The 56287-nt window shown below is 51.5% G+C and carries 66 protein-coding genes and 1 other annotated feature (1 of these 67 cut by a window edge); of the genes, 14 read left to right on the top strand and 52 right to left on the bottom strand.

Annotated elements, in window-relative coordinates; translation table 11 throughout:
* From lpdA to E2980_RS03935, 3 genes are all read right to left on the bottom strand, one after another.
* Positions 1 to 566 carry the 5' portion of a dihydrolipoyl dehydrogenase gene (gene lpdA, locus E2980_RS03945; RefSeq protein WP_135150834.1) on the bottom strand. Its footprint begins 865 nt before the window's first position, so 566 of the gene's 1431 nt are visible here — the first part of the coding sequence; the start codon lies at positions 564 to 566; its stop codon lies off the left edge, out of view.
* Between the two features lie 130 nt (positions 567 to 696).
* Positions 697 to 1947, bottom strand: a complete 1251-nt coding sequence (locus E2980_RS03940; protein WP_135150833.1) for a DHHW family protein — start codon at positions 1945 to 1947, stop codon at positions 697 to 699.
* 14 nt (positions 1948 to 1961) lie between these two features.
* Entirely contained in the window at positions 1962 to 3371 is a 1410-nt protein-coding gene (locus E2980_RS03935) for an MBOAT family O-acyltransferase (protein WP_135150832.1), read from the bottom strand.
* A gap of 159 nt (positions 3372 to 3530) precedes the next feature.
* Between E2980_RS03935 and E2980_RS03930 the strand changes: the two genes are divergently transcribed.
* Complete coding sequence (locus E2980_RS03930) at positions 3531 to 3845, top strand: DUF2627 domain-containing protein (RefSeq protein ID WP_135150831.1); 315 nt, start codon at positions 3531 to 3533, stop codon at positions 3843 to 3845.
* A 54-nt stretch (positions 3846 to 3899) separates the two neighbouring features.
* On the opposite strand, the gene E2980_RS03925 is transcribed toward E2980_RS03930, so the two are convergent.
* From E2980_RS03925 to E2980_RS03900, 6 genes are all read right to left on the bottom strand, one after another.
* On the bottom strand, positions 3900 to 4130 hold the full coding sequence (locus tag E2980_RS03925; protein ID WP_135150830.1) for a hypothetical protein: 231 nt from the start codon (positions 4128 to 4130) through the stop codon (positions 3900 to 3902).
* A complete protein-coding gene (locus E2980_RS03920; RefSeq protein ID WP_135150829.1) occupies positions 4130 to 5020 on the bottom strand; it encodes a D-alanyl-D-alanine carboxypeptidase family protein in 891 nt (296 codons plus the stop codon). The genes E2980_RS03925 and E2980_RS03920 overlap by 1 nt, the downstream gene beginning before the upstream one ends.
* 103 nt (positions 5021 to 5123) lie before the next feature.
* Positions 5124 to 6212, bottom strand: coding sequence for a sensor histidine kinase (locus E2980_RS03915; RefSeq protein WP_135150828.1), 1089 nt, complete (start codon positions 6210 to 6212; stop codon positions 5124 to 5126).
* Positions 6202 to 6900, bottom strand: a complete 699-nt coding sequence (locus E2980_RS03910) for a response regulator transcription factor (protein WP_135150827.1) — start codon at positions 6898 to 6900, stop codon at positions 6202 to 6204. Before E2980_RS03910 ends, E2980_RS03915 begins: the two co-directional genes overlap by 11 nt.
* A 194-nt stretch (positions 6901 to 7094) precedes the next feature.
* A complete protein-coding gene (locus E2980_RS03905; protein WP_135150826.1) occupies positions 7095 to 8273 on the bottom strand; it encodes a peptidylprolyl isomerase in 1179 nt (392 codons plus the stop codon).
* Positions 8274 to 8342: 69 nt separating this feature from the next.
* A complete protein-coding gene (locus E2980_RS03900) occupies positions 8343 to 9224 on the bottom strand; it encodes a helix-turn-helix domain-containing protein (RefSeq protein ID WP_135150825.1) in 882 nt (293 codons plus the stop codon).
* A gap of 130 nt (positions 9225 to 9354) precedes the next feature.
* Between E2980_RS03900 and yicI the strand changes: the two genes are divergently transcribed.
* The gene (yicI, locus tag E2980_RS03895) at positions 9355 to 11679 is read left to right on the top strand and encodes an alpha-xylosidase (protein WP_135150824.1); all 2325 of its coding nucleotides are present in this window, start codon (positions 9355 to 9357) and stop codon (positions 11677 to 11679) included.
* 97 nt (positions 11680 to 11776) lie between these two features.
* On the opposite strand, the gene spo0A is transcribed toward yicI, so the two are convergent.
* From spo0A to E2980_RS03765, 26 genes are all read right to left on the bottom strand, one after another.
* The gene (spo0A, locus tag E2980_RS03890) at positions 11777 to 12589 is read right to left on the bottom strand and encodes a sporulation transcription factor Spo0A (RefSeq protein WP_135150823.1); all 813 of its coding nucleotides are present in this window, start codon (positions 12587 to 12589) and stop codon (positions 11777 to 11779) included.
* 240 nt (positions 12590 to 12829) lie between these two features.
* Positions 12830 to 14236: a SpoIVB peptidase gene (gene spoIVB, locus E2980_RS03885; RefSeq protein ID WP_135150822.1), complete on the bottom strand. Its 1407-nt coding sequence runs from the start codon at positions 14234 to 14236 to the stop codon at positions 12830 to 12832.
* A gap of 52 nt (positions 14237 to 14288) precedes the next feature.
* Complete coding sequence (recN, locus tag E2980_RS03880) at positions 14289 to 15974, bottom strand: DNA repair protein RecN (protein ID WP_135150821.1); 1686 nt, start codon at positions 15972 to 15974, stop codon at positions 14289 to 14291.
* Between the two features lie 31 nt (positions 15975 to 16005).
* Positions 16006 to 16455, bottom strand: coding sequence for a transcriptional regulator AhrC/ArgR (gene ahrC, locus E2980_RS03875; protein WP_135150820.1), 450 nt, complete (start codon positions 16453 to 16455; stop codon positions 16006 to 16008).
* A complete protein-coding gene (locus tag E2980_RS03870; RefSeq protein ID WP_135150819.1) occupies positions 16452 to 16919 on the bottom strand; it encodes a hypothetical protein in 468 nt (155 codons plus the stop codon). The genes ahrC and E2980_RS03870 overlap by 4 nt, the downstream gene beginning before the upstream one ends.
* Before the next feature lie 201 nt (positions 16920 to 17120).
* On the bottom strand, positions 17121 to 17975 hold the full coding sequence (locus tag E2980_RS03865; RefSeq protein WP_135150818.1) for a TlyA family RNA methyltransferase: 855 nt from the start codon (positions 17973 to 17975) through the stop codon (positions 17121 to 17123).
* Positions 17975 to 19870, bottom strand: a complete 1896-nt coding sequence (gene dxs, locus E2980_RS03860; RefSeq protein ID WP_135150817.1) for a 1-deoxy-D-xylulose-5-phosphate synthase — start codon at positions 19868 to 19870, stop codon at positions 17975 to 17977. Before dxs ends, E2980_RS03865 begins: the two co-directional genes overlap by 1 nt.
* 306 nt (positions 19871 to 20176) lie before the next feature.
* Positions 20177 to 21088 carry a polyprenyl synthetase family protein gene (locus tag E2980_RS03855; protein ID WP_240702854.1) on the bottom strand — a complete coding sequence of 304 codons (912 nt, stop codon included), beginning with the start codon at positions 21086 to 21088 and terminating at the stop codon, positions 20177 to 20179.
* 27 nt (positions 21089 to 21115) lie between these two features.
* The gene (gene xseB, locus E2980_RS03850) at positions 21116 to 21394 is read right to left on the bottom strand and encodes an exodeoxyribonuclease VII small subunit (protein WP_135150816.1); all 279 of its coding nucleotides are present in this window, start codon (positions 21392 to 21394) and stop codon (positions 21116 to 21118) included.
* On the bottom strand, positions 21394 to 22749 hold the full coding sequence (xseA, locus tag E2980_RS03845) for an exodeoxyribonuclease VII large subunit (protein ID WP_135150815.1): 1356 nt from the start codon (positions 22747 to 22749) through the stop codon (positions 21394 to 21396). The genes xseB and xseA overlap by 1 nt, the downstream gene beginning before the upstream one ends.
* A gap of 14 nt (positions 22750 to 22763) precedes the next feature.
* Positions 22764 to 23615, bottom strand: coding sequence for a bifunctional methylenetetrahydrofolate dehydrogenase/methenyltetrahydrofolate cyclohydrolase FolD (folD, locus tag E2980_RS03840; protein ID WP_135150814.1), 852 nt, complete (start codon positions 23613 to 23615; stop codon positions 22764 to 22766).
* Complete coding sequence (gene nusB, locus E2980_RS03835) at positions 23612 to 24070, bottom strand: transcription antitermination factor NusB (protein WP_135150813.1); 459 nt, start codon at positions 24068 to 24070, stop codon at positions 23612 to 23614. Before nusB ends, folD begins: the two co-directional genes overlap by 4 nt.
* Positions 24071 to 24220: 150 nt before the next feature.
* Positions 24221 to 24451, bottom strand: coding sequence for a DUF2273 domain-containing protein (locus tag E2980_RS03830; protein WP_135150812.1), 231 nt, complete (start codon positions 24449 to 24451; stop codon positions 24221 to 24223).
* Positions 24452 to 24465: 14 nt separating this feature from the next.
* On the bottom strand, positions 24466 to 25029 hold the full coding sequence (gene amaP, locus E2980_RS03825) for an alkaline shock response membrane anchor protein AmaP (protein WP_135150811.1): 564 nt from the start codon (positions 25027 to 25029) through the stop codon (positions 24466 to 24468).
* A gap of 189 nt (positions 25030 to 25218) precedes the next feature.
* Positions 25219 to 25626 (bottom strand): Asp23/Gls24 family envelope stress response protein, encoded by a 408-nt coding sequence (locus tag E2980_RS03820; protein WP_135150810.1) that lies wholly within the window; start codon positions 25624 to 25626, stop codon positions 25219 to 25221.
* Positions 25627 to 25745: 119 nt separating this feature from the next.
* Complete coding sequence (gene accC, locus E2980_RS03815) at positions 25746 to 27125, bottom strand: acetyl-CoA carboxylase biotin carboxylase subunit (RefSeq protein WP_135150809.1); 1380 nt, start codon at positions 27123 to 27125, stop codon at positions 25746 to 25748.
* A 19-nt stretch (positions 27126 to 27144) separates the two neighbouring features.
* Positions 27145 to 27633 (bottom strand): acetyl-CoA carboxylase biotin carboxyl carrier protein, encoded by a 489-nt coding sequence (accB, locus tag E2980_RS03810; protein ID WP_135150808.1) that lies wholly within the window; start codon positions 27631 to 27633, stop codon positions 27145 to 27147.
* Between the two features lie 266 nt (positions 27634 to 27899).
* Positions 27900 to 28559: a SpoIIIAH-like family protein gene (locus E2980_RS03805; protein WP_167746961.1), complete on the bottom strand. Its 660-nt coding sequence runs from the start codon at positions 28557 to 28559 to the stop codon at positions 27900 to 27902.
* A gap of 43 nt (positions 28560 to 28602) precedes the next feature.
* Complete coding sequence (spoIIIAG, locus tag E2980_RS03800; RefSeq protein ID WP_135150806.1) at positions 28603 to 29253, bottom strand: stage III sporulation protein AG; 651 nt, start codon at positions 29251 to 29253, stop codon at positions 28603 to 28605.
* Positions 29254 to 29273: 20 nt separating this feature from the next.
* The gene (gene spoIIIAF, locus E2980_RS03795; RefSeq protein ID WP_135150805.1) at positions 29274 to 29990 is read right to left on the bottom strand and encodes a stage III sporulation protein AF; all 717 of its coding nucleotides are present in this window, start codon (positions 29988 to 29990) and stop codon (positions 29274 to 29276) included.
* 18 nt (positions 29991 to 30008) lie between these two features.
* Positions 30009 to 31250 carry a stage III sporulation protein AE gene (gene spoIIIAE / locus E2980_RS03790; RefSeq protein ID WP_240702853.1) on the bottom strand — a complete coding sequence of 414 codons (1242 nt, stop codon included), beginning with the start codon at positions 31248 to 31250 and terminating at the stop codon, positions 30009 to 30011.
* A gap of 24 nt (positions 31251 to 31274) precedes the next feature.
* Positions 31275 to 31664 (bottom strand): stage III sporulation protein AD, encoded by a 390-nt coding sequence (gene spoIIIAD / locus E2980_RS03785; protein WP_135151034.1) that lies wholly within the window; start codon positions 31662 to 31664, stop codon positions 31275 to 31277.
* 9 nt (positions 31665 to 31673) lie between these two features.
* Positions 31674 to 31877, bottom strand: coding sequence for a stage III sporulation protein AC (spoIIIAC, locus tag E2980_RS03780; protein WP_094050916.1), 204 nt, complete (start codon positions 31875 to 31877; stop codon positions 31674 to 31676).
* Between the two features lie 78 nt (positions 31878 to 31955).
* Positions 31956 to 32483 (bottom strand): stage III sporulation protein SpoIIIAB, encoded by a 528-nt coding sequence (gene spoIIIAB / locus E2980_RS03775; RefSeq protein ID WP_135150804.1) that lies wholly within the window; start codon positions 32481 to 32483, stop codon positions 31956 to 31958.
* On the bottom strand, positions 32476 to 33621 hold the full coding sequence (gene spoIIIAA / locus E2980_RS03770) for a stage III sporulation protein AA (protein ID WP_240702852.1): 1146 nt from the start codon (positions 33619 to 33621) through the stop codon (positions 32476 to 32478). Before spoIIIAA ends, spoIIIAB begins: the two co-directional genes overlap by 8 nt.
* A gap of 95 nt (positions 33622 to 33716) precedes the next feature.
* Entirely contained in the window at positions 33717 to 33980 is a 264-nt protein-coding gene (locus tag E2980_RS03765) for a YqhV family protein (RefSeq protein ID WP_135150803.1), read from the bottom strand.
* 190 nt (positions 33981 to 34170) lie between these two features.
* On the opposite strand from E2980_RS03765, the gene comA reads away from it, so the two are divergent.
* Complete coding sequence (gene comA / locus E2980_RS03760) at positions 34171 to 34995, top strand: phosphosulfolactate synthase (RefSeq protein ID WP_135150802.1); 825 nt, start codon at positions 34171 to 34173, stop codon at positions 34993 to 34995.
* 106 nt (positions 34996 to 35101) lie between these two features.
* Positions 35102 to 35560, top strand: a complete 459-nt coding sequence (locus E2980_RS03755) for a DUF441 domain-containing protein (protein WP_135150801.1) — start codon at positions 35102 to 35104, stop codon at positions 35558 to 35560.
* A gap of 54 nt (positions 35561 to 35614) precedes the next feature.
* Here E2980_RS03755 and E2980_RS03750 read toward each other — a convergent pair whose 3' ends face one another.
* The 5 genes from E2980_RS03750 to E2980_RS03730 form a co-directional block, all read right to left on the bottom strand.
* Positions 35615 to 36868 (bottom strand): aspartate kinase, encoded by a 1254-nt coding sequence (locus E2980_RS03750; protein ID WP_135150800.1) that lies wholly within the window; start codon positions 36866 to 36868, stop codon positions 35615 to 35617.
* A gap of 154 nt (positions 36869 to 37022) precedes the next feature.
* A complete protein-coding gene (gene efp, locus E2980_RS03745; protein ID WP_135150799.1) occupies positions 37023 to 37580 on the bottom strand; it encodes an elongation factor P in 558 nt (185 codons plus the stop codon).
* A gap of 35 nt (positions 37581 to 37615) precedes the next feature.
* A complete protein-coding gene (locus E2980_RS03740) occupies positions 37616 to 38689 on the bottom strand; it encodes a M24 family metallopeptidase (protein WP_135150798.1) in 1074 nt (357 codons plus the stop codon).
* A gap of 63 nt (positions 38690 to 38752) precedes the next feature.
* Positions 38753 to 39190: a type II 3-dehydroquinate dehydratase gene (gene aroQ / locus E2980_RS03735; RefSeq protein ID WP_135151032.1), complete on the bottom strand. Its 438-nt coding sequence runs from the start codon at positions 39188 to 39190 to the stop codon at positions 38753 to 38755.
* 139 nt (positions 39191 to 39329) lie between these two features.
* Positions 39330 to 39881, bottom strand: coding sequence for a YqhR family membrane protein (locus E2980_RS03730; protein WP_135150797.1), 552 nt, complete (start codon positions 39879 to 39881; stop codon positions 39330 to 39332).
* A 189-nt stretch (positions 39882 to 40070) separates the two neighbouring features.
* Between E2980_RS03730 and E2980_RS03725 the strand changes: the two genes are divergently transcribed.
* Together E2980_RS03725 and E2980_RS03720 are read left to right on the top strand one after the other, a co-directional pair.
* Positions 40071 to 41006 (top strand): DUF1385 domain-containing protein, encoded by a 936-nt coding sequence (locus E2980_RS03725; RefSeq protein WP_135150796.1) that lies wholly within the window; start codon positions 40071 to 40073, stop codon positions 41004 to 41006.
* Positions 41007 to 41031: 25 nt separating this feature from the next.
* Entirely contained in the window at positions 41032 to 41343 is a 312-nt protein-coding gene (locus E2980_RS03720) for a hypothetical protein (protein WP_135150795.1), read from the top strand.
* Positions 41344 to 41394: 51 nt separating this feature from the next.
* On the opposite strand, the gene E2980_RS03715 is transcribed toward E2980_RS03720, so the two are convergent.
* The gene (locus tag E2980_RS03715; RefSeq protein WP_240702851.1) at positions 41395 to 42435 is read right to left on the bottom strand and encodes a patatin-like phospholipase family protein; all 1041 of its coding nucleotides are present in this window, start codon (positions 42433 to 42435) and stop codon (positions 41395 to 41397) included.
* Between the two features lie 87 nt (positions 42436 to 42522).
* Entirely contained in the window at positions 42523 to 42945 is a 423-nt protein-coding gene (gene mntR / locus E2980_RS03710) for a transcriptional regulator MntR (RefSeq protein ID WP_135150794.1), read from the bottom strand.
* 143 nt (positions 42946 to 43088) lie between these two features.
* Between mntR and splB the strand changes: the two genes are divergently transcribed.
* On the top strand, positions 43089 to 44159 hold the full coding sequence (gene splB / locus E2980_RS03705) for a spore photoproduct lyase (RefSeq protein ID WP_135150793.1): 1071 nt from the start codon (positions 43089 to 43091) through the stop codon (positions 44157 to 44159).
* Here the strand turns inward: splB and E2980_RS03700 are convergent.
* The 7 genes from E2980_RS03700 to E2980_RS03670 all read right to left on the bottom strand — a co-directional run bounded on the left by E2980_RS03700 (position 44156) and on the right by E2980_RS03670 (position 50711).
* On the bottom strand, positions 44156 to 44866 hold the full coding sequence (locus E2980_RS03700) for a cytochrome c biogenesis CcdA family protein (RefSeq protein ID WP_135150792.1): 711 nt from the start codon (positions 44864 to 44866) through the stop codon (positions 44156 to 44158). The genes splB and E2980_RS03700 overlap by 4 nt on opposite strands.
* Before the next feature lie 18 nt (positions 44867 to 44884).
* Entirely contained in the window at positions 44885 to 45688 is an 804-nt protein-coding gene (locus tag E2980_RS03695) for a metal ABC transporter permease (protein ID WP_135151030.1), read from the bottom strand.
* Between the two features lie 6 nt (positions 45689 to 45694).
* Positions 45695 to 46465, bottom strand: coding sequence for a metal ABC transporter ATP-binding protein (locus E2980_RS03690; RefSeq protein ID WP_135150791.1), 771 nt, complete (start codon positions 46463 to 46465; stop codon positions 45695 to 45697).
* Positions 46466 to 46519: 54 nt separating this feature from the next.
* Positions 46520 to 47494 carry a metal ABC transporter solute-binding protein, Zn/Mn family gene (locus E2980_RS03685; protein WP_135150790.1) on the bottom strand — a complete coding sequence of 325 codons (975 nt, stop codon included), beginning with the start codon at positions 47492 to 47494 and terminating at the stop codon, positions 46520 to 46522.
* Positions 47495 to 47627: 133 nt separating this feature from the next.
* The gene (metG, locus tag E2980_RS03680) at positions 47628 to 49655 is read right to left on the bottom strand and encodes a methionine--tRNA ligase (RefSeq protein WP_135150789.1); all 2028 of its coding nucleotides are present in this window, start codon (positions 49653 to 49655) and stop codon (positions 47628 to 47630) included.
* A gap of 45 nt (positions 49656 to 49700) precedes the next feature.
* Positions 49701 to 49956, bottom strand: a binding site (T-box leader).
* A gap of 70 nt (positions 49957 to 50026) precedes the next feature.
* Positions 50027 to 50263 (bottom strand): membrane protein insertion efficiency factor YidD, encoded by a 237-nt coding sequence (gene yidD, locus E2980_RS03675; protein WP_135150788.1) that lies wholly within the window; start codon positions 50261 to 50263, stop codon positions 50027 to 50029.
* A 1-nt stretch (position 50264) separates the two neighbouring features.
* Complete coding sequence (locus tag E2980_RS03670) at positions 50265 to 50711, bottom strand: Fur family transcriptional regulator (RefSeq protein ID WP_135150787.1); 447 nt, start codon at positions 50709 to 50711, stop codon at positions 50265 to 50267.
* A 163-nt stretch (positions 50712 to 50874) separates the two neighbouring features.
* Between E2980_RS03670 and E2980_RS03665 the strand changes: the two genes are divergently transcribed.
* Positions 50875 to 51117 (top strand): hypothetical protein, encoded by a 243-nt coding sequence (locus tag E2980_RS03665; protein WP_135150786.1) that lies wholly within the window; start codon positions 50875 to 50877, stop codon positions 51115 to 51117.
* A 119-nt stretch (positions 51118 to 51236) separates the two neighbouring features.
* On the opposite strand, the gene E2980_RS03660 is transcribed toward E2980_RS03665, so the two are convergent.
* Together E2980_RS03660 and E2980_RS03655 are read right to left on the bottom strand one after the other, a co-directional pair.
* Complete coding sequence (locus E2980_RS03660; RefSeq protein ID WP_135150785.1) at positions 51237 to 51437, bottom strand: hypothetical protein; 201 nt, start codon at positions 51435 to 51437, stop codon at positions 51237 to 51239.
* A gap of 72 nt (positions 51438 to 51509) precedes the next feature.
* Complete coding sequence (locus tag E2980_RS03655; RefSeq protein WP_135150784.1) at positions 51510 to 51971, bottom strand: hypothetical protein; 462 nt, start codon at positions 51969 to 51971, stop codon at positions 51510 to 51512.
* A gap of 193 nt (positions 51972 to 52164) precedes the next feature.
* On the opposite strand from E2980_RS03655, the gene E2980_RS03650 reads away from it, so the two are divergent.
* From E2980_RS03650 to E2980_RS03625, 6 genes are all read left to right on the top strand, one after another.
* Positions 52165 to 52404, top strand: coding sequence for a spore germination protein (locus E2980_RS03650; RefSeq protein ID WP_135150783.1), 240 nt, complete (start codon positions 52165 to 52167; stop codon positions 52402 to 52404).
* Positions 52401 to 52616, top strand: coding sequence for a spore germination protein GerPB (locus E2980_RS03645; RefSeq protein WP_135150782.1), 216 nt, complete (start codon positions 52401 to 52403; stop codon positions 52614 to 52616). The genes E2980_RS03650 and E2980_RS03645 overlap by 4 nt, the downstream gene beginning before the upstream one ends.
* A 14-nt stretch (positions 52617 to 52630) precedes the next feature.
* Positions 52631 to 53290, top strand: coding sequence for a spore germination protein GerPC (gene gerPC, locus E2980_RS03640; protein ID WP_135150781.1), 660 nt, complete (start codon positions 52631 to 52633; stop codon positions 53288 to 53290).
* Complete coding sequence (locus E2980_RS03635) at positions 53290 to 53529, top strand: spore gernimation protein GerPD (protein WP_135150780.1); 240 nt, start codon at positions 53290 to 53292, stop codon at positions 53527 to 53529. Before gerPC ends, E2980_RS03635 begins: the two co-directional genes overlap by 1 nt.
* The gene (locus E2980_RS03630) at positions 53529 to 53912 is read left to right on the top strand and encodes a spore germination protein GerPE (protein ID WP_135150779.1); all 384 of its coding nucleotides are present in this window, start codon (positions 53529 to 53531) and stop codon (positions 53910 to 53912) included. Before E2980_RS03635 ends, E2980_RS03630 begins: the two co-directional genes overlap by 1 nt.
* Before the next feature lie 116 nt (positions 53913 to 54028).
* Entirely contained in the window at positions 54029 to 54163 is a 135-nt protein-coding gene (locus E2980_RS03625; protein ID WP_135150778.1) for an MYXO-CTERM sorting domain-containing protein, read from the top strand.
* Between the two features lie 78 nt (positions 54164 to 54241).
* Here E2980_RS03625 and E2980_RS03620 read toward each other — a convergent pair whose 3' ends face one another.
* Positions 54242 to 55924, bottom strand: coding sequence for a PucR family transcriptional regulator (locus tag E2980_RS03620; RefSeq protein ID WP_135150777.1), 1683 nt, complete (start codon positions 55922 to 55924; stop codon positions 54242 to 54244).
* Positions 55925 to 56287 lie beyond the last annotated feature (363 nt).

Raw genomic sequence — 56287 nt, 5'->3', positions numbered from 1 at the left:
CCAATGATAAGTATAGATGAAGGCCGTGAAGACCAATCCAAGGCTTCGTCGCTTGTCGCGATCCGTTCTCCGTCGTATGAAAGTCCTTCTAATCGGCGTGGCCGCGATCCTGTTGCGATGATGACGTTCTTTGGCACGACCGTCTCCGATTGCCCATCCGCAAGCTCAACGGCAATAGCCCCGCTCCGTGGAGAGAAGATCGAAGGCCCGATTATACGCCCGCTCCCTTTGATGACTTCAATACGGTGTTGCTTCATAAGCGCTTGAAGTCCCTTATGCAACTGCTCTACGATATTGTTTTTACGATTAATAACGGCTTTCCAATCAACGTTAACGCTTCCCTCGGGCAAGGTTAATCCATAAGATGCCGCTTCCCCTATAGTCGCATATACTTCCGCGCTTCTTAATAGGGATTTGCTTGGAATGCATCCGCGATGCAGACATGTTCCGCCCAGCTTGTCCCGTTCGATAATAACGACGCTGCGTCCGGCTTGCGCCGCCTTAACCGCTGCCGTGTAGCCTCCCGGCCCGCCGCCCACGATAGCGACATCGACTTCGATTGGCATAATTTCCCCTCCGTATGTAAACTCACCCTCCCATTGTACCTTTTTTTGCCGCCCGGGACAAAATTCAGTTTTATCCCCTCCGGTCATGCAAAAGCGACGACCTCTTCAGGTCGCCGCTTCTGCGCGCATTCTATTTGCCGATATCCATTTTCTCGTTCAGCAGCTTGGCAATTCCGGCGTTGCGGGCCACGGTAGAGTTGTTTAAGAAAAGAACGTCGGTGATCTTCTGTTCTTTTACGAAGTCCAGCATGTTCTTCTTGTAGTGCCGGGGGTCTAAATAGTATACCTTCTCGAAATGTGGCATTAAGAACGGGATAAATGCGTTAGCGTAAGAATCTTTAACGACGACGATCCTTTTGCCGTTGTGATTATCCGTAGAGATTTCTCCCCAAGGATAATCTCCGCCGAGGAATGTCGCATAGAATGTGCTGCTCTTCTTGGCATAATTCGGATCGACCGCTTTGCGTTCAAGGGCTTTGCCTGTCGACGTGTACATCGTATAGGTGTTTTTAGTAAACGGCGTATAGTACGTAAGAGTATCCGGATGTGTTTTAAGCTCGTTCTTTAACGTCTGTTTATACGCCGTACCCAAAAAGTCCGTCATATCGCTCTTCTTGTACTTGCTGAGCGGAACCGCAGCTTCGCCCATCGACTCCATAAGCTTGGTGTAAGCATAATACGCGCCAAGGGCTGTCCAATGGTGGTCCGTGCGGAAATAGATGTATTCATCTTTATGGTCGTTAAGCGCGCCATAAGCATCAACCTGTCCGATCGTAGAATCTAACCGTTCGTTCAAGTAGGCAAACGCGTCCTTCTGCGAGTCCGACAACTCTTTATATTTCTCGTTTCCGATGAATTCCACCGAAGTCGGCGCGAGCAAGGAATATACGCGAACTTCGGGATCTACGGATTTACGGAAACGGTTTAGAGCATCCGCGTACAAATCGGCAGCCGGAGCAGCGAATTTAAATGCCGTATACGCCCGGTCTTTGAATATCAGATATTGGCTGGAGTTTATATCCGTTGTCGAGCTGCCTTCGCCTTCCTTTTCCTTTACATCCTGGGCGACTGCCATATTATCTCCGCCTTGGACGACGATCGATGCGCCGTTCTCGTCCGGAAATCCTCTAAGCTCTTTCATGCTAGTGCCGACTTGAACCAAGGAAGTCCGGTAAGCGAAGTTATCGGAGAAATAGTTATCGAAATCGCGAGTATAATTACCTTCGAAAAACCGATCAACGGTAAACTCCGGTTGCTTGGTAATATCCCGTTGCTCGAGTTCGGACACTTCCTGCGAATGCGGTCGCAATAAGTTTACGGCTCCAAGACCGAAGATAAAAACCAAGAACAAGATGAGATTGAGTTTGACCTGCAGCTTCATTTTCGCCCTCCTCGTCAAAACCGGTAATAAAGAAACGGATTATAGGTACTGCCGATTAATAATATGGTGGCCACGATCAGTATCGCGATGTTTAACGCAGGTACGCCTATTCCGTTCAGGCCTGCCCCAAGCTTAGGATTGGACTCCGCCAAACGCGTGAAAGTCCACTTCATTAACGGCGTAGATGCAACGATCGCGACAAGGAACAGCAACAAGTTTTCTTTGAAGTAGATTTGCAATTCCAGCGTGTAAAGCTCCTTGTTATACAAGCCGAACATGGTCAGCAATGCTTTAATGGCGGACGAAAGGTCCGTGAAGTAAAACCACACCCATCCGATCAGCATCGCAAGAGTCGAATAGGCATGCGAGACGAACGCTCCGGCCTTCTCCAGCCATTTTCCGAGAAACTGCCGTTCTAGGTAGATTAATAGCCCGAAATACAAGCCCCAAATGATAAAGTTCCAGCTTGCGCCGTGCCAGAAGCCGGTTAAGAACCAAACGACGAACAAATTCCGTAAATAAAACCTTTTGTTTCCGCCTAGCGGAATATAGACGTAATCCCGGAAAAACCCGCCCAAGGACATGTTCCACCGACGCCAAAAGTCGCCCGCCGACTTCGAAATATAAGGATAGTTGAAGTTCTCGCGAAGGTTGAACCCGAACATTTTGCCTAAACCGATAGCCATATCCGAATACCCGGAGAAGTCGAAGTAGATTTGAAGGGCGAACAAGCAGACTCCGAACCAAATTCCGAGAACGGAAGACGAGCCGGCGGTCGGATTCAGCAGCTGCGACACACTCTCTCCCAACAGGTTTGCGATGATGACCTTCTTTCCAAGGCCGATCATGAACCGCGTAATCCCTTCGCTGAACCCGGACATCGTGACTTTAGGATTATCGATCTGTTGCTCGATATCCGAATAACGAATAATCGGCCCGGCCACCAAATGCGGGAAGAAGGAAACATAAAGCAATATTTTCTTAGGGGATCTAGGAGCTTTGATCGTCCCTTTATATACGTCCGTTAGGTAACATATGATTTCGAATGTGAAAAAGGATATCCCGATCGGTAACGTAACCTCGGGATGCGGAATGTTAAACGGTAAAATCGAGTTAACGTTATCGACAAGAAACCCGGCATATTTGAAAAAACCCAGTATACCGATATTGACCGCGATTGCCGCTATAAACTGCGCTTTGGCCAACCAAGTTCCCCTATATTTTTCGATTCCCAACGCGAATAAGTAGCCTATCATGGAGGCGATTAGCAACAATACGATCCATACGGGCTCACCCCAAGCGTAGAAGGCGAAGGAAAAGAAGATCAGAATCCAATTGCGGTACGTCGTATTCTTAAATACGAAATAGGCGATTAGCAAAATCGGCAGGAATAAATACAAAAAGAATAAACTGGAAAATACCACTTCCCGTATCTCCCCTCTCTCTCTCTAGTTTTCTTGTGTCATAATACCATAGGTTTTTGTCGGATCATAGGGGAATAAGCAGGTGAATGATGCCATTCATGGACAATAGAGCGGAATTTCGTTATGATTAAGAGATTGGAAGGAGGGCTATGGCATTCTATGAAATTGATAGTTCAGCGCCTGATTGCTATTCTGCTGCTCGTCATTCCCGGCCTCGCGGCTGCTTATGGATTCCTGCTAATGAAAGATGCCCTATACGATTATTTCGCGAAAATAGGAAGCGTAGACGTGATTAATCCTGAATTCTCGTGGGGATTATTTATCGGCGGAGCGATTCTTTTCTTAATGGGCATCGGTTTTATCGGAGGATGGATTTTCTTCCGGGACCGCAAGCATAATTATTTATCCTCGCGCTTCCGTCCAAGAATACCGCGATCGGACGCTAGGAAGACAGAGGATGGCCGAACAGAATAACAATATCATATAAGTTGTTAAGGCTCCGTTGCCCACGCTGGCAACGGAGCCTTTTTAGCGGTTTTGCATAGCTTGAATGGAACGGCTAACCGCCAGTTGTCGAACGCGGCATTCACGGTCCCTGCCCTCAAGCTCCCAGAATCTTTCATCTGCGTAGAGGTCGATCAACGCCGCTTTGGCGGCCAAGTTTGCCCTTTGCTCTTCTATCAGAAGATGCAAGCATACGGAATAACAAAGCACTTCTACTGCCCTCAAGCCGTCGATGCGTTTCTCGTATCGGTTCATTATGAGATCCCCTCGGCGTAAGCAAGCAGCTTCCGCGTTTCCTCGAACCGCGATTCAGGCGTGCTGGTGCCCATTACGACCGTAATATAGCGCCTGCCGTCGACAACCGTCGTGCCCGTAAAGCAGTAGCCCGCCCGTTCGGTATAGCCGGTCTTCAGGCCGTCGTTCCCCTTTGTTCCGAAACGCCTTCCCGGCAACATTTCGTTCGTCGTTTGCAAGTTGTTGTTCCCGCTTGCGACTGCCGCCGCGGTTTGCTTCGTGATTTTCAAAACCTCGGGGTAAGTTTCTATCAAGTAACGCGCCAGCAAGGCGACATCCTTGGCGGTCATCATCGTCTCGCCTTCCGTGGCAGCCGTTGCATAGCTATCTAAGTCATCGCTGGACAATCCCGTAGCGTTGGCAAAATGCGTATCTCCGGACAGTCCGATTTCCCGGGCCTTTTCATTCATCCTTCTCACGAATTCCGCTTCGGACCCGGCAATAAACTCGGCCAACGCGATCGTCGCATCATTAGCGGAATGGATGGCCATAGCATCGAACAGCTCTTTTACCGTTGCGATTTGTCCTTCATTCAGCCCCATTTCGGCGCCCTCGACATTCGCGGCATAGTAGCTGGCGATGACCGAATCCTCCCACGCAAGTTCTCCGGTCCCGATGCCGTCAAGCAAAAGCGCCTCCGTCATCATCTTGGACATGCTTGCCGGAGGCAGAGGCTCCATTGCATTGCTCGTGTAAACCCAGTCCCCCGTATCCGCATCCATCATAACGGCAGAAACGACGGCTAAGCTCGGTTCGTCGTTTTTAGTAAAACCGATTTTCTCCTTGATGTCCACGGCCCAACCGACCACGGCGACGAATGCGACGAGTACGATAACTCTTCTCCACTTCATTTTCCTTACCCTCCTGAACGATACAGATCTGCTATACCGTTCATTGTAGAGGGAACTCTTTAAGCAAATGAAAAGCAAATCATAAGCAAATCATAAGATTCCCTTAAGATAGGGGAAGCCTCACCCGAAAATTCGTGCTATCCCCGTCGCTTGTGACCGAGATCGAACCTCCGTGCTTCTCTACCAGCCCTTTGGCGATAGCCAGCCCCAACCCCGTACCGCCTCCGTTCTCGGCTCTTGACTTGTCAACGCGGTAAAACCGGTCGAACAGATGAGGCAGATCGGCCGCAGGAATCGCTTCGCCGTAGTTTACGATATCGACTACTGCCGATTCTTCATATTGATTCAGATAGATTTCGACCTTGCCTCCGGTATAGCCGTAAGTAATCGCGTTGGACAATAGATTCTCGAAGACTCGCACCAGCTTATCCGGATCCGCCATCAGCGTCAGTTCGCCGACGTTCGAAATGAGCTTCCCTTTCATCTTGGCGCTCTCCAGGGATAAGCGATAATGGACTAGCAGCTGATTCATCATTTCCACAAGGTTGAAGGCTTGCTTATTCAATGGGATAACATCATGGCGCATACGCGTATATTCGAATAAATCATGAATAAGCACGTTGAGCCGCTCGGCCTTCGAGTATGCGATCTGAACGTAGTGGCGGAGCTCCACTTCGTCCCGATAGCGATCCTGCTCGATCAGTCCGAGGTATCCGATTATGGAAGTCAGCGGCGTGCGCAAATCATGGGAAACGTTCGTGATCAGCTCGTTCTTCGTTTGTTCCGCTTTTCTTTCCTCATCCAACGACCGTTTGAGCTCCAACACCAGGGAATTCAAATTATCCGCGAGATAGCTCACTTCATTGTTTTGTTTAACCGGGATCAGATCGTTAAAATGACCTTTCGAGATATGCTCGACGGATCGGCTAAGCTGGTCGTAATAACTGAAGCGCCTCCAATTGAAAATGACCATGTAGACGGTGAAAAGAACGAATACCCCGAATATCAACAAAGGCGTTTCACCGAACATGTCGTACAATTTTTTGAAGAACGTACGATGAATGTCGTTATTTCGCGTCATTCTCTCCAATACGATGATGGAAAAATAAAAGGTAATGATCGCGAGTATGGAGCTTAATACGATTTGCCAAACCAATCGCCAAGCCATGCGGATAGCTAAATTAGGTTTCAATTTTATAGCCAACCCCCCATACGGTCGTAATCAGCTTGCGGCCCATCTCTTGCTCCAGCTTGTCCCGCAGCTTGCTAATGTGCACCATGACCGTATTGTTCGATTCGAAATACTTTTCCTTCCACACCTGTTGGAAAATATCCTCGGCGCTAAATACGCGCCCCGGGTTGCTTGCGAGCAAGAACAGGATGCCGAACTCCGTGGAGGTCAAGTGAACGGGGCGACCTTCCACCTCGGCAGTGTGCGTGGCTTTGTTGATCATCAGCTCGTGGATCTTCAACAGCCCGTCTTCATCGGCTTGAGGTGCGGCCTGCTGCCCATATTGATAAGCGCGGCGGAGAAGCGTCTTGACACGCACGACGAGTTCGAGCGGATTAAAGGGCTTGACGACATAATCATCCGCGCCCGTCATCAATCCGAGGATCTTGTCCATGTCCTCCGCCTTAGCGCTAACCATCAGGATCGGGATCGAAGCCGTCTCGCGAATTCGGCGGCAAACCTCCATCCCGTTCATCTTCGGCATCATGATATCGAGCACGACAAGGTGGTAGGATCGGCTTGCCAGCTTGTCCAACGCTTCTTCCCCATCATGGGCTTGAGCGGTTTCGTAACCTTCGTTGCGCAGATAAATATCGATCAAGTTGGCGATCTCGCGATCATCGTCAACGATGAGAACGCTTCTGGTCATTCATGACAACTCCTCTGCCTTATCTTACCCACTATACCTTAACCCTGTCTGCCTGTCCGCTTGTCCCGCAAGGTTTTATACTTCTTAAGGAAATCTCAAGATTTACTTTAAGTTTACTATTCATTTCCCGGCAAAAAAAACAGCTTGTCCGAAATCCGCCGCTAGACGAATTCGGAAAGCTGTCGATGATTATGCTATTCTTGCGTCGTAGCCGTTGCTTCCGGAGTCGCTTCAGGGGAAGCACCCGCGCTAGCGGACGCCGTTGGCTCAGGCTCTTTCGTCAAGAGATTTTTGAAATTCCGGTCCTTCTTCGCTTGTTCCATCCAAGCTTGGCCTTCGGCTTGGATTTTCTCGTCGTAAAAGCCTTGCTTGACCTTGTCTTTCACTTCATCGTAAGTTGGCGTCACGGCCTCCTTGATGTCGGTCACCTTGATGATGTGGAACCCGCTTTCGGCTTCCACCACGCCGCTCATTTCGCCTTTCGCCAGCTTGAACGCCGCTTCTTCGAAGCCCGCATTCATCTGGCCTTTGCCGAAGTAACCGAGCTCGCCGCCGCTGCCCTTAGAACCCGGGTCCTGCGATTTCTCTTTCGCTAATGTCGCGAAATCTTTGCCGGCCTTCAGTTCGGCAAGAACCGCTTCCGCTTCTTCCTTGGTTTGCAGGAGGATATGGGAGGCTTGTACCTGCTTTGGCGTAGAATACTGCTCTTTGTTTTTCTCGAAATAAGCTTTCATGTCTGCTTCGGATGCGGGATTATTCTTTTCGAAAATTTTGCGAAGCTTCATCTGGGTCGAGATTTGTTCTTTGAAGCTATCAAGCGTCATGCCGGATTGCTGCAATGCCGCCTCGAGGGCTTCGTCCGTAGGAATGTTATTCTCCGTTTTGATTTTATCCAGTTCGGCTTTGATATCGGCATCGGATACCGTTGCTCCCGCTTCTTCCGCCTCTAGATTTATTAGCTTAACCGTCATGAGACTGTCTAATAGGGAAGCTTGCTGCTCTTCTCCGCCTTGCTTAGACATCTCTTCGTACAGATCGGCTGTCGTGAAAGTCGCGCCATCCATCGAGCCAACGGTTTTGTTTAAGCCGTCTGTCGGATTCTTCAGGAGCACAAAGATCAAAGCTGCGATAGCAATGGCCGCGATGACCCATGGTACGACGATGGCAGTTGAATTTTTCGACGATGGTTCATGAGCCGTTGGAGCAACCTGGGAATCCGTATTATCCGCTATGTCTTCGTCGTTCTCGTTTTTATCCAGTTCCAAGCCCGTTGGTTCCTCGTTGACCGCTCCGCTTTCTTCGAGCTCTCTTTCGATTTCTTCGTTCGTTCTCTGTTCCTTATCGTTTAATTCATTCTCGTTTCTTTCGCTCATCGTTTTATTTATCCTCCTTAAATTTGACGACCGCCCCCCATTACTATATCAGAATTCCGCGAAATTACCTTAAAGACTGCTTAATTTTTTGCGGAATTGCGAAGGAGTGCAGTCATAAATCGACTTAAACCTCTTCGTAAAATAGCTAAAGTTAGCTAATCCTACCTCCATAGCGACTTCCGTGATGGATAATTTCGAGTTTTGCAGTAAATAGGCCGCTTTTTGAATTCGAAAATGATTTACGTAGTCCATCGGCGTTTTTCTCATGAACGATTTAAAGACGCGACTGAAATGACCCGCGCTCATTCCCGCTACTGCCGCTAATTGGGGTACGGTAAGCAGTTGCTCGCAATGACTTTCGATATGAGCGATTACGCTCTTCATTCGGTCCATAACCTGAGTATCGACGGAATGGGCAGGATTCCGGCGGGTCCACTGGCGGTGACTGATTAAATCCGCGAATAGCAATAGCAGCTCTGCCTTAATCCTTATTTCCTTCGCCGCATCATTCGATTCGGATAGTTGATAAAGGGAAGCGAGATGTTGAAGGACTTGCTTGCCCCAATCCGTATCCTCCGTATATACAGACGGAATAACTGCATTCCCTCTATGCAGCGGTTGAAGATATCGGGTTGATATTCCATCCTTGGCTTCCGTTAACCATTCCATGTGAAAAACGTTGGCGATATAAGTACAGGGAGAATTCCCAAGCGAATAGCCGCCATGGACCTCGCCGCAGGGAATGAATATCCCTTCGCCGGCTTGAAGCTCGTATGTCGATAGTCCGATTTGAAATACGGCTTGCCCGCTTTCCACCCATAGAAATTCGGCTTCTTCATGCCAGTGGTAGTCCAGTATCGTCTCTGAAATACTCCGCTCTATCTTGTATGCCGCAACGGGAAAATCCGGCGTGCCGTGTCTGCGATTCTCGCGCAAATTTCTTTGATCCATATTTTATCCCCGCGATATCATAATTTTGATATTAATTAGCATTATAATGCAAGATAACATTTATGAACATCAGTATACTGTTATTTAGATCGAAACAAAATAAAGCTTCGCATAGAAGGGATGAGTTCCTTTGAAATTTTCCAATGGATACTGGATGACTCGTGAAGGGTATCAGTTATTAAGCCCTTACGAGATTCACGACGTGAGAACCGGACTGGATTCGATTACCGTATACGCAACGCATCGCCACCTCGAGAACCGGGGAAATACTCTGAACGAACCGTTAATGACGATGGAGTTCTCTTCTCCGCTTCCGGACGTTATTCGCGTAAAGCTTTACCATCACAAGGGCAAACCGCGCAAAGGCCCATCGTCTTTCGATCTCCTGCCATCAGGAAACGTACCGGTCGTCATAGATAACAACGATGAATTCGTAAGCTTGACAAGCGGCGATACGACCGTGACTCTTACCAAGCAGCACCCGGTTAAAATCACTTATACCTACAAGGACAGGAAGCTGACCGGCAGCGGATCGCGATCCACCGCCTACGTCAAGGCAGATGACGGCAATCACCACTTCCGCGAGCAGCTTTCCCTAAGCGTTGGAGAAACCGTTTACGGCCTTGGAGAAAGATTTACGCCATTCGTGAAAAACGGCCAGGTCGTCGATATCTGGAACGAAGACGGAGGCACGGCATCGGAGCAAGCCTATAAGAACGTTCCATTCTATATCACGAATCGAGGGTATGGCGTATTCGTCAATCATCCTGAGCTCGTGTCCTTCGAGGTCGGCTCGGAGATCGTGTCCAAAACCCAGTTCAGCGTGCAGGGAGAATCTTTAGAGTATTTCCTGATCGGCGGGGAAACTCTTAAGGACGTGCTGCGAAACTACACTTCATTAACGGGCAAGCCCGCTTTACCTCCTGCGTGGTCATACGGCCTATGGCTCACGACGTCCTTCACGACCAATTACGATGAAGCCACCGTAACCAGCTTCGTTGAAGGCATGGCCGAGCGCGACCTTCCGCTAGCCGTATTCCATTTCGATTGCTTCTGGATGAAAGAATACGAATGGTGTAATTTCGAATGGGACGAGCGAGTGTTCCCCGACCCGGTGGGCATGCTGCAGCGCCTGAAAGCAAAGGGCTTGAAGATTTGCGTCTGGATTAATCCCTATATCGCGCAAAGATCCGCGCTGTTCGATGAAGGTATGGAAAAAGGCTATTTGCTAAAGAAAACCGATGGCAGCGTTTGGCAATGGGATCTCTGGCAGTACGGCATGGGAATTGTCGATTTCACCAATCCTGCCGCGTGCGAATGGTTTAAGGACAAGCTCGGCGCTCTTCTGGATATGGGCGTGGACAGCTTCAAAACCGATTTCGGAGAGCGTATCCCAACCGACGTGGTTTACTACGACGGCTCAGATCCGCAACAAATGCACAATTACTATACGCAGCTGTACAATAAGGTTGTTTTCGAGCTTCTGGAAGAAAAACGCGGCAAAGGCGAGGCGGCGTTGTTCGCCCGATCCGCAACGGCGGGCGGCCAGCAATTCCCCGTGCATTGGGGCGGAGATTGCGAGGCAACTTACGAATCCATGGCAGAAAGCCTTCGAGGAGGTTTATCGCTCGGATTGTCCGGTTTCGGTTATTGGAGCCATGATATCGGAGGATTCGAGCAAAGCTCGCCGCCCGACTTATACAAGCGCTGGGTACAGTTCGGTTTATTGTCCAGTCACAGTCGCCTGCACGGCAGCACCTCGTATCGCGTGCCTTGGTTATATGACGAAGAAGCCGTCGACGTCCTTCGCTTCTTCACGAAGCTTAAAATACGCTTGATGCCTTATCTGTTCGGCAAATCCGTGGAATCCTCCAACATAGGCATACCGCTCATGAGAGCGATGGTGCTGGAGTTCGGCAATGATCCGACGTGCGAATACGTCGACCGGCAATACATGCTTGGGGATTCGTTGCTTGTCGCGCCGATATTTAATCCGGAAGGCGAGTCGTCCTATTACTTGCCTCACGGGACTTGGACTCACTTTCTCACTGGAGAAAAGGTGCAAGGCGGCGTATGGCGGAAGGAATGCTACGATTACTTCAGCTTGCCCCTATACGCGCGGGAGAACAGCTTGATTCCAGTGGGCGCCGAAGAGAATCGTCCGGACTACGATTATTCGGACGGCGTCACGCTTCATTTGTTCGAGCTTCAAGACGGTGCAACGGCTTCCGCCGTAGTTACGTCGATCAAAGGCGAAACGGAGCTTACAGTCACGGCCACGCGGGCGGGACAGAAGATAATCGTAGACGCCGCAGGCCAAGCTACGAACTGGAGCATTCTGCTTCGCGGAACCGGATCAGTGACGAGCGCCGCAAATGGTCGTACGAACGCTCACGAGCAAGGAATGCTTATCTCTCCTGCTGCCGAGCAAGCGCCTATCGTCATTACCCTGTAGTCTTAAGCAAGAATAAAAAAACCATTCCCTACGAGGATTTAACCCCCGTAAGGAATGGTTTTTTTTTGAAGATAAAAATTCTTTAACTCGCCCCGTTTCAGCTTACTTTATGTTCGATACGAAGCTTGTCGGCGACCATAGCGATGAACTCGGAATTCGTCGGCTTCGATTTCGCAATATTGATGGTGTAGCCGAACAGGTGGCTGATGCTGTCGATGTTGCCGCGGGTCCATGCCACTTCGATCGCATGGCGGATCGCGCGTTCGACGCGGGATGGCGTCGTCTTGAACTTCTCGGCAATAGCGGGGTAGAGCGTCTTCGTAATGGCGCCAAGAATTTCGATGTTGTTGTACACCATCGTAATCGCTTCGCGCAAATACTGATAACCTTTAATGTGAGCCGGCACTCCGATTTCGTGGATAATGCTTGTGATATTGGCATCGAGATTTTTGGGCTTGCCCATTTGCACGATGTTCGAACGGTTCATGCTGCTTTGTCCCGACGAAGTCGTGACGGAAGAGTTAGCGGAACTACCGGCTAACTGACGGATGCGGCTAGCTAGAACATCCATGTCGAACGGTTTCAATATGTAGTAAGAAGCGCCAAGTTGTACCGCACGCTGAGTGATGTTCTCTTGACCGAATGCCGTGAGCATGATGATTTTTGGCATAGACGATAAATTCAAATCCCGCAATTTTTCCAAGACTCCGAGTCCGTCCAAATGCGGCATAATAATATCGAGGATCATGACATCAGGCACCCTGCGAGTTTCCTCCAGCTGACGGATGACCTCTTCTCCGTTGTACGCAACTCCGATGACCGTCATATCATCCTGCTCTTGGATGTACTCTGATAACAAATTCGTAAATTCTCGGTTGTCGTCTGCTAGGAACACTTCGATCCGTGGCAATGTCTGGTCCTCCCTTTCTCTTATGCGAGATTTAATGACGAAAAACGCTTACCGTTTCTCTGTTTATCCGTTTTCGACATTGCCTTTCTGTATTCCTTCTCGATTAGAAAATTTTTCTTTATTTATTTTGGAAAATCGAATATAATATTTAATTTGCGTCAAGACCTGGCAAATCGTGATCTAATTCGCTTTTTTTCGACAAATGTTCGTCTTCTCCTATAATGAGCAAAATCTAAGGCGTTAAACCGCCTTAGAAGTCGCTTGTTCAGGGTTAAGCATAATTCCTGCATCCTGCAACATCCATTCGATGAAACATCCATAACCGGATGAAGGATCATTTACGAAAACGTGAGTAACCGCGCCAACCAATTTCCCGTTTTGGATAATCGGACTTCCGCTCATTCCTTGAACGATGCCACCCGTACGTTCCAGCAGTTTGGGGTCGGTAATTTTAATGACCATCCCTTTCGTTGCGGGAGAAGATTGCTTGGATACGTGCACGATCTCGATATCGAACCGCTCAACCTTCTGTTTATCGACTACAGTAAGAATCTGAGCGGGACCTTCCTTCACTTCTTCCGCGAAAGCGACTGGCATCGGCTCCGGATTATAAGAATGTTCCGGCATTTGTTTCATTTGCCCGAAAATGCCGAAGGGAGTATTGCGCTCTACGTTCCCGAGCGTACGGCCTCCCTTGAGAAAACTTGCCCTTTTCTCCCCGGGTTCGCCGCTCTGGCTTTTGGAAATGGAATTTACGTTGGATTGCAGGATTTCACCGCTGCCTACGACAATCGGAGACTGAGTGTCCATATCGGTGATAACATGTCCAAGTGCCCCGTATACGCCCTGATCCGGGGCATAGAATGTCAAAGTGCCAACGCCTGCGGCAGAATCCCGGATATATAAGCCCAATCGCCAAGCTTTGTCTTCCTCGTCGTATGCCGGGCTTAGGGATGTTCTAAATCTTTCCTTGCCTCTTTGCACCAACAACTTCAATGGAGTGCCTTCACTGCCTGCGGATTCTGCGTATTCGGCAATTTTGGAAATGTCGTTGCAAACTTCTCCGTTAATCTCCACGATAAGGTCGCCGAGACGTAACTTCGCCTCTTCTCCCGGAGATACCTTAGCACTGGCCTTCGTTTGCACCAAATGATGTCCGACGACCATAATCCCTGCGGACTTCACTTTAACGCCGATCGTTTGGCCGCCAGGTATGACTCTCAGATCCGGAATGACCTGCAGTCGCACCGTCTTGAACGGAATTTTACCGAATAGTTTAAGCTTGAGATTCGTTACGCCGCTGTGCTTCGGTTGAATAGATAAAGGCTGGCTGAGATCGACTCGGACGGAGGCATTGTCGCTTCCGTTAATACTGGCCACTTGGGGGTTCAAAATCCCCTGCGCATGAACGGGCATTGCGTAATGGAGAGAGACCGCTTGTCCTTGGAATAGTCTTAATTGATTAGGGAAATTCGCAAAGTGCTGAAAAGGTGCGGAGCAAACGGCAATGCACAGCATAAGAACGACGACGAGACCTAGACGACGATGTTTCTTGGGGTGTTTCTGGTACAAGTTCTCACGCTCCCCTACAGTCTGAATCGGCTCTTTTTGTATCGCCGATAACGTACCTATAAGGTAACCGCGCATTGCCTCTTTTATGTTGCCGAAAAGCTTCCTGCATAATTGATTTTTCGCGTCGCTACGCGTTTTTTCGCTGCTCGGCCAAAGTAAGCATTTCTTGAGCGTGGTGGCGAGTTTTTTCCGTTACTTCCACGCCTCCGAGCATTCTCGCCAGCTCCTCCACCCTCTGGACCTGCGTAAGCTCCGTTACGGACGTCTGAGTGCGATCCTGAGCCGTCACCTGCTTATATATTTCATATTGATGATCGGCCATGCAGGCGACCTGAGGGAGGTGGGTGATCGCGAATACCTGACAATGGCGGGATAACAATGATAATTTTTCCGCTATCGCTTGCGCCGCTCTTCCGCTGACGCCCGTATCGACTTCATCGAACACAAGAACGGGTATTTCATCTATTCGGGCAAAAATCGCTTTTAGAGCGAGCATGACTCGCGACATCTCGCCTCCGGATGCAATCTTCGAGAGCGGTTTTGGCGGCTCTCCAGGGTTGGTGGACAGCAAGAATTCGGCTGTATCCGCCCCGGTAATCGTTAACGCAGCCGTACCCAGCTTAACCTCGAAGACGGAGCGGTCCATTTGCAGATGGGCTAGCTCCTGTTCGATTTGACGAGCCAATACCCGTGAAGCAGATCTCCGTATCGAGCTAAGCTTCTCCGCTCTTAATTGAAGCTCGCCATGAAGAGTTTCTTCTTGCGCGGCCAAATCATGGAGCAATGAGTCGCGATTGTCGAGCTGATCCGTCTCGGTTTTGATTCGGGCTTGATAATTCACGATATCTTCGATCGTCTCGCCGTATTTACGCTTCAACCCATGAAGAAGATCGAGGCGCTGCTCGATTTGAGCGAGACGCTGAGGATTAAATTCGATGCCTTCTTTATAATCGCGCAACTGATACGCGCTGTCTTCTACGCCATAATAGGCGGATTGAAGCTGTTCCACGAGCGGCTGCAAGGTAGCGGAATCCACGTTTACGATGTCCTGCAAGCGAGTGAGAGCCCGGGAAAGAGCAGACAAGCCCTTCGTACCGTAAAGAAGATCGTAGGCCTCCGAGATTGCATCCGTCAGTTTCTCCGCATGGGCTAGTTTGCGCCTTTCGTCGGCAAGGGATTCATCTTCTCCCGGTTTAAGGCGCGCCGCGGCGATTTCTTCCAGTTGGAAGCGATACAGATCCAGCATTTGCATGCCTTGCCGGGATTTCTCCTCTAGTTCCCTGCGTTCCTTGCTAATATTCTGGTACTGCAGGTAAATTTTGCGGTAATCCGATTTCTCCGTTTGTATCTCATCGCCTGCGAATAAATCGAGCCATTCCAGATGCTTTTCGGTTCTGAGCAATGACTGATGCTCGTGCTGTCCGTGTATGTTGACGAGATGTTCTCCAACTTCCCTAAGCATCGTCAAAGTCACGCTCTGACCGTTGATTCGCGCGGAAGATTTGCCAAGAGCCAAGAGCTCCCTCCGGATCAGCAGCGTTTCTTCGGAGTCGGCGTCGATGCCCAACCGCCCGAGCGTCTCCCATACAGGATGCGTGCGCGGCAAGTCGAATACCGCTTCGATATCCGCGCGGTCGCACCCATGACGTATCATCTCCGCGGATCCTCTCCCGCCTGCGGTCAGCGTTAACGCGTCGATAACGATGGATTTACCGGCTCCCGTCTCTCCTGTCAGGACATGGAAACCCGGATGAAACGTAACGGTTACATTCTCGATAACTGCCAAGTTGTGGATGGATAATTCCCGAAGCATGTGATGCCTCCTTGATCTCGTCGAATGTTGATTATTGCATCATTTCGTATATGCGGCCGAGCACGTCGTCGCCCTGAGTTTTCGTCCTGCAAATCAGAAGCGAGGTATCGTCGCCGCTAATCGTGCCCATGATTTCCGGCCAATCCATTCCGTCGATTAGCGAAGCGATCGTATTTGCCGTTCCAGGCAAGCATTTAACCACGACCAAATTTTCCGCGGCTTCCGCACCTACGAAGTGATCGAGCAAAGCGCGCTTGAGCTTATGCGTCGGGTTGAATCGCTGATCTTGAGGCATGGAGTACTTGTACCGCCCGTCTTCGAGCGGAACTTTAATGAGCTGCATTTCCTTAATATCGCGGGATACAGTCGCTTGCGTTACCTGCATTCCCTCTAAGCTCAGGACCTCCACTAATTCCTCTTGCGTTTCGATTTCCCTCCCGCCGATCAACTCGCGAATCTTACGTTGCCGTTGTCCTTTCATTCCACGCCAGCCTCCACTTTGAATCGTACGATTTTTAATTGCTGTTCCTGAGCTAGCACGATGACGATTCCTTCGCATTCCGGGAACAATAATGCATAGGCGAGCAACCGCTCTCTTAATCCGCTTGCCGTCCATTCCATCGGTTGCCTTGACCTTTCGAGCTTTACCAGAAAGTACTTGTCATCCTTAAAAGCCAAATAATCGAAGTAAAGGCGCGTAGGCATCACGGGACCATCATCCAATGCAACGCCCAACGGAATACGATGTTTCCCCGACAGCACCTCATATCCTTGCTCTTGCAGAAGCTGAACGTTATCGTCCTGATCGACGCCGCCGGCGGTTGCTAACTTGCGAAGCCTGGAACCGGGCGGTTCATGCAGCCATCTATCGAAACGCCTCAGCACCCACCATATCATGATACCCGCCGCCGCGAGCATGATGATCCAATCCCCGAACCTATCCATGCTTTGACCTCCTAGGTCATTTCATTAACGGAGGAACATAGGCTGTATGGACATGATGTTCTAATGCTCTCTTTTCTTTCGAGATTTATCCCTTATTATCCTCTTTCGAAAGCAAAAACCCGGAGCTTAGCCGGATGGTCCGGTCGATTCCTCCGGCCGTTCTTCGGCAGCTCCGGGTCAACCGGGCAATGGCTATTAACTTTATTGAGCGCTTCGCTTGAAGGTCGATCCTGCTTCTTCCACGGTTTGCTTAATGAGCTTATTTAATTCGTCCTCCGACAGCTCCGGCAATGGCTTGTCTTGTTCTGACAATTGCCAATGGGCAAGGAACTCAATGTTTCCTTCTCCCCCGGTAATCGGCGAAAAGGTTAGCCCTTTAAGTTCAAAGCCTAGTCCATTAGCCGTCGATAGAACCTCCCGCAGCACATTGGCATGGACCGCAGGATCCCGTATGACGCCGGATTTACCAACGTGTTCTCTTCCCGCTTCGAACTGCGGCTTGATTAAGGCCACAGTATGTCCGCGCGATTCCAACAAACCGGCGAGCACCGGTAAAATAAGCTTAAGCGAGATGAACGATACGTCGATCGATGCGAAACCGGGCTTGGGTCCGTCCAACAGATCCAAGGTCATATGCCTGAAGTTCGTTCGCTCCAGCACCTGAACCCGCTTATCCTGGCGTAAGGACCAGTCAAGCTGATTGTATCCAACGTCAACCGCGTATACGCGCGTTGCTCCGTTCTGAAGCGCGCAGTCGGTGAACCCGCCCGTCGAAGCGCCGATGTCCAGCATGACGGCATCCTTCAAGTCCAAACCGAAATGCTTAATGGCTTTCTCAAGCTTTAAGCCGCCACGGCTTACGTATGGGTGAAGAGCGCCTTTCACGGTTATCGCCGCGTCCCGCGGAACTTTGGTGCCCGCTTTGTCCACGCGTTCCGTTCCGATCAATACCAAGCCTGCCATAATGGCCGCTTTGGCCTTTTCTCTGCTTTCGAAGTACCCGAGCTCGAGCAGCAGAACATCAAGCCGCTCCTTGGCAACCGTCGTTTTCTCCATTAAGTCGCCTTCTGCCTTTTGCGTACCGCGAGAGATCCTAGTTGCTTGGCAATCGCTTCGGCCGTCAGTCCGCTTTCGGCGCGTTGCTCCTTGATCGTCGCATGCTCGATGAATCGATCAGGAACTCCCGCGATATGGATAGAGACAGGTTGGATCCCCTGCAATGTGTAGTATTCAAGAATCGCGCTGCCCAATCCGCCTTGAACCGCTCCTTCTTCGACCACCATCAGAGGAATGCGTTCCTTGGCCATTGCCTGCAACATTTTCTCGTCCAGAGGCTTAACGAATCTGGCATTGACGACGCGTACGTTAATCCCTTCTCGTTTCAATAGCTCCGCAGCTTCTTCCGCGACTTGAACCATAGGTCCGATCGCGAGCACGGCGGCGTAGTCGCCTTCCCGTACCGTTTCCCAAGTGCCGATCTCGATCGGTGTCATCGTATCGTCTATGGCAACGCCAGTTCCGGCTATTCGAGAATAACGGATCGCAATAGGTCCTTCTTCGTAATCCACTGCCGTTTTCATCATATTTCTTAACTCGTTCTCGTCTTTTGGCATCATGATAACCATATTAGGGATATGTCTAAGAAAAGCGATATCGTATACTCCTTGATGGGTTTCCCCATCGGCGCCAACGAAACCTGCCCGGTCGATCGCGAAGATGACGTTCAGATTTTGCCGGCAAATATCATGCACGACTTGATCGTACGCTCTCTGAAGGAAGGTAGAATATACCGCGAACACGGGTTTCATGCCTTCCATCGCAAGCGCCGCGGACATCGTAGCCGCGTGCTGCTCGGCGATCCCGACGTCGAACATCCGGTCCGGGAATTTATCCGCGAACTTCAGAAGTCCGGAACCGCCAGGCATGGCGGGCGTAATCGCGACAATACGCTTATCCCTTTCGGCGAGCTCGATCAGCGTATTGCCGAACACTTCCGTGTACATAGGCGGGCCGACCGGCTTAACGACTTGGCCGGATTCGATCTTGTAGGAGCCCGTTATTCCGTGCCACTTGTGTGAATCTTCCTCGGCGGGAGTGTATCCCTTTCCTTTCACGGTCAGCACGTGTATCAGAACGGGACCTTCCACGCTGTCCGCCTGTTTGAACGCTTCGAACAATTTGGTTATATCGTGTCCGTCAACGGGCCCGAAATATTTCAAGCCGAATTCCTCGAACAGCATCCCGTCCGGAGCAACGAGGTATCTCAAGCTGTCTTTCACTCGCTCGGCCGTGCGGGCAAGTTTTCCGCCGATTGCCGGAACTTTGCGCAACAACCAATCGAGCTCATCCTTCGCCTTGCGATAAATTTTCTCGGACCGAACCTTGCCTAAATAATTATGAATCGCGCCTACGTTAGGAGCGATGGACATTTCATTGTCGTTTAGCACGACCGTCAAGTTGCGCTTCTCATGTCCGATATGGTTCAAGGCCTCGAGCGCCATCCCGCCGGTTAGCGCGCCGTCCCCGATAATGGCAATGACCTTATTCGATGCCCCTTTCAGGTCGCGCGCCAAAGCCATCCCCATCGCTGCGGACAAAGACGTGCTGCTATGGCCCGCTTCCCAGACGTCATGCTCGCTTTCGTTACGTTTCACGAAGCCGCACAAGCCGTCTTTCTGCCGCAAAGTATCGAAGCGGTTCTGGCGTCCCGTCAGCATCTTATGAACATAGGCTTGGTGTCCGACGTCAAAGATGAATTTGTCTTCCGGGCTGTTATACAAATAATGTAAAGCTAACGTGAGCTCGACCACGCCTAAGTTCGGCGCGAGATGCCCCCCGGTAGCGGACAGTTTTTGAATTAGAAAATGCCGAATTTCTTCAGCCAACTGAGGAAGCTCGGGCAACGTCAATTTTTTCAAGTCGGTCGGACTGTCGATTTTCTCGAGCAGCAAGTGTTGTTCCCCGCTTTCCCCAAAAGGATATTACCGCTATTATACCATATTCCCAAACAATGCCCAAATTTCATCATCGGCTCATGAAGCAAAGTCAAAGTGTTGCACAGCGAAATAGCGGAACCTCGTTCCGTTATTGCGGCTGTTAGTGCTGCTTTCAGTGAAATAGCGGAACCTCGTTCCGTAATTGCTGCTATCAATGGTGCTTTCAGCGAAATAGCGGAACCTCGTTCCGTTATTGCGGCTGTCAGTGGTGCTTTCAGCGAAATAGCGGAACCTCGTTCTTAATTCGTATAAGTTGTCAGCTTAGTGGTCCCTGTTCAACAGGTAATCCGCGATTTCGATCAGTCTATCCGGCGTCTTAAGCCCTGCTTGAAGCAAAGCTTCGTTCGCTTCTTTCGTCAACTCGGCGACGCGTTTGCGGCTTTCGTCCAGTCCGAGCAGGAACGGGTAAGTTACCTTTTCTTGACGTTCGTCGCTCTTCACCGGCTTACCTAGCTTTTCCTCGGTTCCCGTCAAGTCGAGAATGTCGTCCTGAATCTGGAAAGCCAAGCCTACGTTACGTCCGAATAGTCCGAAAGCCGTCAATTGCTTGTAGTCGGCTTCCGCGGCATGTCCTCCGGCTCTAAGCGAGCATGCAATCAGATCGCTCGTTTTGTGCACGTGGATATGGACAAGCTGTTCCAGCGACGTAACTCCCTGCTCGCCTAACATGTCGTCTACTTGTCCGCCGACCATGCCGGGAAGTCCCGCGTACATAGAGAGCTCCTCCACTACGGCGAGCACCCGTTCGGCCGGAACTCCGTTTTTAGCGGCTTGAGTTGCGACGTGGAAGGCATGCGTAAGCAAACCATCTCCCGCTAAGATAGCCATCGCATCCCCGAACATCTTGTGATTCGTCAACCGGCCGCGCCGATAGTCGTCGTTATCCATGGCCGGCAGATCGTCATGGATCAGCGAATAAGTGTGGATCATTTCGACGGCGCAAGCAAAGTTCACTGCGCGAGCGGAAATATCCTCATTGTCCGTTACGGCTTCGGCCGCGGCAAGCACCATTATCGGACGCAGCCGCTTTCCCCCTGCAAGCAGAGAGTAATCCATTGCTTCCCGAAGCCTATTCGGAATCGTCCATCCCGTCGGAAAAACCGACTTCAATGCCGTTTCCACCTTTTCGCGCCGATGTTGCAAATAAGTATGTATTCCCACCGAAGTTGTCACGTCAAAGACCCCTCTGTTTCACGAAGCTTACGCTTCTTCTTTCACCGCTGCGAAAGGCTTTCGCTGCAATCCGGCATCGCCTTCTACCAACATTTCGATTCGACGTTCGACCTGCTCTAGCTTCTGCCCGCATAATTTAGATAACGACATTCCTTCTTGGAATAGCTCGATCGCGGTTTCAAGCGGCACATCCCCGCTCTCCAGCCTGGCAACGATAGTTTCTAATTTTTCCATTGCTTGCTCGAAAGTAATCGCTGGGACGCTTTCTTCTTTCGAGACGTTGTCCGTCGTTCCGTTCTTAGCCATTAGGTTTGCTCCTCCCCGTGAATGCCCCATACTTGGCAATCCAATTTCCCATCCGTTAATCGAACATGGATTAAGTCGCCTGGTTGCACTTCGTTAATGGAACGAATAAGCCTCTTCTCCTGCTCGTCATAGACTAAGCTATATCCGCGTGCCATGACCTTCAACGGACTCAGCGCGTCCAAATGACGTACAAGCGAACCGAATTGGTTTTGCCGCTGCCGCAAGATTCCATTCATAACGAGCTCCAGCCCTCTGGCCGCGGACGTCATCCGTTTACGGGCAAAGGCGGCTTGCTGATTCGGGTTGACTGCATTCAACCTTCCGCTTAGACGCGATAGACGTTCCTTCGCTAAGGCTTGCTTTGATTGGATTCGATACTGAAGGCGATCCCTCAGCCTGTCCAGTCGTTCCGCTTGAACAAGAAGACTGCGCCTCGGCTGCGTAAAATAAGGAGATCGCGCCGCATGCTGCCAACGTTCCCTAGCCCGGCCAAGCAAGCCGCCCAACGACTTCCCCATTCTCTGCTCTAGATGAACGAGCCGTTGCTTTAGTTCGCCCGAATGCCTGACGGCAAGCTCAGCTGCCGCGGTTGGAGTCGCCGCCCGTAAATCCGCCGCGAAATCGGAAATCGTGAAGTCCGTCTCATGCCCAACCGCCGATATGACCGGGATTAACGATGCACGGATCGCCCTTGCTACGGCTTCTTCATTGAAGGCCCACAGCTCTTCCAGAGATCCTCCGCCGCGTCCGACGATAAGCACGTCAGCCTCTCCGAGAGCATTCATGGCCTTTATCGCTTTGACGATGGATGGAGCGGCCGCCTTCCCTTGTACCGATACGGGATACAACAAGACGTGAACGCCCGGATTACGTCGCTCTAGCGTAATCATGATATCCCGAACCGCCGCGCCGGTAGGTGAAGTGATGACGCCTACCGTACGAGGATATCGCGGCAGTTCCCTTTTGACTCCGTCATAAAAGAGCCCCTCCGCCTCGAGCTTCTTTTTCAGTTGCTCGTACGCGAGATATAGGCTTCCAACCCCGTCCGGCTGCATGGCCGTGGCGTAAAATTGGTACGCGCCATCCCTTTCGTAAACAGAGATGCCTCCGCGAGCCAACACTTTCATCCCGTCCTTAGGAGCGAAAGGAAGCCGTTGGTTGTAGGAGGCAAACATGATGCATTTAAGTCTTCCGCCTTCGTCCTTCAGCGTGAAGTACATATGACCGCTGGAATGGAACGTGAAATTGGAAATCTCGCCTCGCAGCCAGATGTCCTGGAGTCCGGAATCGCCTTCGAGCTTCATCTTGATAAGCCGATTGACGTCCCGAATGCTCAACGCGCGTACCGGTTCCATCGCTTGACCCCTCCCTAAACCCGAGCCCGTTTAGCCGACTTCAAGGTGTTCGCCATCAACATCGTAATGGTCATAGGTCCGACTCCGCCCGGAACGGGCGTGATCCAACCGGCCGCGTCAAGTACGTCGTCGTAGTCTACATCGCCGCATAATTTCCCGTCAGGCAGACGATTCATTCCTACGTCGATCACGACCGCTCCCGGTTTGACCCATTCCTTCTTGACGAGTTTCGCTACGCCGACCGCTACGACCAGCATATCTGCTTGGCGTGCCATTTCCGGCAGGTTCGGAGTTCTGGAGTGACAAATCGTAACGGTCGCATTCTCGCGCAGAAGAAGCATAGATACCGGCTTTCCGACTATATTGCTTCTTCCGATCACGACGACATGTTTTCCGGCGGGATGGTTTCCCGTTCTTTTCAGCAGCTCGATCACGCCGGATGGCGTGCATGGCAAGAGCGCGTCGTCGCCGATCATCAGATTCCCGACGCTCTCGGGGTGAAACCCGTCCACGTCTTTCTCTACCGATATGGCGTCGATAATCGCTTTCTCTTCGATATGTTTCGGAAGCGGAAGCTGAACAAGAATACCATGAATGTTCCGTTGTTCATTATATTTATGAATAAGCGCGAGGAGCTCGTCCTGAGACGTCTCCGCAGGGACCCTAACTACCTCCGAATAATAACCGAGCTGCTCGCAAGCCTTGGCTTTGTTCCTCACGTAGACTTGCGAAGCAGGATCTTCTCCGACCAAGATGACAACCAATCCGGGCGTGATTCCATTCTGCTTCAGCTGCTCGACTTCCAACCGCAGTTCTTCGCGAATCGATTCCGAAATTTGTTTTCCGTTAATGATTTGGGCGCTCACGGCTTCTCACCATCCCGCGACTGATTTTCTTCTCTTTCCCGTAACATTCGCCCTAGAACTCCGTTCACGAACTTCCCGTTCTCTTCTAGGCCGAAATGCTTCGCCAGCTCGATAGCTTCATTAATGACGACTTTAGGCGGAACATCCTGGTACATCATCTCGTAGACGGCCAGACGCAAAATTTGACGATCGACCCTAGACAATCGGTCAACCTGCCAGCCGGTCAGATAGACGACCAGACTCTGATCGATCGTCTCTAACTTGTCTTGAACACCCTTCACCAACTCGCGCGTAAAGGCATCGATTTTGGCCAATTCCGCCACATCCGTACCGATCTCGTTGTCTTGTCGCGCTTCTTCCATCACGATATTGACGGCTTCGTCGCCCGTCACGCCGTTCATCTCTATCTGGTACAAGCTTTGTACCACGATTTCCCTAGCAATTCTGCGCTTCATGATTCCTCCTGAATGCTTCTAATCGTTCAAGCCCTTACCTTCTATTATGATGCTAATAAAAAACAAAAAAACCCATGAAGCATCTATTCCAACGGAAACTGCGGAGACTTTCGTTCCGCCGTCCCTGCCTGGGCAAGAACATCACAGGGATTATCGCGACCAAGGCCAACGATCCGCCACCCAATCCGTCACTTTTTCCCACGGAAAAAGAGGTCCCCGGCGTTCGTCCTTGAGCTTACCAATCCAATAACCGATGCCAATGAGCAAAGCGCAGAACAGCATATCCCAGAATCCGCTGATTAAATAAATAATGCCGAATAAGAGACCCGCCGCAACCCCCGCGATTTTTCCGCCGGAAGTTTCCCACCAGACTCTCCACATAGGCGGTTCTCCCCCTATTCTACACGGCTTTTAAAAGTAGTAGGCGCCTGAGTAACGTTCGCGATGAATACGGAAACTTCCGCCACCGGAATGCCCGTCGCCTCTTCGATTTGTTGCGAAACCGTGCGTTGCATTTCCTCCGACAACGTCGGGATGGAGCCTTCCCCGTCCACGAATGCGCGAATGAGAATACCTAATCCGGCTTCCGACACTCTGACGCGCGCGCGCAAGTCCTTAACGCCTTTCGTACGGGATGCGGCTTTAAGCGCGAGATTCTCGACGGTTTCCACCGAGATGCGAATATCCCCGTGCTCCGTCCTTTGGTTAATAGAAGGGGCCGAGTTGCCGTCGCGTCGAATGGACAAGACAAAAAATCTCATGCTGATCAAGAGCACGATAATCGCAACCCCGATCACTGAGCCTTGAACAACGCGCGAATCGCCGGTAAATTCGGAGACGACTTCGTTAAGCCATTTTACGGAGAAACCCCCGCTTGCAGCGACGATCGCAATTATGGATGCGGCTCCAATCGCCACACTGTATAAAAATAAGAGAAGCCTGTCCAACAATTTAATCAACGTAAGCGCCCTCCCTGTCAAGTATAAACGGCTTCTCCGTCCATAGGACGGCTAAATACGCAGGAAAATGTCCCCGATTTGCGAAAAGACCTCTGCGAGAGTTCCCTGAAGGAAATTCTCGTCAGAGGGCCGTCATCCGCAGACCGGAGGTTTTGCCGTTGCCGCGGAAATCAGGTTGCGGTTAGGTCATTATCTAACACGTACATTGGATTCATCTTCTTCGGGCTTTTCGCCTGTTTTGAAGTGAACGTCGTGAATATGTACGTTAACTTCCACAACATGAAGTCCGGTCATTGTCTCGATCGAGCGTTTGACGTTACGTTGAATTTCGGTTGAAATTTCCGGTATCCGGCGTCCGTACTGGACAATTATCGATACGTCAACAGCTGCTTCGCGTTGTCCGACTTCCACCTTAACGCCCTTGGATAAATTCTTCCGTCCAAGAAGTTCGGCGATTCCTGAGGAAAGTCCACCGCTCATGCCTGCAACGCCATCGATTTCCACTGTCGCCAATCCGGCAATCACCTCGATGACTTCCGGGGCGATCTCAATGGTGCCCATTTCCGTCCGCTCGTAATCCGGGGCTATCGTTTCCATGCGTAGTTCCACCTCCACATACCCGGACTAAATCGAAGTAAGTCCGAGCATTCGCCTTCACTATTTATAAATATAGCATTCCCGGATTATTATGACAAACGCTTGGCCTAAAATTAGTTCTAGAATCCATTGTCCGGGGCGCCTTCGCTATCCCCGTTGATGTCATGCTCTTCGAGAAACTTGATATCGAACGTGCCTTTGGCGAATATCGGGTGATTCATCAGCTTCAAATGGAAAGGAATCGTCGTCTTGACGCCTTCTACCATGAATTCGCTTAGAGCCCGGCGAGTTCTAGCGATTGCTTCGTCGCGCGTAGGAGCCCAAACGATGAGCTTGGCTATCATGGAGTCGTAGTGAGGAGAGATAACATACTGCGGATAAGCAGCGCTATCCACCCGAACTCCAGGACCTCCCGGCGGCAAGTAGAACCCGATGCGTCCCGCGGAAGGCATGAAATTCCTCTCGGAATCTTCCGCGTTGATGCGGCACTCGATGGCCCAGCCGTCGAACTTCACGTCTTCCTGCTTGAAGGAAAGAGGAGCCCCTTCAGCGATCGCAATCATCTCTTTAATCAAGTCGATGCCCGTGATCATCTCCGTCACGGGATGCTCCACCTGAATGCGGGTGTTCATCTCCATGAAGTAAAACTGCCCATCCGGTCCTAGCAAATACTCGATCGTGCCGGCTCCCGAGTAGTTCACCGCGCGAGCGGCTCTAACGGAGGCTTGGCCCATCCGATTCCGAAGTTCCGGAGTCATGATGGCGCAAGGAGCTTCCTCGACGAGCTTCTGGCGGCGGCGTTGCACCGAGCAATCCCGCTCGCCAAGATGCGCGACGTTGCCGTGCTTGTCCGCAATGATCTGTATCTCGACGTGTTTCATTCCCGTCAAGAACTTCTCGAGATATACTCCCGAGTTGCCGAAAGCTTTCTCGGCTTCCTGCTGCGCCGTCGTGATCTCGCGAATAAGCATCTCTTCGTTCTCCGCGATGCGAATACCGCGGCCGCCGCCGCCGGCGGTGGCCTTAATAATGACGGGATAACCGATATCGCGAGCCACGCGAATCGCGTCGTCGAGATCCTCGAGCAGGCCGTCGGATCCGGGAATGACAGGTACGTCCGCATCTTTCATCGTTTGCTTGGCAACCGATTTGTCGCCCATACGGCTAATTGCGACCGATGATGGACCGATAAACGCAATATTGCAAGTTTCGCAGATATCCGCGAAATCGGCATTCTCGGAAAGGAATCCGTAGCCCGGATGAATGGCGTCGCAATCCGTTAAGGTCGCCACGCTCATAATATTCGTTAAATTCAAATAGCTGTCTTTGGATGCGGTAGGTCCGATGCAATATGCCTCATCGGCCAGACGAACGTGCAGCGATTCCCTGTCGGCTTCGGAATACACCGCTACCGCGGTAATTCCCAGTTCCCGGCATGCGCGAATGATTCTTACCGCGATTTCGCCGCGATTGGCAATCAAAATCTTATTAAATTTCAAGATGAAATCCTCCTCGGGATTATTCCGGCTTCACTAGGAATAGCGGTTGGCCGAATTCGACGAGCTGTCCGTTCTCCACGAGAATGTCCACGATCTCGCCTTTTACTTCCGCTTCCAAAGGATTCATCAGCTTCATCGCTTCCAGAATGCACACGACTGATTTGTCGGAAACTTTGTCGCCGATATTCACGAAAGATGCGGCATCCGGTGATGGAGAACGGTAGAACGTGCCCACCATCGGGGAAACGATCCGGTGCAGGTGAGAATCGTCCGCCACTGCGGGTTTTGCTTCCTGTACGGGAGCGGACGGAACTGAAGGCGCTTGCGCAGTTGTCTGTACTTGCGGCAGGTATGTATGAGAAAGGTGGGGAGTTTGCACGTTAACGACTTCAGTGCGGCCCGGCTTGCGAATAGACAATCGCATGCCTTCGTTCTCAATTTCCAGTTCATGCACGGTTGTTTGGTCTACCAATTTGATCAATTCTTTGATTTCGCTCAGCTTAAACATCTCGGTCACTCCTTGATTCGGGATTCCCCGTCTAAAGAAAGCATGTTCGATCCCACAACGGAACTATTATACCATAATCGACCGAAATGGAAAGAGTTATGCTCCGTCGAATCAGGATTAGCGTAGCCATCCCTTGAGAGACGCGCTTCGGGAGGGATAACGTCACGCCTTGCCGCAAACGCGAAAAGGGAACCTCCTCCATGTAGATGGAATATCTACTTGGAGGAGGTTCCCTCGTTACCATGAGTGCCTCGCCCATTGCTAGGCTAGGTTTTTTGCACGTACTGAACGCTCACTCTGTCAGGTGTTACATCAAGCTCCTTGGTTGCCATTTCCACGATGTTCACCGCTTGTTTTTTCTCCAGCTTGTCGCTCAGAACGATGACTTTGAAATTCGTGTCTACTTCTTCTACGACCGCGTTATCGTATTCTTGAAGCAGCTTTTCTTGCAGGCTCGTAATTCTGGAATCCATATCCTCGAGCCGGTATAACTCTTCCATGGCGGCGGCAGTCTCTTCCTGGGTCAGCTTCGTATTGACGCTTTTCGCCCTTAATTCTTCCGCTTTCTTGCTCAAGTTCTCTTGATACTCCAGCAATTTCTGGTCGAACAGTTGGTTGCCCCTGATTTCGGTCAGCCCTTTAAGAACTTCTTGGTCTTCCGGCGAAATTCCCTCCGGATCTCCCTCTACCCCTTGCGTCTCGTTGGCAGTGCCATCCGTTGCGCTTCCAGTCAACTCATCGGTTGATTGGTCGACTTCCGTCACGGAGACGCCGCCAGGGTTAGTTGCTTTTTCAGCATCGGCAAGTTGGGTCGTTTCCGTATTGGTTACGGTAGGTGCATCCTCGGTGAATAAGTAGTAGGCCGACAGGATCACCATCAAGCTAAGCATGGATACCAACCAAATGGTTTGGCGTTTGTTATTCATTTTTCCATTCCTCCCAGGTTTCATTATCGAATTCGATTTATGGCTATGTTTTGCGAGGCACGACGGATATCCGATGGATCGGCACGTCGAGCCCGCGGGAAACCGCTTCGGCGACTAGCTTATGCACGGTCGGGTTCTCCGCCCCGTTCGCCACGATCAGAACTCCGCGAATTCGCGGCTTCAGCTTCTTGACGACGATAGGAGACTGGTTCCCTGACGAAATTTCGTACAGCACGACCTGGCCATCTTTGGAAATATCCGTAATGTGGCGCTTGGCTCCGTTCCTGTCCGTCTCTTCGGTAATGGTGGACATCATCTTCTCATTCAGTTGAACGATGGTCTCCTCGGTGGAATCGACCGTCACCAGGACGTCCGCCGTTCCGACGCCGACGATCCGCTCCAACAACTCCTTTAACCGGCCTTCATACTCGGTTTCGATTTCCGCGAAGGTAGTGCCCTTCCGTTCTTCGGTACCTAAGAAGGTTTCTTCTTGCGGGATGTCCTCGTCCCGGGGCGGTGAAAGGCCGGGATCCTTGGAGGGATCCAATTGCTTGACATTCAGCAGGGAAGCCGCGAGCAGCAGAGCGGCGCCGATCAAACCGATCAGCACGAGCCACCGGAACGCTTTGACTCTGCGCGGCCCACCCGAACCTCCGCCGATGAACGATTCCAGCTGCTCTAACCATTTTGCCATTTCGCGTCCTCCCGATTGAATTATTCAGGCGCTCCAGAAGTAAGCAGCTTCACTTCTACGATATTTGCCGAAAGGCCGAAACGGCTCGCAACCAAAGCGGATATGCGCAAGCGCGTTTCCCGGTCGGTCTCCATTTCCTGCGGCTCCGCAAAGACGGTTTGCTCCCCCTCCGTTCCCGGCTCCTCTTTTTCCGGCCAATCTTCTATTTCAATGCGGATCTCGACAGCCGCTATCGGTTCTATGTTTTCCGAGGGAGCAGGGGGGACCGCTGAGCTCGTTGGCTCCGGCTCGAGCAGGACGGCTACTTTCGCTACACTAAGAGCCCCGTCCGAACCGCGCTCCAGCTCTACGTCTACCTTGCGCACTTCGCGTTGTTCGCTTTGCTCCACTTCGCTTCGAATGGCCGCGGCCAGCTTCATTGATACCAAGTCCGCCGCTTGCGCGCCATGCTTATCGCGCAGTTTCGCGCCTTCTTCCTCGATCATCGCCATTTGCCGATCCGCGCTATCCGGTGTCAGTTCCACCGCGCTCAGCCCATCGGCAAGCTTGCTGCTGAAATCGCCTTTCATCCAATGCAAGATGGGCGTAGCCACGGTCATGAGTATGAATAACCCGGCAACAAGCCTCACGTACCTTTGCATCGTGCGGTTGGGCAGCAGCAGGTCGATGAGCGATGCCAGCAAGACGACGGCGATGATTTGGCGAAGCCAATTGGAGAGACCCTCCATCAGCCCCATCCGGCGCTCACCTCCTTATCAGCGGATCATGAGGGCGGCATTGCCCGCGGTTAATATAATCGTCACCGCCAGGAAGAACATGAGGCCGACGGAAGCCAAAGCCGCGAAAACATAGATAAGCGTCTTGCCGATCGTCTGCAGGCAATGCACGATCGGCGTGTCCCCAAGCGGCTGCATGACCGCTCCCGCTAAGTTGTAGATCAGGGCAAGCGCAAGGATCTTAATGGCAGGGAAAGCGCACAGGAACAGCAATACGATGACTCCCGTCAGCCCCACCGCGTTCTTGACGAGCAAGCTTGCCGACATGACCGTGTCCGTCGCGTCCGAGAACATCTTGCCCACGACCGGCACGAAATTGCCGGTTACGAACTTAGCGGTCCTCAGCGCGACCCCGTCGGTTACCGCTCCCGTAGCCCCTTGAACCGATAACACGCCTAGAAAAACGGTAAGCAGAATTCCGAGCACCCCGATGCCGACATTCCTGAGCAGGTTGGCAAGCTGCGTTACCTTGTAGCGGTCTGTGATCGCGCTCACGAGGTGCAATACGGCCGAGAAGAATAGCAAGGGGAAAACGACCAAATGCACGAACGTTCCTACCGTATGGATCATGAAGACGATTAGGGGATGCAGGACCGCTACCGATGTGATTCCCCCCGTACCCGCTAGAAGTGTCAATAGGAGCGGTACCATCGCCAGCATGAATTGCACCATGCTCGCGATCGCGTCGCCAGCATACGAGGTAGCCGTTCGAAAGCTATTAACCGCTATTATGATAAGCACCATATAGGCAATTCCGTAGGCAACCTTGCTTACCGCGTTGCGCTCGAACGCGCTTTGCATCGTCTCGAGCAGCATCGTGAACACGGTTAACAGGACGATCGTAACGAGCAACTTGCCGCTGTACAGCACTTCATGAAGGAAGAACCGCCCAATACCGATAAACGCCTGGCCGGCGTTCCATGGCTTTCCTTCGGGGAACATAAGCTGTCGCAGCTCAGGCAGCTTTCCTTCGGGAAAATAACCGCCGTACTGCCCTTTCAGATCGTTCCAGTATTTCTGGATCTGACCCAGCTCGATGTCCTCGCTTTGCCGTTTGGCCAAGTCGCCGGATAGCTGCCCCTGCTTCTCCTCCCCATTCCCCGCGGCATTGTCGGGAAGCTCCGACTCCGAGAACGCTATGGAATCCCCGATCGGAAGAAAGAACATCAGCATGAACAGCGGGATGAAGAGCTGTCTGCGTATTGCCGTCTGCCGTAGCATGTTCTCCCTCCCGTCCGCGAGCCGTCAAGCCGGCAGCAAATTCAGCACCGTTTCGACGATGACGCTGATGATGGGCACCGCCATAACGAGTATAAGCATTTTACCGGCGAACTCGATCTTGGCCGCGATGCTTTCAAGCCCTGCGTCCCTTACGATCTGCGCTCCGAATTCCGCGATGTAGGCGATCCCGATGATTTTCAGCATCGTCTTCAGGTACACCGTCGGAATACCCGAGCGATCCGCAAGCTCTTCGATCACAGAGATCACGTCATCGATTTTCCCCACGAACGCCAGGAATATCGCAACCCCGACGAACGCGGCCAGTAAATAGGCGAACATCGGTTTTTGTTCCCGGATGACAAGGATAAGCACGGTCGCAAGAAACCCGATTCCGACAATCTGGAGAATGTCCACCCGATTCACCTACTGGAACAGGAATATCGTCTTGATTTCCTGGAATAGATCGTTGAGCATGCGTACGACCATGAACAATACGACCACGAATCCGATCAACGTTACCCAATGCGCCATATCTTCCTTGCCCATCTGCTTCAACACCGTATGAATCATCGCCACGATGATACCGATACCGGCGATTTGAAATATGGTGCTGATGTCGATGTTCATCGTTATGGCCTCCCAACTGATCCCCAAGCATAAACGGCTATCGCAGTCCTTGGGATGGCGGATTAACGTTTATGTCGGTTATATCATCAGAATGACGACCAAGGCAGCCCCGAGCATTCCCAAGCTGCGGCTTAGCTTCTCGTAACGGTGCTGGTCCTCCCTTGCGGACGATTCCTCCGCCTGCAGTTGGATCATCGTTAGGCGAATATGCTTAAGCTGGTCCTCCCGCCCGCTCCCTCCAAGCGTCGAGCCTAGTCGGAGAACGGCTTCCTTCTCCGCTTTCTTCATGGCCGTTGCCGGCCAATGGACGTTGATCGCCCGCTCCCAGCACTCCCTGACCGTTTCTCCGGATCCCGCGGAATTGCCAGATAACGAGTAAGAGATGCTTGAGAACATGGAGGAGAGCGGTCTTGGAACCAGCTCGGAAATACGTCTCAACGCTTCGGGGAGATGAGTCTGCCCGTAGCTGATTTCCGTTTCCAGGCGCTGGAGCGCATGAAGCAGCTCGCGAATTTGCCGTGGTCGCGCGGCGTAACGGGAGGCTTGAAGGAAGCCGATCATCGTACCCGCGAACAAGATGAGCAATATACCGGCGAATTTAAGCATCGTCGAACCCTCTTGCCTCAAGCGGATTCGGAGACCGAATGACCGGCATCGACCGCGCTTTGACCGTAACCAGAGTCGTTGATGCAGTTGTCGATCCGTTCATAGCGGCTGGCTTCTTAGTCTCCCATGGCGCATCTCTCGGAGTTGCCCCGATCGTTCGGCTATATGTCCGCGACGTTTCTTGCAGAGCCTCCTCCGCTGAGATGATTCGGTGCTCTACCTTTCCTCCGACCCTGGATAAGAACACATAGGAGCCGAATACGCCATCCGAGGCTAATTTAGCAAGCACGGGCCTTGCGAATACGTCCGATATATCCGTTGCATGAGCGGTAGCTAACACCCTAACCCCTGCATGAATGGCTTCATTAATAGCTTCCGCGTCCTCCGGTCGTCCTATCTCGTCCACGATAATGATTTCAGGAGAGAGCGACCTTACCATCATCATGATGCCTTCGGCTTTCGGGCAGGCATCGAGTACATCGCAACGAGGACCAAGATCGAACGTAGGAACCCCCCTTTCGCTGGCGGCGATTTCCGAACGTTCGTCCACGATGCCTACTTTACGGCTTCCCCATTCCTTCGCGGCGGGATGCCCCCAATCCCCTAAGCTTAAGCAACGGGCTAAATCCCTGATGAGCGTTGTTTTTCCTTGCTGTGGCGGAGAGACGATTAACGTATGGCGTATCGTCCTAGCCTTGAAATCTAGCAATCCGGGCAATACCTGGGAAGCGAAACCGATACGAGCGCGCGCAATACGCACGTTAAAACCTGCGATATCCCGCAGGTGAGATACGAGACCTTTGTCCAGAACGGTGCGTCCGGCAAGTCCGATACGATGTCCGCCAGGCACCGTAACGTAACCTCTTCTCAGTTCCTCTTCCACCGCGTAGATGGAATGGTTTGTCACTCTTTCGAGCAACGCTCGGCACAGCTCCTTGCTTGGCACAAAAGCTTCCCGATGCTGATCCGTTAAAGTGCCATCTTCGCGAACGAACGAATATCGGCTTCCATAGCTGATTTCAAGCGGCCGGTTCTCGCGAATGCGGATCTCTTCGAGCTCCTCCCTAGCAACTGCCGGAACCTGCTCCAGCACGAAACGCAGGGAAGACGGGAACAGCTCCATTAAAGGTTGCGGCAATTAGGCTCCCCCTTTCCCGGAAGTTGATCTTTGCTTTTCATGTGTATGCTTGGACAGCGGGATTATGCCTGCTTGGCCTAACTGGACAACGGTCGTTACTTCCTTAGAATGCCTATTAAAAGACAGCCGACGCCTGCGAGAATCCAAACGAATTTCGCGGGCGACAGCTTGTCCGCCAAACCGACGAGCCCGATCGTCGTCGTGGAGATGAGCACGAGCGGCCCTACCAAAGCAAGCATGGAATTGACCGCCAATGCTTTCTGTACATCATTTAACCGGATCATGACAATGGCCGCGGTTAGTTCGATACTGCCGGACAAAATCCGTAGCATCGCCATGCTGAACGCTGCTTTATCCATTTTAGTTCCCCCTGCAAGTAAGGAATGATGTATTGCGCTTATTCTATGTCTATGCGGACAAGACCTGTAACTTGTCTGATAGATGGGAGAACTTTATCGACATTCGAAACTAAGAGATCACCATACTATAGGCGAATGCATATATTGGCTTGGTAATATCCACCTTGTAAACAAACGAGGAGAGTTGAGTATGGAAATCACGACACTTGCATCCACGTGGCCAGCTGCATTAACCGACCCGAGCGGACGAAGGCAACTTAAGCCCCGTACAAAGGGCCGCACAATGGTCATCGACAAAGGCATCGGGCTTCACGCGTTCACGGATCTGCTGGCTACTTCGGGGGAATATATCGACATCATCAAGTTTGGTTTCGGTACTTCGCCCTTGTATCCGCTGCCCGTCCTTAAGAACAAAATCGAGCTTGCGGCGAACCAAGGAATAACGGTCATTCCCGGAGGCACGCTTCTTGAAGCCGCAGTCAGACTTGATATGGTTCCGGGCTTTTTCCGGCAAGTTCTTGCGCTCGGATTCACGGGCGTTGAAGTGTCCGACGGAACGATCAACCTTAGTCGCGGCCTGCGCAACGATCTCATCAAGGATGCCAAGAGCCTGGGGCTCACGGTATTCACGGAATATGGGAAAAAGCTCTTCGGCTCGCGCATCGACGTTGACGATTTCGCTAATACAGCCGAACAAGATTGGTCTTGCGGAGCGGAATTAGTCACCGTAGAGGCAAGGGAATCGGGCAAGGGAGTTGGCTTGTTCGATGAACGAGGGGATTGCAGGGACGATGATCTGTCCCACATCCGAAGCGTGATACCGAATTTAAGCCGAGTACTTTGGGAGGCGCCGTTAAAGGAGCAACAAGTATCCTTAATTAAGACGCTGGGACCGGACGTTCATCTAGGCAACATCCCCGTCCACGATGTTATTACCTTGGAATCGATGCGCCGGGGATTGCGTTCCGATACCTTCGAACTGCAGCAAGTTCCTTTTTTGGAATACATGATTTAATATATTTCCTATTCCAATCTCACATCAAGAAACAAGCCCCGCGTTCTAAACGCGGGGCTTGTTCCATATCGTGTACCAACCATCCAATCAGGAGTGTGTCGCCGTTATGTATGGAGAGTTGGTTCTGGTCGCATTAATCGTCATCGGACTGATCGGAAGATCATCCATTATCACAACCGCCGCTTGCATCCTCCTGATCATCAAGCTGACGAGTCTCGAAAGGTACTTGCCAACGATCGAAAGAAGAGGAATCGAGCTTGGCTTGCTCTTTTTGACTTTAGCCGTTCTTGTCCCATTCGCTTCCGGTCGCGTCCAGCCTAAAGACATTCTCGCCGCCTTTAGCGGCTGGACGGGATGGGTCGCGATCGCGGGAGGCGCCATGGGCGCCTATCTCAACAGCAGAGGACTAGATACGTTGAAAATGGACCCGCAGCTTATCGTCGGAATCGTGATCGGTTCCATCGTGGGCGTGCTGTTCCTAAGAGGGATCCCCGTCGGCCCGCTCATGGCCGCAGGATTAGCCGCGATTCTGATCAAAATCGTACAATTAATCCTCGGAAAATAAATGAAGCTGCCCAACGAGCATGAAAGACTCGTTAAGCAGCTCTCGAAGTTGAATTTAGCGACGATCCTGAGGACCGCCGACGTACGCGGTTTCTGCCGTATCCAGCCCGTAAGCGGTGTGAAGCGCACGAACGACGTCCTGTACCGGCTCGGCGGCGATGATGCAAGACACTCTGATTTCCGAAGTGCTCACCATCTTGATGCTGACGCCGACGCTTGAGATGGCTTCAAACATTTTCGCGGCCACTCCAGGGTTCGACACCATTCCCGCTCCGACGATGGACACCTTCACCAAGCCTTCCTCGTAAGTCACCTCACGGTAAGGAACCTCCGCCTTAATCCCGGACATAACATTCATCGCGCCCTGGCGATCGGCAAGCGATACCGTAAACGAGAAATCCGCCTTGCCATCCTGAACGCCGCTTTGAACAATAATGTCAACATCTATGCCGTTATCTGCTAGAGCTCCGAACATCTTAGCTAGAACGCCTGGCAGATCCTCCACGCCCAGCACGCTGATGCGGGCTACATTTTTATCCGAAGCAATTCCCCTTACGACTACGCCTTGTTCCATTTCCGCGGCCTCCCTCACCAACGTGCCTTCATTTTGCGTAAAACTTGAACGAACGACCAAGTTCACATTGTAATTCTTGGCGTACTCAACCGCGCGCGGGTGAAGCACCGCCGCTCCCAAATGCGCCAACTCCAACATCTCATCGTAGGATATTTCGTCTAATTTTCTTGCGCATTTCACGACGCGAGGATCGGTGGAGTAAATGCCGTCAACATCTGTATAAATTTCGCATACGTCCGCTTTAATGGCCGCAGCCAGCGCAACGGCCGTCGTATCCGAACCGCCGCGTCCGAGCGTCGTAATCTCTCCGCTCTGAGTCATTCCCTGGAATCCGGCAACGATGACTATGTTTCCTTGATCCAAAGAGGCAAATATTCTCTCGGGAGAGATATCGCTTATCCGCGCTTTGGCGTGAACGTCCTCGGTTACTATTCCAGCCTGCCATCCCGTATAAGACCTTGCTTCATGTCCCAGCTTATGGATCGCCATCGACAGCAGGGCAACCGAAATCTGCTCGCCCGTCGTCAACAGCATATCCATCTCGCGGGAAGGCGGATTATCGTTAATGTCGTTTGCTTTGTCGATTAGTTCATCCGTTGTATCTCCCATCGCCGATACGACAACGACGACGCGGTCGCCTTGCAGCTTCTTGTCGATAATTCGCTGCGCCACACGACCCATTCGCTCTGTCGTGCCGACGGAACTTCCGCCGAATTTCATTACTATCAAAGACACCGGTAGTCACTCCCCAAACGGATACTTAATAACTATTATGAGAACATCTGCATATAGCATTATATTATAGCACAAGAACATTGGCCCATTAATAAAAAAAATCCCCGATTTCGCAATAATTTGCGAAAACCGAGGATTTTCAAGATCCATAATATTATGCGCGGGAAATATATTTGCCTTCGCGCGTATCGATGGACAAGACGTCGCCTTCGTTAATGAATAACGGAACTTGAACGGAGAAGCCCGTTTCGAGCTTGGCGGATTTGGTGGCGCCGGTAGCCGTGCTGCCTTTGATCCCCGGCTCTGCTTCCACTACCTTCAGATCTACGCTGTTCGGAATCGTGATTCCGATCATGTCTCCTTGGTAGCTGGCGATGTTAACGGTCATGTTCTCGGTCAGGAAATTAACTTCCCATTCGAGCTGGCTTTTGTTCAATTCGAATTGGTCGAACGTTTCGTTGTCCATGAACGTGTATTCCGAGCCCGAGTTGTACAAGTATTGTACCGCACGGTTCTCAACGTGTGCGCGAACCACGTTCTCGCCCGCGCGGAACGTTTTCTCCACGACGTTGCCGTTGCGAAGGTTCTTCAGCTTGGAGCGCACGAACGCGGCGCCTTTACCCGGTTTAACATGCTGGAAATCGAGCACGGTATAGAGCCCGCCTTCCACTTCGATCGTCAATCCTGTTTTAAATTCGTTTACGGAAATCACTTAAATACTCCTCCTGTAGAGACATTGCTCCATGATTAGTCCAATACGATCAGCTGTTTAGGAGAGCTCGTTAGAATTCGGATCCCCTTGTCGGTCACAACGACGTCATCCTCGATCCTTACCCCGCCGAAGCCGGGTAGATAGATTCCGGGCTCAACCGTTACGGTCATTCCTGGTACCAGTACGATATCGCCTGTTAAAGACAGCCGAGGCGCCTCATGAATTTCCATCCCGAGTCCGTGTCCCGTCCCATGGCCGAAATATTCACCATAACCATACCTTGTGATGATATCCCTCGTCAAGGCATCGCCTTCTTTACCCGTCATTCCGGGTTGAAGATGGTCCAGCGCGTATTGCTGGGCCTCCCTGACGATCTCGTAGATTTCGCGATGCTTGTCGCTTGGTTTACCAACAACGACGGTTCGCGTAATATCCGAGCAATAACCGTTATAGTATGCGCCGTAATCGAGCTTAACGAATTCGTCTCTTCCGATCATTCGGTCGCTCGCAACTCCGTGCGGCAACGCCGAGCGTTCCCCGGATGCCACGATGGTATCGAAGGAAGAACTTGTAGCGCCTTGCGAACGCATAAATACTTCAAGCTCTAACGCGATCGCCTTTTCGCTTACGCCGGGTTTGATGAATCCCAAAATATGTTCGAATGCGCGATCGGCCAGATTAGCGGCATCCTGCATGATCGCAAGCTCGCTATCGTCCTTGATCATCCGCAGCTTCTCCACGATGCCTTCCGAGGTGATTAGCTTTACGGGGCTCAATGCCTTTTCTATCGTTTTATAGGACGAATAAGTGACATCGCGCTCTTCGAACAATAAGCTATCGATGCTCCATTGACGAAGTAAATCCGCGACGGAAGCGTATATGTCGGCTCCATGCTCTACGATCTGATAACCTTGCGCCTGTTGCGGAGCCTGCTCCTTGTATCGGAAGTCGGTTATGAGCGCGGCACTGTCCGCCGTGATCAAGACTACGCCGGAAGAGCCGGTAAACCCGGTCAGATAACGACGATTTATGGGATTAGTAATAAGTATGGCTTTCCCTTCGGAATTGGCGAGCAGCTCGCGCAGTCGGGTGACACGGTTGTTGGGCATAGTTATTCCTCGCTTTCGCGTAAGACGGCCGGTGCCGCCTTTTCTCTTTATACTCTTGTGTTATTAGGCTTGGATGTGGCGGCACAAGGCCTGCAGTCCCAATTCATAGCTGGCCGGGCCGAACCCCGCAATCTGGCCGAGCGTAACCGCGGCGGTTACCGAAAATTGGCGGAAGGATTCCCGTTTATGAATATTCGAGAGGTGAACCTCGACGGCCGGAAGCCCAACGGCGGACAACCCGTCACGCAATGCATAGCTCGTATGAGTTAATGCTCCGGGATTGATTAATATTCCGTCGTGCCTCCCGTAAGCGGCATGGATTTCATCCAACAGCGCACCCTCATGGTTAGATTGGAAGAAATGCAACTGCGCTCCCAGCGTCTCGCCGAGAGCCGTTAACCTTGACTCGATTTCCTTCAGCGTGACCGCGCCATAGATGCCCGGCTCCCGAACTCCCAGCATATTCAGATTCGGTCCGTTAATAACCAAAATGCTTATCATATCCGATTCTCTCCTCCCGACAAGGCCGCAATACGATTCGTCCAGAGCAATATCCGCCGAATAAAGTTCACCAGACATTGTAACATATTGGAGGCTCGTAAGAAAACGGTTGATTGCAGCTTGGAGGAGAGGATATCATTCAGTTGGCGGGCCGAGGAGAACCTTTCTTAGATTGAGAAGCCGGTTCTCTTCCCGCCTCGTTATGAAGCTCGAACGCAATGCTGAAGCCGATGAACAGCCCCCACATCATGAATAAGCAGAAATCGGTCACTATACTGCTCCATCCGATTCGGTTAAGCGGAGGGACTGCGCCAATCAAGGGACCCGCCCATGCATAGACAAGTCCCCACCAGACGACACCGAAAAACAGCCCAGGCCATGGTCCCTGCAAACGCCCCAATATCGCAACATAAAGCACCGCCGCTAACATGGACATCAAAATAAACATGACAAAACCGCCCGCCTGCCAATAAAAGCCGTCAAGCAACTTGCGCGAAACAAAGGGATCGAGCAGGAATGCTTGAGTTACGTTCGTAAAGTTTAGTCCCGTTAAGAGCCAGCGTACCAGCCCCCATATCAAACCTGCGTAAAACCCGATTTTCAAGCTGAATAATACGGGTTGGGTAGGTTTGGGATCGTTGCCGTTATTTCCACTATGTTGGCGATCGGATTCCGTCTGTTCGGCCTTCATTAATCATCCATCCTAGTGTGATTTTTTGGAAAAACTTCGATCTAGTATGTCTCCGGGACCGCGAATCTACTCGTTCAATGGATGGTAAACTCCATTCCCTGTGGCTTTCTACCCTTTAATCTAGTAAAATAAACGTACTTGGGCGTATTTTATCCACACCCAGAGTTTCAGTGAAGCAGGTGGCCAATCATGTCTGAGAAATCTACCGCCGTTTATGGCGGGCAGGCTGTAATAGAAGGCGTTATGTTCGCCGGTAAACATGTACACGTAACCGCGGTTCGTCGGAAGGACCAACAGATTACTTTCCTTGAGGTTCCGAAGAAGCCGGCTCCCTTCTTGACAGCGATCAAGAAAATACCGTTCATACGCGGAATCGTGGGAATCGTCGAATCCGCCGCTAAAGGTTCCCAGCATCTCACTTATTCGGCCGAAGCCTATGCCGAGGATGAATCGGGTCATGAGGAAGAGGCTAAACCGAAACAAAAGGAACGCTGGAACCTAACCATGATATTAGGCGTGGCTCTTGTGGGCATACTTTCTTTTGTAGTCGGAAAACTTATTTTCACTTTGGTTCCCGCATTCGTAGAAAGTTTGATCTTTGGACATGCATTCGAGAATAAGATATTGCACAACCTGCTGGAAGGCGCTATCAAAATCGTGTTTCTGCTCTGTTATCTATGGTTCATCTCCCAAACCCCGCTTATCAAGAGATTGTTTCAATACCATGGCGCGGAACACAAAGTCATTAGCGCTTATGAAGCGGGTTCCGAATTGACCGTTGACGCAGTCCAAAAATACAGCAGGCTGCATTACAGGTGCGGAAGCAGCTTCATCATCTTCACGGTATTAGTGGGTATTATCATCTATTCCTTTTTCACATGGGATACCATGGGCGAGAGAATCGTCCAACGGATTGTCCTGTTGCCGGTCGTTCTCGGCGTCTCTTACGAGGTATTGAGATGGACGAATGCTTTGCGCGACGTTCCGGTGCTTAAATGGCTCGGAGTTCCCGGATTGTGGCTGCAGCTTCTAACGACCAAAGAACCGAACGACGATCAAGTAGCCGTGTCGATCGCCTCCTTCAACCGAATGAGAGAATTGGACCGGCAGGTTAGTCCATCCTGATTTGCATGTTAGGAGGAGGAAACGTATGAGAAACCGAATCCAGCCATGGTTTGCCGTAGTGCTTGCGTTTATGGCCATTGGGTTGGCTACCAGCTTGTTCAGAGGCTCAACCCAATCGTGGCTTATCCCTCTGTCGCTCGTGGCTATCGTGTATTTTCTGTATAAGTTCCCGCCGTCCAGGTGGAAGAAGTCGCCCGGTCGCGGACATTCTCATGGCAAAGGTCCAAGACCGGACTTTCGTCGGACGAACGCCAAATCGGACAAACGCCGCGCATCTCCGTTCACCGTCATTGAAGGACGGAAGAACAAAGACGACGAACCGCCCCGGTATCACTAACAGAACCGCCTCCCTGCAGGAATCGCATTCCTGCAGGGAGGCGGTTTTTTCTCATCGCTTTGTAATGGACACTTTCAGTTTGCCAAGCTTGCGATCCCAGCTTCGGAAAAATGTCTCCCCTGCTTCATAACCGGAGAGATAAAGGTCCTTGCTCATCTGGGGCGAGACATTAAATTGGGTTGTGCCTACCCCGAGCGCAGGGATTTTGATCGTTCGTATGCGATTATGCTTCTCGATATAACGTTCATCGTGCGCGCTAAGCATCGTATCGAACATCGCTTGGAACATCGTGATCGGACCTGTAATGGAATGGGGATGCGCTTCAGAGCGTCCGACCATCTGGAAGCCAATGACGGGAATCGGTGTCCCTGCCATTACGTCGTCCTCGAACAGCCATAGAGGGAAGTTGCTTAGCAGCCCTCCGTCCACGACGTAGGAGAACTTGGATTTCACCGCGTGTTTCTTCCGTTCCTTCAACGGCTGCCGCAGAATAACGGGATCGAAGAAATAAGGAATGCTGGTGCTCATCCGTATCGCCCGCGCAACGGATAACTCCGAAGGCCGGATACCGTAATGGGAAATGTCCTGCGGCAATACGAGCAGTCTGCCGTTCGTAATATCGGAAGCGATTATCCGCAGCTTGTCGTTAGGCATATCCCCGAAGGTTCGTATTCCCTTCGCTTTCAATAGTTCCTCAATCCATTGCTCGAGCGCATCACCCGAGTATAACCCCTTGCGTAAGAGCAAACGGGCAGCCGGTCCTATGAACTTCATATTGAAGATCGGGTTACGCTTCAGGAGCGACTGAAAAGGCATCATCTCGATGATCTCTTTCATATCCGTGGCAGTGTATCCGGCAGCGAGCAGCGCGGCGACGATACTCCCCGATGAAGTGCCCGCCACACGATGAAAGACAACCCCGCACACCTCGGCCGCTCGCACTGCTCCTGTAAGCGAGATGCCCTTCACGCCTCCACCCTCGAATACTGCGTTCACGAACGTCGTCTGCAAGGGATATCGCCTCCGTCCAGCGGTTCGCTCGCATCCGCTCTCGCTTACATCCATATGCATCGCTTTAGAACGGTAATACAATTAATAAAGCCGCCCAGTCCCGGATTTCTCCTTGGGATAGGCGGCTTTCTGTTTCGCTCATCTTTGACATAAGCATTCCGTTGTTGATCAGTCATTGTCCATTTCGGTGCGGATTTTGCTTAATTCCTCGGCCCGGGAAGGATCCCGATTGAAAAACTCGACTAACGTTTCAATGCAGGTAATCGAATCCCAGCTAAGGTGATGCTCGATTCCTTCAACGTCTCCGTATATCTTATCTTCTTGAACTCCGATGATCTGCAAGAAAGTTTCCAGGAGATGATGGCGGTCTACGAGCCTCTTGCCCATTTTCTTGCCTTTGTTCGTAAGAACAAGACCTCGGTATTTTTCATAGATGAGATAATTATCCTTATCCAACTTCTGAATCATTTTCGTGACCGATGAAGGATGCACTTCCAGCCCCTCGGCGATATCGGAAACCCGGGCGTATCCCTTGTCTTCAATCAACCGAAAGATCCGTTCCAAATAATCTTCCATGCTTGGGGTTGGCAACGCAAATCCCCCTTTCCTTCAATATCATACACTGCGTTAAGGGGGCGGGGCAAGTCCCGAGATGTCGAAAAGAATCGCTGCGGCACACTTATCACATAATAGCCTTACAATCACGGAAAATCTTCTCGAAGGAGGCTCAGCACATGACTTCAACCATACTGGAGCCGCCGGTTAGATCATCGAAGGAAACCGCCCTGTTCGTCCCCGAGCTCGTGTATTTCGAGCCCGCGGCTCTCGATTACCCTAAAGGTCAGCGTATCCTCTCTTGGGTTAAGGAGCGTAACCTCCCTTATCAGATGACCACATCCCATAACCGGATTACGAATCTGCCTGGCGATACGGAGCTGGAGCAATATAAAACAGCTAAGAGAACGCTCGTCGTCGGCATCCGGAAAACATTAAAGTTCAATACGTCCAAGCCCTCCGCGGAATATGCAATGCCGCTTGCGACGGGTTGTATGGGTCATTGTCATTACTGTTACCTGCAAACTACTTTGGGCGCCAAGCCTTACATTCGCGTGTACGTCAATATGGACGATATCCTCAACGCGACTCGGCAATATATCGAGGAGCGGTCTCCCGAGATCACCAGGTTCGAAGCCGCCTGTACCTCCGACCCTATAGGATTGGAGCACCTGACCGGATCATTAGCCGACGCAATCACGTTCATGGCGGATCAGCCGTTCGGCCGTCTTCGCTTCGTGACGAAGTTTCATCACGTTGATTCGTTGCTCCCTCTTCGCCATAACGGGAATACGCGGATACGTTTCAGCGTCAATGCCGACTACGTTATCCGTAATTTCGAACCGGCGACTTCGCGATTCCACGAGAGGATTGAGGCCGCCGGCAAGATCGGACGGGCGGGGTATCCGCTTGGCTTCATTATTGCACCGATCATCTGGTTCGATGGCTGGCAAGAAGGTTACGGAGAACTAATATCGAAGCTGGCCGAGACTTTGCCGCCCGATGCGACTCAAGATCTGACCTTCGAGTTGATACAGCACAGGTTCACCAAAACGGCAAAGACGATTATCGAGAAAAGATATCCGAAATCCAAGCTGGAAATGGATGAGGCGAAGCGGAAAAAAAAGTGGGGTCGTTGGGGACAGCACAAATACGTCTACCCGGATGAGCAGGCGGAAGCGCTCCGCGAATTCATCACAGAGCGGATATTCGAGCATTTTCCACAAGCAAAACTAGAATATTTCACTTAGAACTTCAGCCACTCGGGAGTAATGCTTTGCAACCAGATCGTGATCGAGGTCATTCTATCCGTGAATAGCAGCAGACCCATCAAGATCATCATCGCTCCGCCGATTTTCATCAACATATTGGAGTATTTCAAGATCCATCTCGCCGTTCCAAGGAAGAATGCCAATACGAAGAACGGAACGGCGAATCCGAGCGAATAAGCCGTAGTCATTCCGACCCATGTACCTGGATGCGACGCGGCCAACGCTAGAATCGCGCCAAGAATCGGACCGACGCATGGCGACCAGCCTGCCGCGAAACCGATTCCGAATACGAAGGAGCCTAGGTAACCCGCGGGCTTCCATTTCATGTTGAGTTTGCGTTCCTTCATCAGGAGGTGCGGCTGAAAGATACCCATTAAGAAAAGTCCCATCAAGACGATGAAGATCGCGGAAATCTTCCGTATCGTATCCTGATAATCGCGGAACACGTCCGCGAACGCGTTCGAGCCGTATCCCAGGGCGAAGAAAACGGCCGAGAAACCCAGAATGAAGAAGAAAGTATGGCTCATGGTTTTGAAGCGCATGCTCCTGCTCGTATCCGTCTTGATTTGATTAACGGACACGCCTGTTATATATGATAGATAGGCCGGATATAAGGGCAAGCAGCATGGGGATATGAACGAAGCGAATCCCGCCGCGAACGCAATTCCGACGTTAACGTCGGCCATGGTAATTCCTCCTTCGGGCTATGCCCTCATTATGCGCGTTGTCATGACCGATACCGCCAAGATGCCGATTAACAAGAGCACGATCGTACCGCCGGGAGCTAGATTACCGATTCCAGCGATCCATAGACCTGCCAATACCGCGATTTCACCAATAATGACAACCAGCACGACGGCTTGCCTGAAGCTGCGGGACAGCGTAAGACTGCATGCCGCCGGAATGGTAAGCAGAGCGGATACGAGTAAAGCTCCTACGATCTTGATTGACGCGCTTATGACCAACGCGGTTAGGACGCTGAGCATGATATTGAAATATTTGACTGGCAGACCGCTAACTGAAGCGGCTTCCTCGTCGAAAGTCAGAAGGAAAAGCTCCTTCTTATGTATAAGCACCATAGACAGCACAATAATCGTTACTCCTGCAATGACCGCGAGATCCGTTTGATTGAGCGTATAAATGCTTCCGAACAAATAGGAGCTTACATCCATGTTGAAGCCTTTCCCCATCGTGAATAACAGAGAGGCGAGGGCGATTCCGCCGGACATGATAATGGCAATCGATAATTCCGCATAGGTCCGATAAGTACGACGAAGCAATTCGATGGCAAATGAGGCCAATATCGCGAATAAGAGTCCGACCGCTACCGGGTAAACGTTGACCAAGAAACCCAGAGCTACGCCTGCAATGCTTACATGGGCGAGCGTATCCCCGATCATGGCAAGCCGCCTCAATACGAGGAACAACCCCATCAGAGGGGCCGTCACCGCGATCAAGGCGCCGCCGATCAAGGCTCTTTGAAAAAATTCCGCGCTTAAAATATCCAAACCCAACTAACCTTCTCTCCGCAAGGAATGCAGTAAATCGGTCCCGTCGCAATCGTCCAGATCATGTGAATGACGAACATAGAACGAGAGCTTGCCCGATTTTTCTTTCGGCTCTTGCCCCAAATAAGAGCGCACCATATCCATGTCGTGCGACACCATAAGAAACGTGATGTTATGCCGCTGGTGCATGTGTTTGATCATGTGGAAGAAGCTTTGCTGAGTCTCGGTATCGATTCCCGATAAAGGCTCGTCCAGAATGAGCAGCTTCGGATTGTTGATGAGCGCCCTTGCCAGAAATACTCTCTGTTGCTGTCCGCCGGATAGAGCGCCGATCTTCTTATCGCCGAGATCTTGGATTTTCAGCGCGCCAAGCGCATCCTCGCAACGGCCGATATCTTCCTTGGATAGTCTGCGGAATAGCTTCTTGCGGCCGTACAAGCCCGACAATACGACTTCTCTGACCGTCGCGGGAAAGAGCGGGTTAAAATGGTTTCTTTGCGGAACGTATCCGATCTTGTTCCAATCCTTAAACTCGTCCGCCGGCTGGCCGAACAAGGAAATGGCTCCCTTCTGAGGACGGCTCAAGCCGACGATCATTCGCAGCAATGTCGTCTTTCCGGCTCCGTTGGACCCGATCAGGCCGACGAAATCCCGCTCCATTATTCTGAAGGAAACATCGGATAGAACCGATTGGGAGTCGAAGGAGTAGGATACTCCATCCAAGCGGACGATCTCCTGATGGCATCCAATTTGTTGTAGGGTCGAGTTGTTGTCCATGGAGGTCGCTCCTCTTCATTCGACTGCTAAGAGCCTTATTTATTCTATGTTAGATTACTGCAGTGCCTTCCGCAAGTTTTCCAAATTACGTTCGCTTAACGTCAAGTAGTTTTCCCCTGCTTTCTCCTGTTCCGGAGTCAAGCCTTCCAACGGATTGAGCACGAGCGTATCCACGTTGGCTTCGCTGGCAAGCGTTTTAGCCAATTGCTCGGATACGAGCTCCTCGAAGAAAATATAGGGAATTTTATGCTCCTTCACGAAATTTGCGATCTCAAGCAAATCTTGGGATCTTGGCTCGGCTTCCGGCGAAAGTCCCATAATCGCGATTTGATTCAAGCCGTAGTCGCGGCAAAGATATCCGAACGCTTGGTGGGAAACCACGATATCGCGTTTCTCGAACCCCGACAGCTCTTGGGTGAACTTGGCGTCAAGCTGTTTTAAGCGATTTTCCAAATCCAAGTATCGTTCCTCGTAACCGGCTTGATTGCCCGGATCTGCTTTCACGAAAGCATCGCGGATATTGGCAGCCATCACGAGCGCGGAACGCGGACTCACCCAAGTATGCGGATCGACGTCCAATTCGGAATGGCCTTGGGCTTCCTCTTCCTCGCCTTCGTGATCTTCCCCGTGCTCTTCCTCGTGTTCGGGATTTCCTTGGATGAGGGTAATTCCTTTGCTTGCTTCTATGGTCATTACTTTACTATCCGAGCCCAATCCATTCAGGAAGTCTTCGACCCATCCTTCCAGCCCGGCGCCATTGTATAGAAACAATTGCGCTTCGGAGACGGAATCCAAATCGCGGCTTTTGGGCGTCCACTCATGCGGTTCGACGCCCGCGGCTATGAGATTGACGACGGTCGCCTCATCCCCGCCGATTTCCTTGGCGAAATAGTAGAGCGGGTAGAAGCTCGTTACGACTTTAAGCTTTCCGTCCGTTTGGGCGGTATCGTCTTTCTTGCCGCAGCCGGCTCCTATCGCAAGAACCAACACGCTTAAACCTATTAAAATCAGTTTCGATATCTTCTTCATTATAAATCTCCTTAATCGTAAACATTTTTATTAACAAACCCGATTATATCCCCCTCTCTTTCCGCTGTCAACAGAAGGACCCGTCTCCTAAGATAAGGAGACGGGTTCAATTCGATCTATTTAACGAGTTTGTTTATTTCACGATTGCGCCGTTCGGCATGCCGTCCGGCACTGTAGCTAAAGTTAATTGGTCGCCTTGCGAAGCGGCTAGAACCATCCCCTGCGACAGTTCTCCGCGCAACTTCACCGGTTTCAAATTCGTGACGCAGATCACTTTACGGCCCACCAATTCCTCCGGCTTATAGAACTTGGCGATGCCGGATACGACTTGACGCACCTCGAAGCCAAGATCCAGCTGGAGCTTAAGCAATTTATCGGCCTTCGGAATCGGCTCGCAAGCAACAACCTGCGCAACGCGGAGCTCCACTTTCATAAACTCGTCGATGGAAATTTCCGGTGCTAATTCCGGCGGAGTTTCGGATGCGGCGGCGTTGTTATCCGATTCAGCGACGGAAGAGTCTGCCCTTTCCGAAGCTCCGGCTCCACCCGACATCATCCCGGAGATCCATGCGACTTCTTCGCCCAACTCCAGTCGAGGGAAGATCGGATCTCCCTTGCTGACCTTCGATCCGGCAAGCAGGTTCCCGAACTCGCCCAAGCTATCCCATGCCGTCAATTCACCCTCTACAACGCCTAATTGAGTCCAAATGCGCCCTGGCGTATGCGTGAGAAACGGTTGAATGAGGATGGATACCATTCGCAGGCTCTCGGCCAGATGACCCATTACGGAAGCCAATGCCGGCTTGTTCTCTCCCTCCTTGGCCAGCGCCCAGGGCTTCGTCTCGTCGATATACTTGTTCGTGCGTCCAACGAGCGCCCAGATCGCGCTTAACGCTACGGAAAACTCCATTTTCTCTAGAGCTTCTTCCACTTTGTCGATCGTCGCGAGAGCCATTTGCTCCAAATCGCGGTCAACCTCCGTGAGTCCCACCTGGAATGGAGGAAGCACGCCATCGAAGTATTTGTCGATCATCGCGATCGTGCGATTAAGTAAGTTGCCCAAGTCGTTGGCAAGATCGTAATTGATGCGCTCCACGAAATTCTCGGGAGTAAACGCTCCGTCCGCGCCGAAAGGCACTTCCCGCAGCAAGTAATAACGAACGGCATCAAGGCCGAAGTGTTCAATTAGCTTTACCGGATCAACGACGTTTCCTTTGGACTTGGACATCTTGCCGTCCTTCATCAGCAGCCAGCCGTGCGCGAACACCTTCTCCGGCAACGGCAGTCCAAGCGCCATCATCATGATCGGCCAATAGATCGTATGGAACCGGACGATCTCCTTGCTCATCAGATGGACGCTAGCCGGCCAATATTGTCGGAAGAGTTCATCCGAATCCGTGCCGTATCCGAGAGCGGTAATATAGTTGGAAAGAGCATCTATCCATACGTATATGACATGCTTCGGATCTCCCGGAACGGGAATTCCCCAATTGAAGGTCGTACGGGATACCGCTAGGTCCTCTAGACCCGGCTTGATGAAATTATTGATCATCTCGGTTTTGCGCGATTCAGGCTGGATGAAGTCGGGATGTTCTTCGTAGTAAGCTAGCAGCCTATCGGCATACTTGCTCATCCGGAAGAAATACGATTCCTCCTTAACCCATTCGACGGGATGGCCGCTGTCCGGACTTTTGCCTCCGACGACCTCGCCCTTGTCGTTTCGCACGATATCCGTCAGCTGCGTCTCCGTATAGAAGGTCTCGTCCGAGATGCTGTACCAGCCCGCGTATTCTCCCTTATAGATGTCGCCTTGTTCCAGCAGCTTCGCGAAGATGTCTTGCACGACTTTCGTGTGCCGAGGCTCGGTCGTCCGGATGAAATCATCGTTCGTGATCTCCAGCTTGCTCCACAAATCCTTGATTCCCACCACGATGTCGTCCACGAACTGCTGCGGCGTTTTGCCGGCTTCCTGGGCTTTGCGTTCGATCTTCTGCCCATGTTCGTCCGTTCCCGTCAAGTATCGCACATGGTAGCCTCGAAGTCGCTTGTACCGCGCCATGGAATCCCCTGAAACGGTAGTGTATGCGTGCCCGATATGAAGCTTATCGCTCGGGTAGTAGATCGGCGTCGTGATGTAAAATGATTTGTTCTCTTCAGTCATCGATTCCAGCTCCTTAGTGGATTTAAAGACAAAAAACTCCCGTCCGTATGGGACGAGAGTTGTTACTCACGCGGTACCACCCAATTTTCCATCGCATAAGGGCAAGCGAAGGCTCATTAAGAATCATCCCTAACGCCGGACGCGCGTCATCCCCTTACAGTCGCTTGCCGTGCGGCTTGCGTCTTGCTCGAAGACGATTCCTCCGGGACCATTTTCCAAAGCTGCCCTATGCCGGTTTCCAGCTCCCCCGGCTCTCTGCGATAGGCGCGCGTCTTCGTACTTATCCCTTCAATGGAAATGCTTGATATGTGTTATTTGCCAAAATATAACCGACTTGCTTCACCTATGTCAAGCTAGAACGAATAAGCACGTTATTTCTTCGCTTTCAAAGGAGGAACCGGATCATAACCGCCCTTGTGAAAAGGATGGCATTTGCTTATTCGCCTGACCGCCAGGTAGGAGCCCTTCACCGCTCCGTGAACCTCGATCGCCTCCAGCGCGTATGCCGAACAGGTCGGCAGGAACCGGCAGGAAGGAGGTGTTAAGGGCGAAATGAATGCTCGGTAGAACCGGATCGGCCCTTGCAGGCTTCGGCGCACGATCTTCATCCTACTCTCCCTGCGCAGCTGCCGGGATCGCCGATGTATCCTTGCATTCGCCGCAATAGCCGAACACTTCGAATTTATGCTTCACGACCTCGAAGTCGCCCGGAACGTCCGTCTCGGACATGGGGCAGAAGCGGATGGGCAACGTTTTCTGGCACTGCAGGCAAATCATATGGTGATGGTGATGAAGCTCCTCGCAGCTAAGCTTGAACTTCACGCCATCCTCGAACATGATTTGTTCTACTACGTCCATATCGAGCAGCAATCGAAGATTGCGGTATACCGTGTCGAAGCTTAGCCCGGGATAACTGCGTTGCATATGTTCATAGACTTCCTTCGGAGTCAGATAGCCGGCTTCGCCGTCGAACAAATTGACCATCGTCCTCCGCTGTTCCGTGATCCGCAGCCCTTTTCGCGACATTCGCTGCATAATCTCTTCAGTCGTTCTCATCGGATTGCCTCCCGTATCGGAGTTTATCCTTTAACTATGCAGGAAATGAGAGATTACGTCAAACCGCGTTCCGCAGGTGGGCGAGCCCTATAGGCTTTAGAACAGTTCGGATAGTCGCTTGCGTAGTATACTGTACGATAACCCCTGAAAGGAGCATGAGAATATGTCCGATTGTCCTAAATGCACTGGCAAGGCGGTCTACGATCCTCCGAAAACGGTATACGAAGATTATTACCACCCTCAGAAGGTCGACGTCATTCATCAGATTGAAGTCATTAGACGACATCATTGCGTTCCGGTGTACCATCATGTCACGACCGTTTCCGTTAAAGACGTATATTGCGGCGACTTCGAAGGAAACAACCGAGGCCTTCACACGGCAAGCGCGGGAAGTAAGCGGAGATAACAGGCTTCGGTTAAAAGACATTAGGGCGATTAAACGGCCCGACAACAAAAAGGCTATCTTACCGGTCCGACAGACCGGCCAGGATAGCCTTTCTCCGTGCAACGCTCCGATTCCACGAGCTAGGAAAACCAAGTGTTGATCACGATAACCAGCGCGATCAACGATAACGCGGACAATCCCAAAAACATGAAGCCTTGCCGCTTCTTTAGTTGGAAGAATCGCAAAACTCCCAAGCTCAAAAAAGAGCCGATCAGCATGATGAAGATAACTCCCGTGACGAACAAACCCGCCGATACTTCCGATACGTCTACTAAATCCACTACATAAGCCCCCCCTAAAAGCCTTACCCATGTTCTATGCCGACTCGTTGATTCCTCTAGCATTATACCGATTTACGAGCGGATAAACAATTCGTATTCCGACTTTTCCGGGGGTCTTCGCTTGAAACGGACGACAAGCAAACCGTCTTTCTTCATCGCAGCCTGGCCTGTGCGGGCATATACCAAGCAAGGGAACCGTATCGTGCGTTTCTTATCGCCGGGAAGACCGGTAAGCTTAAGACGATCGGAAGTCGCGAACAGCTGCAAACGGCGAATATCGATCTCTGAGCCGAGCCGTATGGTCACGCTGACGGATTTCGCCTCTTGCTTGGTCTCCATTTGGACGAGATTGTAGGACTGAACGCTCGCGACGGACTTTGAATTTTGCATCATTTTTTTAACATACTGGTTCAGCCAGTCGGAATCTCCCGCCCGATCCCAATTTTCCGCCAGCTTCCATGGGATTTCTTTGCCCAGCAGCTTCTGAATATCCTTCCAATCCGGAAGCGGCCCGCTATCGAAAAAGTTGCCCACCGCCCTATCCCTCCAATGGCACATTGGCAACGCAAGCGGATACGCATGCATCACCGCTCAGACTCTCGTTATCAACATATGTCTAGGTTATAACGTCTGTGCGCTCAGCCTCCTAACAAACATACGAAGAACCTCTAGGCGTTCGCCTTCATACACTGTTCCATGACCCTAAAGCGAAGGAGTCGTCATGCCCATGCCATGCATTATCGGCAATGTCAAAATCCTTAGCGTTGGCGGCAGCGGCGTCGTTCAGTTCGGGGATAGCCTACAAAACTCGCCATCGAGCATTACCAAAACATATGCCGGCTCAGGTTCTTTCTTGACAGGAGATCTAGCGAGAAGCAACAACGCCATCAGCGCGACGAATACCAATGACCCGGATGTTCAAGACGCATCGGAAAATGACCCCGGGAACTCGGGGGTAATCGCATGAACTGGAACATTCATCAAACGATAACCATCGGACAGCTTCGGATTGACGGCGTGACCAACTCCTCCGTTCTGCAAATCGGAAGCGCCGGCAGCATTCAGGCCTTGTCGCAAATGTATAATACGGGGGGCTTCACGGAACCCGCTCCCGAGCTCACCGAGCTCGGGGCGGCTACTTCGCCCTTAGCTCTCGTTCCCCTGCCGAGTCCAACGTGAGAGAAGGTATACAGATGCAGCGACCTTATATATGGAACGGCTCTTATCAGACTCCGAATTCGATGCCTACAGCTCAGAATTGGCAGGAATGGATACAACGACTCTATCAATCCGAGCAAAAGCTGCAGCAAATGTCGGAGCAGCTTGCGAATGTGCAGAAACAGCTAGATGACATTAAGAACAAACCCCCTCTTCATATCGAGTATCATTTTGACCAATTAAAGGTAAACCGTTTGGAAGGCACGCTGAACGTCGGACTATCTCCGCAAGGCATCCCGGGAATCGAATCTTTCGAGGCTCCCGATCCCGCCTGCTGGAAAGTGAACTCCGATCCGCCAGATGAGACCGACTCACTCATTCGCAGCTTGCAGAATGAAATGTCCGATTATATGAATGAGGATTCCGCCACGCTTCTAATACAGATGGAACGGCAGTTCAAAGTTGCGTTAGAGGATGATCATCGCGCAAGAGTGATTGAAGACGTGAGGAAGCAGTTAAACGAAAGAGTGCATTACTACGCCAAGTCGGCTCCTTATCCTGCCAAAGGCTCCGAGGAAGAACGTCGTCAATGGTACGAGTCGATCAAGGAGAAAACCCAAAAGGATATACAAGGCGCTTTCTCCGCTTATTTAAGCAAGCAACGCCAAGTCCAGAAAGGCGGTCAAGCGACATAATGGCAACTCCATTAAATATAAACGTAACCAACGGACCGGTATGCGTAGGTTCTATCAGTCTCATCGGGGTATCCAGCGCTTCAGCCCTGCTTGTAGGCGACACGGAATCCATAACGCTTTACTCCTACTTCGATACGCCTCCCGAATCCGTTATTGTCGGTGTTTCCATGGCACCGCTCCCGCCTCTAGAAGAAGAGGAGCAACCCGAAGAAGAACAGCAGCAAGGAGCACTTATCTGATGAGCATACAAGGAAGAAATTCTACGTTGGATTCTCTCTTCGTTAATACCGTCGGTTCGTCCGGGATTGTACAACTCGGAGACGGCGATGAAACTATCCTCTTCAACAAAGCGATAGCGGTGCAAAGAGCGATTCCCAACTACGTAGAAGACGAGTTCCGGTTTGCCTCTTATCCTTTATTCTTCCTTCCCAAGAAATGGCTGCAGCCTTGCGTGGACGTTGATTTTCAAAGCGTCTCCCCTTTACCGAATATCCATGTCGGTTTAGTTAGAACTCTCGGCGTTTCTGCTTCCTCCCTCCTGCGCATAGGCTTGAGCGGACCCATAAAGGCGGAATCTAGGATAAAGCACATCCGTCATTTCAATGACCGGGGCATTCGCTGAAAAAAGGGGAATATCCGTCTACCCGGTACAAACGTACAGGATTCCAAATGTCCCCCGCCATATGCTGACATTGTGATTCGCCATCACACACAAACGAATACGGGAGGTTTTCAAAAATGGGTTATCCGGTTGCAAATGTTGCGGCAGGCTGCGGATGCGGTCATACTCACGGTGGAGGGTACATGGGTACGGCAGCTTTCGCTTTGGTACTCTTCATTCTATTGGTCATCATCCTTCGGGCTGGCTACTAATCGCTAATTAGCTCATCGCTAGGCAAAAAGCACGTCCCCGTCCAGCCGACGGGGACGTGCTTTTGTCTGGAGCTAATCTTATCCGGAGGAGCCTGGAGTGATCTGGCCAAGCTTAAGCGCCAGATGAAGCTGGAGGCGGTCTTCCGGATCGTCCAGTGAAACTCCTAGGATGGATTGGACTTTCTCTAGCCGATAGACGATCGTATTGTAATGCGCGTATAATCTCTCGGAAGTCAGCTTGATGTTGCCGTTGCAACGGAAAAACATCTCCAATGTCTCGACCAGACGTCCGCCGCCCTTGCGGTCTGCTTGCAGCAGCGGTGCGGAGAAGCGATTGAGAAACTGCTCCCTTTCTTCTCCGGAAGGGATCAAATAGAGCAAGGAGTAGACGCCCAGACGATCATAGGATACGATCTCGCCGGGAAGCCTGCACACCTCCGCCACCTGACGCGCCCGCTTCGCTTGGGCCCAGCTTCCTTGCAACCCATCCGAACGTTCGACGATCCGGCCCGAGAACAGCTTCAATTCCCGTTCTCCGAGCAGCGAGCGAAGCTCGGACAGCAACCTGCCAATCAATTGGGAGCATGCTTCCTCGCGGTCTGCTCCCGCTTGCGAGAGATGTCCGATCGGAAGCACAAGCGCCAGATCGTCTCCGATGGGCGCCGCAAGCAACCCATCGACGGAACGAAGTCTTTCGGAACGAAGCCGTCTCGCGATTTCCCGCAACTTCTCGGATGGTTCGGGTGTCTGCCAGCCTACTAAGAGCGCGCACATCGGAGTCCCCTCCGGAATCGCGCATCCGCAAACATCGGCCCTTAGTTTCCAATCCGCTTCCGATACGATCTTGCCCGAAAGCCAATCCTGGAGGAATTGATCCAGATATTTTCCCTCGACCTCGCGAACGGCTTCGACGTTGGCCAGTTCCAATCCCGCTAACGACGATAGACGATCGACGCTTAGCACGTCGATCGGCAGAATATCCCGATTACGCTCGACCAATACCAAGCAGGCCTGTTTCATTCGCCTCGTCGGAATCTGACTCGCGTAAACTCGGTACGAATTCTGCAGCAGCATGAATCCGTTGCTAGACCCGCGCCCCACCTGCCGGAACGTGAGCGATTGCAGGAGCGGCCACACCTCCGTAGGCTCCGCGCTCCGAAGGCTCTTGGACAGCCAGGGCTTGTCGTTCTCCCGCACGACCGCTACCGGATTGTCCAACATATCCTCCATAGCGTCCAAGAACGAATAAAGACCGCTTCCTTCCAGAAGCAGGCGGGTCATGCTCTGTATGCGGTTTTGCAGGTCTGCAAGCTGAGACGTCTCCTGCGCCAATACGCGTTCCATGACGATTCTGACCAAGTCCGAGAACACGATGTCGCTCGGCAGCTCCAACAGCGGCAAACCATGCTTCTCCGCTTCCGCCACGACCTCCGGCGGCAGCTCGTCGGAGTAACGCTTTTTCATGATCCCGAAGGCGGCAACCCCTCGCTTGGCAAGTTCCGGCACTAATTGCTGCAACCGCTCGGGTTCGTCACGGAAAGGATATCCCGTTGTCATCAGGAACTCTCCCGGCCTGACCCAAGAGATCACGTCGGGAACCTCCATGACGTTTACTCGCTTAATGGCCTTTTGAACGCCTTTGTTACCCGCAAGCAATCTAGCTTCCTTCAGCAATGGGATGTTGAGTAGTTCCTTTACTGTAAATTCGGCTTCCTTCGATTGGCTTCCGGGAAGCATTTCTTTGCGCGGCATCATGGCCATTGAGGCTACCTCCTTCAACAACTGTATCCCGAAGATGAGTTGTGGGTTTGAATTTTCGAGTTAGATATTATGACGTAATTTGGTTGAATGAATGTTTTGGTATTCTTTATGTAATATTCTATTACATAACTGGGCAATTGTCTTTAGAAATTATCACTAGTAATGAAGAAGATATGATGGTGTTTAGTCATAAACGGGATGAGCATTGGATATTTGAAGTTAACTTAACTAACATAAGTAGAGTAGAAAACTGAAATTTCTTTGGAGGGCGAAAGCCCTCCATTTACTTTTCCAGCTCCCCCTTCATCAAACCGGACGTGAGGTTTTCCCTCATCCGGCTTTCCGATGTTCTTCTTCCTTCAG

Source organism: Cohnella luojiensis (assembly GCF_004564235.1).
Classification (GTDB): Bacteria; Bacillota; Bacilli; order Paenibacillales; family Paenibacillaceae; genus Cohnella; species Cohnella luojiensis.
This window is presented reverse-complemented; position numbering and strand designations above follow the sequence as displayed.

Excerpts from the sequence above, each read along its gene's own strand:
- E2980_RS03665 (WP_135150786.1), top strand. The coding sequence starts at position 50,875 with ATGTCCGATTGTCCTAAATGCACTGGCAAGGCGGTCTACGATCCTCCG.
- E2980_RS03630 (WP_135150779.1), top strand. The coding sequence starts at position 53,529 with ATGAGCATACAAGGAAGAAATTCTACGTTGGATTCTCTCTTCGTTAAT.
- ahrC (WP_135150820.1), bottom strand. The coding sequence starts at position 16,455 with ATGAAAGGACAACGGCAACGTAAGATTCGCGAGTTGATCGGCGGGAGG.
- E2980_RS03670 (WP_135150787.1), bottom strand. The coding sequence starts at position 50,711 with ATGAGAACGACTGAAGAGATTATGCAGCGAATGTCGCGAAAAGGGCTG.
- spoIIIAE (WP_240702853.1), bottom strand. The coding sequence starts at position 31,250 with ATGCTACGGCAGACGGCAATACGCAGACAGCTCTTCATCCCGCTGTTC.
- E2980_RS03645 (WP_135150782.1), top strand. The coding sequence starts at position 52,401 with ATGAACTGGAACATTCATCAAACGATAACCATCGGACAGCTTCGGATT.
- E2980_RS03720 (WP_135150795.1), top strand. The coding sequence starts at position 41,032 with ATGAGAAACCGAATCCAGCCATGGTTTGCCGTAGTGCTTGCGTTTATG.
- E2980_RS03740 (WP_135150798.1), bottom strand. The coding sequence starts at position 38,689 with ATGCCCAACAACCGTGTCACCCGACTGCGCGAGCTGCTCGCCAATTCC.
- E2980_RS03925 (WP_135150830.1), bottom strand. The coding sequence starts at position 4,130 with ATGAACCGATACGAGAAACGCATCGACGGCTTGAGGGCAGTAGAAGTG.
- aroQ (WP_135151032.1), bottom strand. The coding sequence starts at position 39,190 with ATGATAAGCATTTTGGTTATTAACGGACCGAATCTGAATATGCTGGGA.
- E2980_RS03920 (WP_135150829.1), bottom strand. The coding sequence starts at position 5,020 with ATGAAGTGGAGAAGAGTTATCGTACTCGTCGCATTCGTCGCCGTGGTC.
- E2980_RS03650 (WP_135150783.1), top strand. The coding sequence starts at position 52,165 with ATGCCATGCATTATCGGCAATGTCAAAATCCTTAGCGTTGGCGGCAGC.
- E2980_RS03685 (WP_135150790.1), bottom strand. The coding sequence starts at position 47,494 with ATGAAGAAGATATCGAAACTGATTTTAATAGGTTTAAGCGTGTTGGTT.
- E2980_RS03910 (WP_135150827.1), bottom strand. The coding sequence starts at position 6,900 with ATGACCAGAAGCGTTCTCATCGTTGACGATGATCGCGAGATCGCCAAC.
- E2980_RS03870 (WP_135150819.1), bottom strand. The coding sequence starts at position 16,919 with ATGGATAGGTTCGGGGATTGGATCATCATGCTCGCGGCGGCGGGTATC.
- recN (WP_135150821.1), bottom strand. The coding sequence starts at position 15,974 with ATGCTTCGGGAATTATCCATCCACAACTTGGCAGTTATCGAGAATGTA.
- spoIIIAF (WP_135150805.1), bottom strand. The coding sequence starts at position 29,990 with ATGGGGCTGATGGAGGGTCTCTCCAATTGGCTTCGCCAAATCATCGCC.
- accB (WP_135150808.1), bottom strand. The coding sequence starts at position 27,633 with ATGTTTAAGCTGAGCGAAATCAAAGAATTGATCAAATTGGTAGACCAA.
- E2980_RS03765 (WP_135150803.1), bottom strand. The coding sequence starts at position 33,980 with ATGGATAAAGCAGCGTTCAGCATGGCGATGCTACGGATTTTGTCCGGC.
- spoIIIAC (WP_094050916.1), bottom strand. The coding sequence starts at position 31,877 with ATGAACATCGACATCAGCACCATATTTCAAATCGCCGGTATCGGTATC.
- E2980_RS03690 (WP_135150791.1), bottom strand. The coding sequence starts at position 46,465 with ATGGACAACAACTCGACCCTACAACAAATTGGATGCCATCAGGAGATC.
- xseB (WP_135150816.1), bottom strand. The coding sequence starts at position 21,394 with ATGGCTAAGAACGGAACGACGGACAACGTCTCGAAAGAAGAAAGCGTC.
- E2980_RS03830 (WP_135150812.1), bottom strand. The coding sequence starts at position 24,451 with ATGTGGAGAGTCTGGTGGGAAACTTCCGGCGGAAAAATCGCGGGGGTT.
- E2980_RS03805 (WP_167746961.1), bottom strand. The coding sequence starts at position 28,559 with ATGAATAACAAACGCCAAACCATTTGGTTGGTATCCATGCTTAGCTTG.
- metG (WP_135150789.1), bottom strand. The coding sequence starts at position 49,655 with ATGACTGAAGAGAACAAATCATTTTACATCACGACGCCGATCTACTAC.
- xseA (WP_135150815.1), bottom strand. The coding sequence starts at position 22,749 with ATGGAACCGGTACGCGCGTTGAGCATTCGGGACGTCAATCGGCTTATC.
- nusB (WP_135150813.1), bottom strand. The coding sequence starts at position 24,070 with ATGAAGCGCAGAATTGCTAGGGAAATCGTGGTACAAAGCTTGTACCAG.
- gerPC (WP_135150781.1), top strand. The coding sequence starts at position 52,631 with ATGCAGCGACCTTATATATGGAACGGCTCTTATCAGACTCCGAATTCG.
- comA (WP_135150802.1), top strand. The coding sequence starts at position 34,171 with ATGGAAATCACGACACTTGCATCCACGTGGCCAGCTGCATTAACCGAC.
- spoIIIAG (WP_135150806.1), bottom strand. The coding sequence starts at position 29,253 with ATGGCAAAATGGTTAGAGCAGCTGGAATCGTTCATCGGCGGAGGTTCG.
- E2980_RS03625 (WP_135150778.1), top strand. The coding sequence starts at position 54,029 with ATGGGTTATCCGGTTGCAAATGTTGCGGCAGGCTGCGGATGCGGTCAT.
- E2980_RS03635 (WP_135150780.1), top strand. The coding sequence starts at position 53,290 with ATGGCAACTCCATTAAATATAAACGTAACCAACGGACCGGTATGCGTA.
- E2980_RS03865 (WP_135150818.1), bottom strand. The coding sequence starts at position 17,975 with ATGGAGAAAACGACGGTTGCCAAGGAGCGGCTTGATGTTCTGCTGCTC.
- E2980_RS03700 (WP_135150792.1), bottom strand. The coding sequence starts at position 44,866 with ATGGCCGACGTTAACGTCGGAATTGCGTTCGCGGCGGGATTCGCTTCG.
- E2980_RS03930 (WP_135150831.1), top strand. The coding sequence starts at position 3,531 with ATGAAATTGATAGTTCAGCGCCTGATTGCTATTCTGCTGCTCGTCATT.
- yidD (WP_135150788.1), bottom strand. The coding sequence starts at position 50,263 with ATGAAGATCGTGCGCCGAAGCCTGCAAGGGCCGATCCGGTTCTACCGA.
- E2980_RS03905 (WP_135150826.1), bottom strand. The coding sequence starts at position 8,273 with ATGAGCGAAAGAAACGAGAATGAATTAAACGATAAGGAACAGAGAACG.
- E2980_RS03730 (WP_135150797.1), bottom strand. The coding sequence starts at position 39,881 with ATGAAGGCCGAACAGACGGAATCCGATCGCCAACATAGTGGAAATAAC.
- spoIIIAB (WP_135150804.1), bottom strand. The coding sequence starts at position 32,483 with ATGCTTAAATTCGCCGGTATATTGCTCATCTTGTTCGCGGGTACGATG.
- E2980_RS03725 (WP_135150796.1), top strand. The coding sequence starts at position 40,071 with ATGTCTGAGAAATCTACCGCCGTTTATGGCGGGCAGGCTGTAATAGAA.
- E2980_RS03940 (WP_135150833.1), bottom strand. The coding sequence starts at position 1,947 with ATGAAGCTGCAGGTCAAACTCAATCTCATCTTGTTCTTGGTTTTTATC.
- splB (WP_135150793.1), top strand. The coding sequence starts at position 43,089 with ATGACTTCAACCATACTGGAGCCGCCGGTTAGATCATCGAAGGAAACC.
- E2980_RS03820 (WP_135150810.1), bottom strand. The coding sequence starts at position 25,626 with ATGGAAACGATAGCCCCGGATTACGAGCGGACGGAAATGGGCACCATT.
- spoIVB (WP_135150822.1), bottom strand. The coding sequence starts at position 14,236 with ATGCGCGGTTACCTTATAGGTACGTTATCGGCGATACAAAAAGAGCCG.
- E2980_RS03900 (WP_135150825.1), bottom strand. The coding sequence starts at position 9,224 with ATGGATCAAAGAAATTTGCGCGAGAATCGCAGACACGGCACGCCGGAT.
- E2980_RS03755 (WP_135150801.1), top strand. The coding sequence starts at position 35,102 with ATGTATGGAGAGTTGGTTCTGGTCGCATTAATCGTCATCGGACTGATC.
- E2980_RS03620 (WP_135150777.1), bottom strand. The coding sequence starts at position 55,924 with ATGGCCATGATGCCGCGCAAAGAAATGCTTCCCGGAAGCCAATCGAAG.